Below are 51,178 nucleotides of genomic sequence, written 5' to 3' on the forward strand. Positions count from 1 at the left end.
AACATCAAGGACCCAACCAAGAAAATCGCTTGGCTGGCCGAACATGTGAAAACCCCAAAGAGCCTGCACGAATACGGCGTACTGAAGATCGGCAGCTCGATCCCGATTTACGGCGCGGTATCGCAGGGAATCCTGACAGCTATCGACGCCGTGTGGACGTTCGCGGGCTGGGAGCAGATGCTGCAAGCCGAAGCGCAGGCGTTGTCGTTCCAGAAGACGCGGACGCAGGACGTGCGGGTGAGTTTGGGTTATGGGTTGTATGTGGGGGCGCTGGCGTCCGGGGCAGCGGCGGTAGTGCAGGTATATGGGACGTGGCGCAATTTGTATGCGACCGGGATGGTGAAGCGGGCGACGGGGGAACGATATGCGACGCGCGCCAGAATGGCGTTGCGCGTGGCGGGTGCACTGACGGCTGTGCTGGCGGGTGTGATTGCGGTGATGGATCTTGTGGATGGTGCAGTAAACATAGGTCGAAAACACTGGTCACTAGGTTTGCTCGAGCTTTTCTCCGGTGTCACCGGAATTGGTGCAGGCCTAGTTGCTTATTGGGCCACCAGTGCCGTTCAAGGGTGGGGAACCATTGTTGCTTCGATAGTCGTCCGTGGGACAACTATCGCCTTGAGTTTGTCCGTGGTTGGTGTTGTTCTGACCGTGGCGTTGGTGGCCATCGGAGTGGTGTTAGATCACGTCAGGGGGGACAAATTCTCGCAGTGGCTGGAGCGCTGCTACTGGGGCAAGCTGACATCTGGTCGCTACACCGCCTTCGACTCTGAACAGTCGGATTCAATCTAGCAATGGCAGTAGCATAATGTTCACTACAAGAAAACAGCTACGTCCGCTGAATAACGCGGATCGCGAGTGGCCCCTAGCAATCAAGTCGCGAGTCGGAGAGTCTCACGCGGCGGGTCGGGTGATCCGGATGAACTCCACTTATCTGGAGATGGTCGACGGCTTCTACTCGAATCGAGGAATGATGAGTTCGGCAGGGATTTTCGGCATAGTGGCCATCTCACTGACGCTCGGATTCTTTCTTTATGTGGTTGTTTTTCGTTGTTACCTAGACCCCGACTGGAATCGTCAGGATGAGGTTGAAATGCTACTGGCGTTTGGGTCTATCACGCTCGTTGGCTCTCTTTTCATTCTTGGAATTTTTAAATTCTATCTTCACATTGGCGAATGGTTCCGCTATACGCATTACCCGATGCGTTTCAATCGCCAGAACCGGATGGTCTACGTATTTCGCGGCGATGACACGGTACTTGAGGCATCCTGGGACGACCTGTACTTCAACTTGGCCCCCCACACCCGGATCGCGGGCGTCCGTATCTGGGCCATCTGCGGTCTCGTGTTGAAGGACGAGCAGACCGTCGAGGAATTGTTTGGGTTCGGCTACGTGTCGGACAGCCGAGACCATTGCCTGCACCATTGGGAATTCGTTCGGCGCTACATGGAGGAAGGGCCGCAGGCGGTAATCGGCGCGCCGGGATTCAGCTTCTGCCTCCCGATTGCCGACAAACGTGAAACCCTATATCAGGGGTGGATCGCGCTGGTGGCCGAGGATGCGTCGAACCCGATCCTCAAATGGCTGATGTTTCCGATCCACGTGACGTCCTTCCTTGGCCGTCTCATCCACCGCGCCACAAGCAAAGTGCCACTCTGGCCAGCCGATGTCGAAGTAGCCTGCCGGATCGCGCCGGACGATCCGTACGTACGTGATTCGAGCACGAATCCGGTCGGGTATCGCTGATCGGGATTTCCAGTCAGCCAAACTTCCGCGCCGCATCGCGCGCGAGGCCTGAGCCGATGCCGCCGAACAGATCCCCTTCCACGCGCTTGGCGCCCGGCAGCAGTTCCGCCAGGCGCTGGCGCAGCAGCGGCACGCTGCTGGAGCCGCCGGTGAACAGGATCGTATCGACCTGATCCGCCGTCACGCCGGCTGTGTCCAGCATGTGGCGTACCGTGCTCTCGGTCTTCGTCACCAGCTTGGCGATGGCGCCATCGAAGTCATCGCGCGTAATCAGCAGCTGGGTGTCCGGGGCGATGCGGTGCAGGTCCACCCAGGTCTTTTCTTCCTCGGACAGCGCGATCTTGGCCGCCTCTACCTGGATGGCGAGCCAGTGGCCGGCGCGGTCCTTGATCAGCCGGATCAGGCGGTCCAGCTTCTCGGTCTCGGCGGCGTCACGGTAGTTATCCATCACCAGCGACCACGCCTTGCGCGTGTAGAGCAGGTTGATGGTGTGCCAGCTCGCCAAATCGAAATACTGGCTCGACGGCATTTCCTTGCCGTTGCGTAGCTGGCTGCCCAGCCCCAGCAGCGGCATGGCGCTGGCCAGGCTCAGGGCGCGGTCGAAGTCGGTCCCGCCGATATGGACACCGCCGTTGGCCAGGATGTCGGCCTTGCGGTCGAGCTTCTTGGCGCGGTCCGGTGACAGCCGCACCAGCGAAAAGTCGGACGTACCGCCGCCAATGTCGGCCACCATCACCAGTTCCTCACCCGAGATGCCGGCCTCGTAGTCGAACGCGGCGGCAATCGGCTCGTACTGGAACGCGATCTCCTGGAAGCCCGCCGCGCKGGCGATCTCGCCCAGCGTGTCCTCGGCCAGTTGATCGGCCTTGGGGTCTTCGTCGATAAAGAACACTGGCCGGCCCAGCACCGCCTTGGTGAACGTGGTGCCGGCCGCCAGTTCGGCGCGGCGTTTCAGTTCGCCGATGAAATGGGCCAGCAGCTGGCGGAAGGGCATGGCCTGGCCCATGACCTCGGTACTGTCGTCCATCATCGACGTGCCGAGCAGGCTCTTGAGCGAGCGCATCAGCCGGCCCTCGTAGCCGGCCAGATAGTCGCCCAGCGCGGCGCGCCCATAGCTGACCAGCGGGTCCTCGGCATGGAAGAAGATCACCGACGGGAGCGTGGTCTTGCCATCTTCCAGCGGCAACAGCACCGGCTGGTGGGGGCGCAGCCAGCCTACCGTGGAGTTGGACGTGCCGAAGTCGAGACCGCAAGCGTGGGACATTGTTCTGCCTACCTTTCAATTCTGGGCCGCTATTGTAGTGGAGCCGGACGGCTCAGGCAGACGCAATGGCCATGCCCACCCCCTCGTCATTGCCGACTTGACATGCCCCGTCGCGTCCTCCTATCCTTCGCGTGTTCCTTCTTTAAGATCGATGTTCTATCTTACAGAACTTCTCAAAGCACATCCGGACACACGAAAACCGCAGGAGACACCCGCATGTTCCGTTCCGCCCCGATCCGTTCCCGCCTTCGTTCCCGCCTCCGTTCCAGCCTTCCGTTGCCGGCCCGCGCGCTGGCGGTGACGCTGCTTGCGGCCCCGCTGCTGACCGGCGCTCCCGCCGCGCTGGCCGCCGATGCCTGGCCGAACCAGCCCGTGCGGCTGGTGGTGCCGTTCCCGCCGGCTGGCGGCACGGACGTGCTGTCGCGCCTCGTCTTCAACAAGGTCGGGGCGGCCACGCACTGGACCGTGGTGGTCGAGAATCGCGCCGGCGCCGGCGGCAATATCGGGCTGGATACGGTGGCCAAGGCCCGCGCGGACGGCTACACGGTCGGCATGGGCCAGACCGCCAACCTCGCCATCAATCCATCGCTCTATCCCAAGATGCCGTACGACGCCGTCCGCGACTTCACGCCCGTGGTGCTGGTATCCGCCCAGCCGGTGGTGGTGATCGTGCGGCAGGATGCGCCGTTCAAGACGCTGGCCGATCTGGTGGCGGCGGGCAAGGCCAAGCAGTTGTCGATGGCGTCCGCCGGCACCGGCACCGTGGGCCACCTKACCGGCGAGATGTTCCAGCGCCGCGCCGGCATCAAGGCGCTGCACGTGCCGTATAAGGGCGCCTCCCCGGCGCTGACCGACCTGATGGGCGGCCAGACCGACTTCTACTTCGCCACGCCGCCCATCGCCCTGCCGATGCTCAAGGCCGGCAAGCTGCGCGCGCTGGCCGTGACCTCCGCCAAGCGCCTGCCGCTGCTGCCCAACGTGCCCACCGTGGCCGAACAGGGCTACGCCGGCTTCCAGGCCGAGGACTGGAAGGCGCTCGTGGCCCCGGCCGGCACGCCCGCCGAGGTGGTGCAACGCCTGAACGCCGAGGTGAACAAGGCCCTGAAGGACCCGGACACCGTGGCCAGGCTGCGCGAGGAAGGCAGCGAGCCGCGCGGCGGCAGCCCCGCCGACCTGGCCAGCGTCATCAAGGCCGAGAACACGCGCTGGGGCACCATCGTGCGTGAGTCCGGCGCCAAGGCTGAGTAATCTTTTCAAGGCAGGACCCGTCATGCAACCGCACCCGCAACCGAACAAGCCGCTCCGCAACATCCGCGTGCTCGACCTCACCAACGTGCTGGCCGGCCCGTTCTGCTGCCATCAGCTGGCGCACATGGGCGCGGAGGTGATCAAGGTGGAGACGCCGGGCACCGGCGACCTCGCGCGCCAGCTTGGCGCCGATGCCGACCTGAACCAGCGCCTGATGGGCGTGTCCTTCCTCGCCCAGAACCCGGGCAAGCGCTCGATCACGCTCAACCTCAAGCACGCGCGCGGCAAGGAGGTGTTCCGCAAGCTCGTGGCCAGCGCCGATGTGCTGGTCGAGAACTTCCGGCCCGGCGTGATGAAGCGGCTCGGCCTTGGCCATGAAGACCTGAAGGCCGTGAATCCGCGCCTGATCTACTGCGCGATTTCGGGCTTCGGCCAGGACGGCCCGCTCTCGGACCTGCCTGCCTACGACCAGATCATCCAGGGCATGTCGGGCGTGATGAGCATCACCGGCGACCCGGAAACCGCGCCGTACCGCGTGGGCTATCCGGTCTCCGACACCATCGGCGGCATCACGGCGGCCTTCGCCATCGCGGCGTCGCTGGCGGACACCACGCGCACCGAGGGCTATTTCCTCGACGTGTCGATGCTGGAAGCCACGCTCGCCACGATGGGCTGGGTGGTCTCCAACCACCTGATCGCCGGCAAGGCGCCCTCGCCGATGGGCAACGAGAACATGACGGCCAGCCCGTCCGGCACCTTCCGCACCGGCGACGGCCTGCTCAACATCGCCGCGAACAAGCAGGAGCAGTTCGAGGCCGTGTGCCGCGTGGTGGGCCGCCCCGAACTGGCCACCGATGCACGCTTCGCGCAGCGCCAGGCCCGGCTGACCAACCGCCGCGCGCTGACCGAGGCGCTCGAGGCGGAACTGGCCCGCGAGCCCGCCACGGTCTGGTGGCAATGGCTGAACGAGGCCGGCGTGCCGGCCGGGCCGGTGCTGAACGTGCCCGACACGCTGGCCCATCCGCAGGTGCGCGACCGCGGCATGATCGGCGATTTCCCCGATGTGCCCGGCGTGGGCCGCGACATCCGGCTGGTGCGCACCGGCTTCAAGGTCAACGGGCAGGCACCCGCCGTGGACACCCCGCCGCCCGAACTGGGCCAGCACACCCGCGACATCCTCGTCGAACTCGGCTACGCCGACGCCGACATCGACACCCTGAAACAGGAGCGCGCGCTATGAGCGACAAGACGATCGACGCCGGCCAGCAGGCCTCGCAGGACTGGTGGCACACCGAAATCATCGACATGAAGCCGGGCGAGATCCGCTATCGCGGCTACCCCATCGAGCAACTGATTGGCAATGTCTCCTTCGCCCAGATGATCTGGCTAATGCTGCGCGGCGACCTGCCGGGGCCCGGCCAGGGCGAATTGCTCGACGCCGCGCTGATGGCGGCGGTGGACCATGGCCCGCAGGCGCCGAGCATCGCGATTGCGCGCATGGCGGCCACGTGCGGCGTGGGGCTGAACAACGCGATGGCATCGGCCGTGAACGTGCTGGGCGACGTGCACGGCGGCGCCGGCGAGCAGGCGGTGGAGCTGTATCAGGACGTGGCGCAGCGCGAGGATGCCGGCGCCACGCGCGAGGCAGCCGTGGCGGCGGCGCTGCAGGCCTACCGGGAGCTGCGCGGCAAGTTTGTGTCGGGTTTCGGGCACCGCTTCCACCCGCTCGACCCGCGTGCGCCGCGCCTGCTGGCGCTGGTGGATCAGGCGGCCGCCGCCGGTGTGGTCTCCGGCCGCTACGCGGGCATCGCCCGCGCGGTGGAGCAGGCGCTCGGCGCCGGCCGGGCGAAGCCGATTCCGATGAATATCGACGGCGCCACGGCGGTGATCTATGCCGAACTGGGCTTCCCGGCCCCGCTCGCGCGCGGCCTGTTCTGCCTGTCGCGCTCGGTCGGCATCCTCTCCCACGCCTGGGAACAAACCCAGCAAGGCGGCCGCAACAAGGGCCCGATCCCCCGCCAGTTCATCTGGACGTACGACGGCGTGCCGCAGCGGGATGTGCCGGGCGCGCAATAGCCCGAGACGCCGTCAGCGGATCTCCGGATACTGCGTCGCCCCTGCCGCTGCCAGCGGCAGGCTGTCGTAGGCGGCCACGTCGGGCACGACGAAGCGCTGCACCACCACCGCCTCAAGCAACCCGGCGTAGCGGGCGTCCTCGTGCAGGCTGCACAGCTTGTCCACGAGCCGCTCCCGGTCCGGCGCCGGCAGGGTCTGGGCGGCTACCAGTAGCGGGATCGGCGTCCACGGCGTGACGGCGATGGTGTCCACCCCGGCCAGCCACGCCGGCTCATGCTTTCGTACGAGTTCGAGAAAATAGCTGTCGAGGGCGGTCACGTCGATCTGTCGCCCCTGCAGCGCCTCCAGCACGCGCGGCGGCGTGTCGAGCGGGCCGACCGAGGCCGAATACAGCGCGCTGCCCGACTCTCCCGCGTACGGGGCCAGCAGCAGCCGCGCCGCCTGATAGCCCGACTGCGAATGCGGCACCATCCAGCCGAAGCGCTGCCCGAAGGTATCGGGCAGGCTGCGCCAGCCGCATTCGCGCCGCACCAGCAGTTCGCTCCGATAGCGCGGCAGCCCGCCGTACGCCTCCACCGCCGGCACCGGCGCCACCAGCGGCACCACGGGCGCGACGTGTTCCGCGAACGGCAGTCCGCACATGAAGCCGCATACCAGGTCGCGCCGCTGCCACAGCGCCTTCAGGGAGGCCGGCCAGGCGTGCGGAATCACACGCACCGGCCAGTCGAGATCGGCGAAGACCTGCACGAACAGCCGCTGCCACGCCTCAGCCACTGCCGGCGTGGCGTTGTACATGCGCGTCGAGGCAACGCCGTGCGCCATCTCAGGCAAACCGCAGCGTCTGGCCGAGCCCCAGCGCCCGCGCCTTGGTCAGCATGGCATGGCCGAGCGCGATGTCCGTGGTGGACAGCCCGCGGTGCCAGAACAGGATGGTCTCGTCGTCGCGCTCGCGGCCCGGCTTCAGCCCCGCCACGATCTGGCCCAGTTCGGCATGGAGGTTTTCCTCGTTCAGCCGCCCGCTGTCCACGTGCTGGCGCAGCGCGCCGAACGGCAGCCCCTTGCGGCACTGGCCCCAGTCGTCCACGACCATCTTGCTCATGATGTCGGTCAGCGACAGCTCCACGGCGCTCATCGTGCCGTACGGAATCACCAGCGCGCCGGGCTTGATCCATTCGGTCAGCAGCATCGGCGTGGGCGCCGGCAGGCGGGAGGCTTCCACGATGATGTCCGCCCCGCGCACGCAGGACTCCCAGTCGTCAGTCACGATCACCGGCTTGCCGAGGTCGCGCGTCAGCCGGGCGGCAAAGGCGTCGCGGCTCTCCGGGCGGCGCGAATGGACGCGGATTTCGTCGAAATCGAAGATCGAATCGAGCAGCCTCACGTTCCAGTACGAAGTCCCGCGTGCGCCCACGTGGCCGAGGATCTTGCTGCCCTTGCGCGCCAGATGCCGCGCGCCGAGCGCCGTCACGGCGCCGGTGCGCATGTCGGTGATGGCCGTGGCGTCGATCACGGCCAGCGGCACGCCGTTGTCCGGGTCGAACAGGTTCAGCAGCGCCATTTCCGACGGCAGGCCCTGCTTGTAGTTATCGACATAGTCCGAAACCACCTTCACCCCGGCCACATGCAGCGGCTTGATAAAGCCACGCAGCACGTTGAAATGGCCCTTGTCCGACGACTCCGGCACCAGGTGCACGCGCGGCTCGATCACGGTCTCGCGGCGGCCCTGCGCGGCCAGCGCGCCTTCCACCGCCGCCAGGATCTCGGCATCGGTCAGCGCCAGTTCGGCCACGTCCGGCCCGTTCAGGTAGGTCAGGTACAACTCTTTCACGGCGGTCTCCTTACTGCATCGGGGGAATGTTGGCGCGGTGCACGATGGCGCGCCATTTGAGCGTCTCGGCGGCGATGGTGCCGCCGAACGCCTGCGCGCTGTTGCCCACGGGCTCCAGGCCCAGCGCATCGAGTTTTTCTTTCACATCGGGCTGGCGCAGCACGGTGGCCACATCGGCCTGCCATTTCTGGACGATGGCGTCCGGCGTGCCCTTCGGCGCCACCAGCCCGTACCACGAGGTCACGTCGAAGCCCGGATAGCCCGATTCCGCCACCGTCGGCACGTTCGGCAACTGCGGCAGGCGGCGCGGGCTGGCCACGGCCAGCGGCACCAGCTTGCCGGTGCGGATGTGCTGCAACACCGTGGAAATCCCCCCGAACATCATCTGCACCTGCCCGGCCAGCACGTCGTTGAGCGCGGGCGCCATGCCGTTGTAGGGCACGTGCACCATCTTGATACCGGCCTCCAGGTTCAGCAGCTCGCCCGCCAGATGCGCGCCGCTGCCGTTGCCGGGCGAGGAGAAATTGAGTTCGCCCGGGTGGGCCTTGGCGTAGCTCACCAGATCCTTCAGCGAGCGGGCGTGGACGGCCGGATTCACCACCAGCACGTTCGGCGACGCCGCGAGCATGGTCACGGGCACGAAGTCGCGCGTCTCATAGCCGAGTTTCGGGAACAGGATGGGGTTCACGGTCAGGTTGCCGGCCGGGGCCAGGCCCAGCGTGTAGCCGTCCGGCGCGGCGCGGGCCACGGCCTCCATGCCGATATTCCCGGCGGCGCCGGGCTTGTTGTCCACCACGATGGACTTTCCCCACTTCTCGCCCAGTTTCTGGCCGATGAGGCGCGGCAGCGCGTCCGCCACACCGCCGGCGGCGAATGGCACGATGATCCGCACCGGCTTGGCGGGATAGGTCGAATGGGTGTCCGGCTGCGCGCTGGCTGGCGCCGCCCACGACAGCGCTACCGGCAGCAGCCATGCCGCTGCCAGCCTGGAAAGATGACGATTCACTGCGGGCTCCCCGTGCTTTTCAATCGCGATGCTGTCGCCATGACACCGTGACTTCGGCTTGTCTTCGGCAGCAGCTTGTATAGACTGATCTTATCGATCCTGTCTGATACTGTATAGACAACTTTTTGCAGATCGAAAAGCGGTTTCCGCATAAGCGGCGCAATCCCCGCGTCATCCCTGTGTCTCGCACGGCGTTGGTGCGATGCGGCACAATGCGCGGGCATCGTCAGGGGTGGCCGGCGCCGCATTTCACCGAAGCGGACCGCGCGCACCATTACAGAGAGCCAGGAGCCTGCATGTTATCGACCCCTTCGTCGGCCACGCCGACGCCCGCCTTCCAGCGCATCAAGGACTATGTGCAGGGGGAGATCGAGGCTGGCACCTGGGGCGAGGGGGACGCCATCCCGCCCGAACTGCGGCTTGCGGCCCAGTTCGGCGTTTCGCGCATGACGGTGAACCGCGCGCTCAACGAGCTGGAGGCGGAACAGGTGCTGGTGCGGCGCAAGGGCGCCGGCACGTTCGTGGCGCCGCAGCGCTACCAGGCCACCGTGGTGGAGATCCGCAGCATTGCCGAGGAGATCCGCGCGCGCGGCCACCGCCACCGCAGCGCGCTGTTCCGGCTGGAACGCCAGCACGCCACGCGCATGCTGGCCACCCAGTTCGGCGTGGCCGAGCGCAGCATKCTGTTCCATTCGGTGATCCTGCACTACGAGAACGACGCGCCGATCCAGGTGGAAGACCGCTGGGTCAATCCGGCGCTGGCGCCGGGCTATATGGAAATCGACTTTGGCGCGGTCACGCCCAACGAGCACTTGATGCGGGTGGCGCCGCTACAGCGCGCCGAGTACCAGATCGAGGCGCAACTGCCCACGGCCGAGGTGGCGGAGATGCTGGCCATCGGCGAGGCGGAGCCGGCGCTGGTGCTGCGCCGCCGCACGTTTTCGCGCGATGCGGTGGCCTCGCTGGTGGTGTTGTGGCACCCGGGCAAGCGGTATCGCTTCGGGGGCGCGCTGGGGTAGGCCCGCCTAGGCGGCGGTGACGCAGTCCATCGACGTCGGCGCCGGTGCGGGCGCTTCCGGGGTCTCGTCGATCACCATGCTCGACCCGAGCACGAACTGGTCGCGGCCCCGCTGCTTGGCCATGTAGAGCGCGCGGTCGGCTTCGGAAAACAGGTTGCGCCACAGCGACTCGCGGCTCGTGGCGCCGCCGTGCAGCTGCGCCACGCCGATGCTGACGCTGGCATGCCCGCCCCGCCCCGGCAGTTCGATCGCCCGCACCTTGCGCAKGATGCGGTTGGCCAGCGCCGTGGCCTGCTGTTCGTCCGTGTGGGGGCAGAGGATGCAGAATTCCTCGCCACCGTAGCGCGCGGCGATGTCCGAAGCGCGGCGCGAGTTGTCCAGCGCGGCGGCAATCTCGCGCAGCACGTTGTCGCCGGCGTGGTGGCCGTGGGTGTCGTTGACCTGCTTGAAGTGGTCCACGTCGATGACGAGGCAGGACAGCGCCTCGCGCTCGCGCTGCCAGCGCGCCACCAGGCCCATGGCGGTCATGTCCAGCGCGCCGCGGTTCAGCAGGCCGGTCAGTGCATCGACCCGCGCCCCGCTCTCGTTCCGGGCGATGATCTGTTCCATCGCCATCAGGCTGAAGCCGAACAGGCCCAGCAGCACCGCCACCAGCGGCGCCAGCGGCCAGACCKACGAGGCGGTCTGGGCAAAGAACGGCACCATCACGTGCCCGTGGAATGACGCCGCCTGCCCCAGCGCCGCCACCTGGGAGCCCAGCAGCACCAGATGGGAGGCCAGCACCAGCGGCCCGCCGATGCTGGTACGGCCGCGCGCGCTGCGCAGCAGGGTAATGAGGGTGGTGAACGAGGTCATGGCCAGCACGCCGTAGCCGATGGCGTGGATCAGCAGCGGGCCGTCCGCCAGCCCGCTCATCAGCACCATCAGGACCATCACCACGGCGCCGGTGGCCCGCAGCAGCATGGCGCGCTCGGGCAGGCCGTAGTAGACCCGTACGCCGCGATAGATCGCCAGCCGGCCGACGATATAGGCGCCGGCGCCGAGGGCGCCAAGCTGGAGCGACCCGGCGCCCACGCTGGCCGCCACGACCAGCCCGGCCCCGGAAGCGATGACATGGCCGCTCGCCCACAGCCGCCCGGCCTCGTTGGCGCGCAGCGCGAGCACCAGCCCCGCCGCCATTACCAGCGTGCTGGAGAACACCACCATCATGACGACCAGAATGGTCTGCTGGGCCAGGTGCACGGATTCAACATCCTCTAAAGCTACCGGGGGCGGCTGCCGTTATTGCGGTTTACCCTGATCCTGGCCGCAAGATGCCCGCTGATAACGGGAATTGCGACCGGAGAGGCGCATCATAGCCCGTGCATGGCGTGCGGCGGCACCCCCGTTAAGCCGGGTTAGCGCGCACGCAACGTTTTGAAATTACTACGGAAATCCGTGCGGATCAGTCTTCGTCAGATGGGACGTTCTGCCCTGCGGGCACCGCCGGGGCGCGGGCCGGCTGGACTTCCGGGAAGGTCCCGCCAAGCGCCGCCGTGAGCTGGCGCGCAGCGGCGAGCACCTGATCGCGGAAGGTTTCCGAGAAACGCGGCGTCGGGCAGGTCAGCGTCAGCGCCCCCTTCAGTTCCCCGGCCGGGCCGAACACCGGCGCGGAGACGCCAGCGATGTCCGGACTGCGGTCGCCCACCATGGCAATCACCCCTTCCTCGCGGATGCGCTGGTAGATCTCCCCCCGTGCGCCCGAGAACGCCCGCAGCACCCGGCCGCCGGCGCCACGGTTGCGCGGCAGGAGATCGCCGGCGCGGATGTGGTCGCGCACGGGCTGGGGGGAATCCACGCGGTACAGGCACAGGCGGTGCTCGCCCTGCTCCACGTGGAAGGCGGCCGATTCGCGTGTGTCGCGCACCAGCTCGCGCAGCGCGGGCACCACCACCTGCTCCAGCGAGAATGACGCCGCGTAGACCGCATTGAGCCGGGCGACTTCCGGGCCGAGCCCGTAGCGGCCATCGGGCAGCCGCTGCACCAGCCGGGCATGCTCGAGCGAGGCCAGCAGCCGCAGCAGCGTGCTCTTATATAGACCGCTCCGGTGCGCCAGTTCGGCCAGGCCGAGCGCGGTATCCCCTTCCCGGAAGACCGAGAGCACGAACAGCGCCCGGTCCACGGCCACGGCGCCGCCTGCGGCGCCATGCTTGTCGGCTTCGGAGAGTTGGGCGGCTTTACGTGGCATGAGGGAGCGGCGGACGGCCGGTTGGAATGGGCGTCCACCGTATAGAACGGCCCGGGGCTTGTCAATCCGCCCGGGCTAAGGGTTTCAGCCCCGTTCGGCGCAATAGGCGGCCGTGGTGTACGGGAACGCCACCGCCGTCTGGCCGCGCAGCGCCGGGTCGGTGGCGATGACGTCGTGCAACTGGGCGCGCACCGCGTCCTGCTGCGCCGGGGGCAGCGAGGCGATGAAGCTGACCGACATCACGCGGTCCACGATGACCTGCTCCGGCGCGCCGGTGTGGGTGTAGGGGAATTCCGTCAGGCGCAGCGGCCCGAAGCCTTCGGCGGGAAAGACCCGCTTCCAGTCACCCCGGTAGTAGCGCGGGGCATCCCCTTCGAACGGGGTCATGATGGCCGTGAGCCGGGCCACCCAGTCGACCGATTCATCGCGCACGTTCCACACCAGCCCGAGCTTGCCGCCGGGGCGCAGCACGCGGCGGATCTCGGCCATGGCGGCGGGGTTGGCGAACCAGTGGAAGGCCTGCGCGCAGACCACGGCGTGCACGCTGGCGTCGGGCAGCGGGATGGCTTCGGCGGTGCCGGCCAGCACGGTGGCGTCCGGCAGCTTGGCGGCAAGCTGGGCGCGCATCTCGGCGACCGGCTCCACGGCCACCACGCTGGCGCCGGTGGCGGCCAGCAKGCGGGTGAACTTGCCGGTGCCGGCGCCGAGGTCGACCACGGACTTGCCCGGGGCGAGCCCCAGCGTGTCGTGCAGCCAGTGCGCCAGTTCGGCGGGATATTCGGGACGCCCGCGGGCGTAGGTATCGGCCTGGGCGGCAAAACCCTGGGCGGCGGCATTGTGGATGGCGGTCATGGGGGCTCCGGACGAGACCACGTACCTTACTCCGCCCCTCGCCGCCAGGCAACGGGGTAACGGGCCAACCGGGTCAGTGCTGCATGCCCCAGCGCCGTACCGTCACGCGTTCCAGCGTGGTGAAGACCAGCCCCTCCACCGCCAGCCCGATCAGGATCACCGTGGCGAGCCCGGCGAACACGCGGTCTGTGTACAGCTCGTTGCGGTTCTGGAAGATGTACCAGCCCAGTCCACCCTTGCCCGACGACGCGCCGAACACCAGTTCCGCCGCAATCAGCGTGCGCCAGGCAAAGGCCCAGCCGATCTTGAGCCCGGACAGCACGGCCGGCAGCGCCGCCGGCAGCAGGATCAGCACCACATAGCGCAGGCCGCGCAGCCCGTAGTTGCGCCCGGCCATGCGCAGCGTCTCAGGCACGCCCCGAAAGCCTGCGTAGGTATTCAGCGCCAGCGRCCACAGCACCGAGTGGATCAGCACGAAGATCAGGCTCTTGCTGCCCAGGCCGAACCAGAGCAGCGCCAGCGGCAGCAGCGCGATGGCCGGCAGMGGATTGAACATGGCGGTCAGCGTGTCGAGCAGGTCGCGCCCGAGCCGGGTGGAGACTGCCAGCGTGGTCAGCACGAAGGCCAGCGCAATGCCCGCCGCGTAGCCCTGCACCAGCACCGACAGCGACACCGCCGCCTTGCCCGGCAGCTCGCCATTGGCGATGCCTTCGCCAAACGCCCGCGCCGTGGCCAGGAAGGTGGGCAGCAGCAGGTCGTTGTCCTGGATGCGGGCGAGGATTTCCCAGAGCACCGCCAGCGCCAGCAGGATCACCGCCTTGCGCACCCAGCCCTGCTGCCAGAGGCGGCGATGGAAGGGCAACGGCCGCGACAGCGGCACAGCGGTGAACGGCTCGAGCGCCAGTTCGTATTCAGGGCGGATGGGGGTGTCGAGGGTGGTCATATATATATAGGCGATATCGTGGCTGGGGACGCTGCCCCTCTCCCCCGGCCCCTCTCCCGCAAGCGGGCGAGGGGAGCAAAGCGGCGGTGTTCCTTCCCCTCTCCCGCTTGCGCGACGGGGAGCAAAGCGGCGGTGTTCCTTCCTCTCTCCCGCTTGCGCGACGGGGAGCAAACCGGCGGTGTTCCTTCCCCTCTCCCGCTTGCGCGACGGGGAGCAAAGCGGCGGTGTTCCTTCCCCTCTCCCGCTTGCGCGACGGGGGAGCAAAGCGGCGGTGTTCCTCCCCTCTCCCTCTGGGAGAGGGGCCGGGGGAGAGGGTGGGCGTCTCTACGAAGTCGAAACGCTACGCGTGCGCCCTGCCCCGCTCGCCAGCGGTCTCTGCCGGCTGATCGAACAGCATCTGGTGGATGCGCTGCGCGGCGGCCTGGAAATCGGCGCTGCCCTGGCTGGCCAGGCTGAACTGGTGGCTGTTGAGTTCCGCGCGCACGCGGCCCGGGTGCGGGGACAGCAGCAGGATGCGGTTGCCGACCACCAGCGCCTCCTCGATCGAATGGGTCACGAACAGCAGCGTGAAGGCGGCGTCGTGCCACAGTTCGAGCAGTTCCTCCTGCATGCGGCGCCGGGTCAGCGCGTCCAGCGCGGCGAACGGCTCGTCCATCAGCAGCACCTTGGGCCGCATCGCCAGCGCGCGGGCAATCGCCACGCGCTGTTTCATGCCGCCGGATAGCGTGTGCGGATAGGCATCGGCGAACTGTGCCAGCCCCACCTTGTTCAGGAAGTGCAGCGCCACCTCGGCGGCCTCGGCGGCGCCCATGCCGCGCGAGCGCCGCAACGGGAACATCACGTTCTGCTTCACCGTCTTCCACGGCGGCAGCTGGTCGAATTCCTGGAACACGACGATGCGGTCCGGCCCCGGCGCCGCCACGCGCCGCCCTTCCAGGCGGATCTCGCCCTCGGCTGGCGGCACGAAGCCGGCCACGGCCTTGAGCAGCGTGGACTTGCCGCAGCCGGACGGGCCCAGCAGCACGAAGCGATCTCCGCCATGCACGTCGAAGCTCACGCGGTGGGTGGCGCGCACCACGCGCGCGTCGGTGCGGTATTCGAGCGAGACGCCATCCACCTGCAACAGCGGCGCAGACGGTGACGAAGACGGCGACCGGCCCGGAATCACGCGCAGATGCGCGCCTGGGTGCAGCGGTTCAGACATGTCAGCTCCCCTGGGCCGTGGCCGGGTCCTGGAAGAAGTAGTCCTGCCAGGTCTTCGGCTGGTTCTTGATCGCCCCCACGCGGTGCATGAACTCGGCCAGCGCGAAGGTGTTCTGCGGCGTGACCTTGAACTGCACCTGCGGGTTACGCAGAATCTTGACCAGCAGCGCGCGGTCGATCTTGGCCTTGTTCACGCGGATATAGAGGTCGGCGGCGGCCTCCGGATTGGCGGTGGCGAACTGCGCGGCCTCGGCCAGCGCATCGACGAAGGCGCGGTAGGTCTTGGGGTTCTCGTTGCGGAACTTCTCGGTGGCGTAGAGCACGGTGGCGGAACTCGGCCCGCCCAGCACGTCGTACGAACTGAGCACGATGCGCGCGTTGGGGTTGCCGGCCAGCTCCTGCTCCTGGAACGGCGGGTTGCCGAAGTGGCCGGTAATCTCGGTGCCGCCGGCGATGATGGCCGCCGCTGCGTCCGGGTGGGGCACGGCCACGGTCCATTTGTCGAGCCGGTTGAATTCCTTGTCGCCCCATTGCTTGGCGGCGGCCAGTTGCAGCACGCGCGACTGCACCGACACCGTGACGGCCGGCAGCGCGATGCGGTCCTTGTCGGAGAAATCGGCAATCGACTTCACCTTGGGATTGTTGCTGACGAGGTAGTACGGGAAGTTGCCGAGCGAGGCCACGCCCTTCACGTTCTGCTTGCCGTGCGTGCGGTCCCACACCGTCAGCAGCGGGCCCACGCCGGCGCCGGCGATGTCGATGGCGCCCGAGAGCAGCGCGTCGTTGACGGCGGCGCCGCCCGAGAGCTGGGTCCATTCCACCTTGACGTCCACACCCTGCTGCTTGCCGTGCTTCTCGATCAGTTGCTGGTCCCGGGCCACGTTCAGCAGCAGGTAGACCACGCCGAACTGCTCGGCAATGCGCAGGCGGCCCTCGGCGTGCGCCACGCCGGTCAGGGCGAGGCTGGCGCACTGCCCAATCAGTACGGTCAGGACGGCGGCGGCGGCGCGGCGTTTCAGGGTCGTCGAAAGAATGGACAGGGACATGCAGGGGCTCCGGATGGATTTCGGTTCGGTGTCGCGTTCAGAACGGCGTATCGCCTTCGATGGTGGTGCGGTACATCACGCGGCGCAGATGGTCGGGCGTGCCGGCGGCCAGATGCAGCAGCGAGCGGTTGTCCCAGAACACGAGGTCGTTCGGCTGCCACTGGTGGCGGTAGACGTGCGCGGGCTTCACGCTATGGGCGAACAGCTCGTCCAGCAGCGCGCGGCTTTCGTCCTCCGGCAGGCCGGCGATGCGCGTGGTGAAGTGCTCGCTGACGAACAGCGCCTTGCGGCCCGTCTCCGGATGCGTGCGCACCACCGGCTGGAGCACCGGCTTCACCTGGGCGATCTGCTCGGGCGACAGGTTGGGCCGCCACGGGCTGCGCGCCTGCAGTTCGGCGTAGCGCGCCAGGTAGGTGTGCTCGGCCTGCAGGCCCTCCACCCGGCGTTGCAGGTCGGCGGGCAGCGCGTCCCAGGCGGTGTGCATATTGGCGAACAGCGTGTCGCCGCCCTCCTCGGGCAGCTCCCGCGCGTGCAGTAGCGAGYCGAGGCTGGGCTTCTCCTTATAGGAGAGGTCGGAGTGCCAGAAGTGGCCGGCATCGCCCAGCCCGATCGGCTTGCCGTCTTCCACCACGTTCGAGACGATCAGGATCTCGGGATGGCCGGGCAACTGGAACTGGTGCAGCACGTGGATCTGCAGCGGGCCAAAGCGGCGGCTGAAGTCGATTTGCTGCGCGGGCGTGATGCGCTGGTCGCGGAAGACCACCACGTGATGGTCCAGATGGGCGCGATGGAGGCGCTGGAAGTCCGTCGGGGACAGCGGCTGGTTCAGATCGAGCCCAATCACTTCCGCACCAAGCGCGGCGTCGAACGGGCGGATCTCGAAATCCTGGAGGGTGGCAGTCGTCATGGCAATGCGCTTCTCGGCTTCTTGGGGGACCGGGGAACGGGAGGGGAACCGGGTACAAGCTATGCACTGTAAAGAGCGGGCGATATCGGAACAACGAATGAAATCGCGCGCGGTTATGCGGTTGTCGCATATGGCGCCAATCCGCATAAGCAAAGGCGGGAAGCTTCGTTCGCCACGCGGGCGCTGGCGGCTAGGCTGGCGGGTTAGACACCCACCCGAACGAAGGAAATCCGCCATGTCGCACGAATCTGACGCCACCCGCGACCCCACCCGCCGCCGCCTGGTCCTGGCCGGCCTGGGGAGCGCCGCGCTCCCGCTGCTGTCGACCCTGTCGAGCCTGTCGCACGCGGCCGATGGCGCCGAGACGCTGCGCATCGGCTACCAGAAGTCCTCCACGCTGATGATCTGGCTGAAGTCGCGCGAGACGCTGGAGAAGGCCCTCGCCCCGCTGAAGGTGAACGTGCAGTGGCACGAGTTCACCTCGGGCCTGCCGTTGCTGGAATCGCTGAACGTCAACAACCTCGACCTCACCGCCGATGTGGCGGACGCGGTGCCGCCGTTCGCGCTCGCCGCCGGCGCGCAGCTGACCTACTACGCCATCGAGACGCCCTCGCCCACGGCGCAGGCCATCGTGGTGCGGCAGGACTCGCCGATCCGCACCGTCGCCCAGCTCAAGGGCCAGCGCGTGGCATTCGCCAAGGGCGCGGGGGCGCACTACCTGCTGGTGGAGGCGCTGGCCGAAGCGGGGCTGTCCGTGCGCGACATCGAACCGGCCTACCTGACGCCCGCCGACGCCCGCGCGGCCTTCGAGCGCGGCAGCGTGGCGGCCTGGGTGATCTGGGACCCGTTCCTCGCAGCAGTGCAGCGCCAGGCCAATGCCCGCATCCTGCGCGATGGGACGAAGCTGGCCAGCTACCGGCGCTTCTATCTCGCCGCCACGCCGTACGCGAAGCGTCGGCCCGACGTGCTGGCCGTGGTCTATGACGAACTGCGCCGCGCGGGCGACTGGATCAAGCGCAACCCGGGTCCGGCGGCGGCATGGCATGCGCCGCTGATCGGGCTCGACCCGGCCACCGTGGAGGCCGCCAACCTGCGCCGTACCTATCAGGTACAGGCCGTGGACGCCGCCTCGCTCGAGGAACAGCAGCGCATCGCCGACGCCTTCGCCGCGCAGTCCATCCTGCCGAGGAAAGTGACCGTGGCGGCCTCGCCGGTGTGGAAGCCGGTGTAAGGCGCCGAAGTCAGCCGTCCTCAGTCCCCCCGGTAAGCCGATCCGCCGCCCCGTGCGGCAGCGCACGCCCGCTCCCCGCATCCGTGCCCTACACTCGAAGGCAGCAGCGTCCACAAGATGCTGCGCCGCACAGGGCACCGCGAACCTGACAGGGTTCCAACACGGGGACATCCACATGGACACTGTTGCGCGCTTCGAGATCGGCTTTACCCGCTACCTTTCCGCCCAGGGCACCGCCAGCCCAGACCTTCCCCCCTTCGCCCGCGACCCGGCCGCGCTGCTGCCGCTGTATCGCGCCATGGTGCTGACCCGCCAGTTCGACCTCAAGGCCATCGCCATGCAGCGCACGGGCCAGATCGGCACGTTCGCGTCCGCGCTCGGGCAGGAAGCGATTGGCGTCGGCGTGGCCTCCGCCATGCTGCCAGACGACGTGCTGGTGCCGTCCTACCGCGACCACGCCGCGCAGTTTGTGCGGGGCGTCACCATGACCGAGAGCCTGCTGTACTGGGGCGGCGACGAGCGCGGCAGCGGCTTTGCGGCGGCGCCGCATGACTTCGGCAACTGCGTGCCGATCGGCACCCAGGTGGGCCACGGGGCCGGCGTGGCTTATGCGTTCCAGCTGCGCGGGCAGCCCCGCGTGGCGGTGACCATCGTCGGCGACGGCGGCACCTCCAAGGGCGATTTCTACGAGGGGATGAACATGGCCGGCGCGTGGCACGTGCCGCTGGTCATCGTCGTCAACAACAACCAGTGGGCGATCTCCATGCCGCGCAGCAAGCAGACCGCCGCGCAGACGCTCGCCCAGAAGGCCATCGCCGCCGGCATTCCCGGCGAGCAGGTCGATGGCAACGACGTGATCGCGGTGCGGCACCGCGTGGGCGAGGCGATCGACCGCGCCCGGGCCGGCGGCGGCCCCACGCTGATCGAGGCCGTGACCTACCGGCTGGGGGACCACACCACGGCCGACGATGCCTCGCGCTACCGCGACGAAGCAACGGTCAAGGCCGCCTGGGCGCAGGAACCCATCGTGCGGTTGCGCGACTACCTCGCCGCGCAGGGCGCCTGGGACCCGGGCCGGGAGGAGGCGCTGATCCGCGAATGCCAGCAGGCCGTGGCCGCTGCCGTGGACGCCTACCTGGCCCTGCCGCCGCCCGACACCGGCGCGATGTTCGACTGCCTCTACGCCACCCTGCCCGCCGCGCTGGAAGCCCAGCGCGAGATGGCGCGCCAATATCAGACGACCCCGCCAGGAGCCCATCATGGCTGAACTGCATCTGGTGGAAGCGGTGAACCTGGCGCTGGCCCACGCGCTGGCGCATGACCCGGACGTGGTGCTGCTGGGCGAGGACATCGGCGTCAACGGCGGCGTGTTCCGCGCCACGGTGGGCCTGCAGGCGCGCTTTGGCGAGGCGCGCGTGATCGACACCCCGCTGGCCGAAGGCGGCATCGTCGGCGCGGCCATCGGCATGGCGGCGATGGGACTCAAGCCGGTGGCCGAGATCCAGTTCGCGGGCTTCATCTACCCGGCCATCGACAACATCCTCAACCACGCCGGCCACATGCGCCACCGCACGCGCGGCCGGCTGGGCTGTCCGATGGTGGTGCGCGCGCCGAGCGGGGCTGGCATCCACGCGCCCGAGCATCATTCCGAAAGCCCCGAGGCGATGTTCGCCCACATGCCGGGCATCCGCGTGGTCATGCCATCCTCGCCCGCGCGGGCCTACGGGCTGCTGCTGGCGGCCATCCGCGATCCGGACCCGGTGATCTTCCTGGAGCCGACGCGGCTCTACCGGCTGTTCCGGCAGGAGGTACCCGACGATGGCGAGGCGCTGCCGCTCGACGCCTGCTTCACGCTGCGCGACGGTGCCGACCTCACGCTGGTGAGCTGGGGCGCGATGCTGCAGGAGACGCTGGCCGCCGCCGACCAGCTGGCCGACGAAGGCATCGGCGCCGCCGTGATCGACGTGGCGACGCTGAAGCCGCTCGACATGGACACCATCCTCGAATCCGTGGCCCGCAGCGGCCGCTGCGTGATCGTGCACGAGGCGCCGCGCACGGCGGGGCTCGGCGCGGAGATCGCGGCCAATCTGGCCGATGCCGGCCTCTATTCGCTCAGCGCGCCGGTGCAGCGCGTGACCGGCTACGACACCGTGGTGCCGCTGGCCCGGCTGGAGCACAGCTACCTGCCCTCCGTGGCGCGGATTGTCGATGCCGCGCGGCGCGCGCTGGCGGCCTAGGAGACGTTCATGCGGACCTTCAAGCTGCCCGATCTGGGCGAGGGATTGCAGGAAGCGGAGATCGTGGCGTGGCACGTCAAACCCGGGGACAGCGTGGCGGCGGACGAGCCGCTGCTGTCCGTGGAGACCGCCAAGGCCATCGTCGAGATTCCATCGCCATTCAGCGGCCAGGTGGCCAAGCTGTTCGCGCAGCCGGGCGATATCGTCCACCTCGGCGCGCCGCTGGTGGGCTTCGAGGGGGTCGGCAGCGCCCAGGACGATGCCGGCACCGTGGTGGGCGCGGTGAAGGTCGGCACGCAGGTGCTGGCGGAAGCCGCCGCGCCGCTCGGTCCGGGTGGCGCGCACGGCATCAAGGCCACGCCGGCGGTGCGGGCGCTGGCGCGCAAGCTGTCGGTGGACCTCGCCATGGTCACGCCCTCCGGCCATGACGGCCTGATTACGGCCACGGACGTGCAGCGCGTGGCCACCACGCTGGCCGATCTCGGCCCGGCCGAAGTGGTGCGGGGCGTGCGCCGGGCGATGGCCCAGAACATGGCCCGCGCACAGAGCGAGGTGGCGGCGGCCACGGTCATGGACGATGCCGACCTGCACGCCTGGCAGCACGATGCAGGCCCGGGCAACGACATCACGATCCGGCTGGTGCGCGCGCTGGTGGCCGGCGTGCATGCCGAGCCGGGGCTCAACGCGTGGTACGAGGGCCAGAGCGGGCGGCGCCATGTGCTGGAGCGGATCGACGTCGGCATTGCTGCCGACCTGCCCGAGGGTCTGTTCGTGCCGGTGCTGCGCAACGTCGGCAAGCGCGACGCCGCCGACCTGCGCACCGGGCTCGACCGCATGCGCGCGGACATCATCGCGCGCACCATCGCCCCGGAGGAGATGCGCGGCAACACCATCACGCTGTCCAACTTCGGCATGATCGCGGGCCGCTACGCGGCGCCGATCGTGGTGCCGCCCACGGTGGCCATCCTTGGCGCCGGGCGTATACGTGACGAAGTGGTGGCGGCCGGCGGCCAGCCCGCCGTGCATCGCGTGATGCCGCTCTCGCTGACCTTCGACCACCGCGTGGTCACGGGCGGGGAGGCGGCGCGCTTCCTGCGCGCGGTGATCGCGGACCTGGAACGGCCGGCGTAGCGCCGCCCCTTTCCCCCTCCGAAATGTGACGCCGAGACTACGCCGACCATACGCCCGTGGAGGGAGTTTTTTCACCGTGTAATTCCTATACTGGAGTTCCCCGGCGACGCCGGCAGCCCAATCATCCACCTGGCCCTGACTGAAACAAGGAGTGCGACATGGCAATTCGACTAGGCGAAGAAGCCCCTGACTTCACCGCTGATACCACGGAAGGCAAGATTCGCTTTCACGAATGGATGGGTGACAGCTGGGCGATCCTGTTTTCGCATCCGAAGGACTTCACCCCGGTCTGCACGACCGAGCTGGGCTACATGGCCAAGCTCAAGCCCGAGTTCGACAAGCGCAATACCAAGATCATCGGCCTGTCGATCGACCCGGTTGACGACCACCAGCGCTGGGCCAAGGACATCGAGGAGACCCAGGGCAGCGCGGTCAACTATCCGATGATCGGCGACGCGGACCTGCACGTGGCCAAGCTGTACGACATGATTCACCCCGAGGCTAGCGGCGGCAAACGCACCGCCGTGGACAACGCCACGATCCGCTCGGTGTTCATGATCGGCCCGGACAAGAAGGTCAAGGCCATGCTGGTCTATCCGATGAGCGCGGGCCGCAATTTCGACGAGGTGCTGCGCCTGCTGGACTCGCTCCAGCTCAACGCAAAGCACACCGTGGCCACGCCCGTCAACTGGAAACCGGGCGAGGACGTGATCATCCCGACATCGGTCTCGGACGACGATGCGAAGAAGAAATATCCACAGGGCTTCAAGACGCTGAAGCCGTACCTGCGTACGGTGGAGCAGCCGAAGTAAGCGACTGATGTAAACAGCGGAGAGCCGGGGCGGGCGGGCGAAGAATGCGAACGAGAGCTATCCACAGTTCCAGTGGATAATCGCCCACCCCGCGACCCGCAAACCCGCGCCAGCATTGGAAAGAGCTGGACTGCCCGATTTTTATGCAACTGGTTTCGGAGAGGGKAGGCGTTGCTCCCCTCGCCCGCTTGCGGGAGAGGGGTTGGGGGAGAGGGCAAGTGGTTCTCGATGCGACACTGCATGTTGAACCGCCGGCCCTCTCCCCTGCCCCTCTCCCAAAGGGAGAGGGGAAAAGACGCGTTTACGGATGGCGGGCCATCACGCCGCGGATGGTGTCCGCGAGATCCTTCGCCAGGAATTTCGACACATAGGCATCGGCGCCGACCTTGCGCACGTGCTCCTCGCTGGCCTCGCCGGAGAGCGACGAGTGGATGACCACCGGCAGGGACTTGAGCCGTGCGTCGCTCTTGATCTTGCGCGTGAGCGTGAAGCCGTCCATCTCGGGCATTTCCAGGTCGGTCAGCACCAGCGCGATCTCGTCGCGGATGGTCTTGCCCTGCGAGGCGGCGAGATCGGCGATGCTGCCCAGCATCTCCCATGCCTCCTGGCCCGTCTTGGTCATCACCACCTGCACGCCCATCGCCTTCAGGCCGTTCTCGATCAGGCCGCGCGCCAGCGCCGAGTCATCGGCGGCCAGCACCTTGGTGCCAGGGCGCAGGTTCAGCGCCGGGCCCACGGTGGCTGGGTCCACGTCCGGCTGGCGGGTGGGCAGCACATCGCGCAGGATCTGCTCCACGTCGAGCACCTGCACCAGACGCGGGTTCTCGCCGCCGACATCGAGCTTGGCGATGCTGGTCACCAGCCCGCCCTTGACGCTCGTCTCGGCCGAGATCACCTGGCTCCAGTCCAGGCGCACGATCTCTTCCACGGCTTCCACGGCAAAGCCCTGGGTGGAGCGCGCGTACTCCGTCACCAGCATGATGTTCAGGCCGGACTTCGGCTGGCACTCCAGCAGGCGCGGCAGGTCGATCACGGGAATCACCTGGCCCCGGATGTCGGCCATGCCGAGGATGGACGGCTCGGCGCCCACCACGGTGGTCACCGACGGCATCACCAGGATTTCGCGGACCTTGAATACGTTGATGCCGAACAGTTCGGATTGCCCGCTGTTCGCCGCGTCGCCAAGTCGGAACAACAGCAGTTCGAACTGATTGTTGTTGGTCAGGTTCGTGCGCTCGTCAATGTCTCTCATCGCGCTGGTCATCGTGCTTGCTCCGCTGCTGGCTGGGGGTGACTATGGGTAAATGGACAGGTGTTKCCAAAGGTCTATCGGCGCCGCCGCCGGGACCTTTAGCGATCCCGCCCGCTTTCCGGCAGGATGCCCCGGCCATGTGACCGGAACCTACCTTCCAGGGCCCATCGAAGGCCAAAATCGCCGTCCGGCCGTCCACCGAGGGAAATCCCTGAGCCTCCGGAAGCACCGCAAACCCGTGGTTATTCGGCGCCCCGCATGTTCCGCATCGCGCCCCGATGATGAAAGCGGCGCAGCGCTCCCCTACCGTTGAGCCTCGCCGGATCCTGCCCGCCAGAGGCAGCCGACCGGCCACCGGCCCCCGGGCCGGACACCGAGGAAAGAGACGCCCGCACCCCGAGCACCGATGCCACCGGGACCTCCGCCCTCGCACCCAGAACCACGTGAGACAAGCTGACGCCGTATCCGTACGCGGACCGGCGCGGCGCCCCTGCAAGGAGGCAGACCATCATGATCGAACAGCCGTATCCGTCCGTCACGGACGTGGATGACGTAGCGCACGCGCAGGGCACGCGCGCCGGCAGCGCGGGAAAAATCGACGAGTATTTCCAGATCAGCGCACGCGGCAGTACGCGGCGCCGCGAGGTGGTGGCCGGCACCACCACCTTCATGGCGATGGTCTATGCCGTGTTCGTGGTGCCGGGCATGCTCGGCAAGGCCGGCTTCGACACCAGCGCGGTGTTCGTGGCCGTGTGCCTGACCACGGCCTTCGGCTCGCTGCTGATGGGGCTCTGGGCCAAGCTGCCCATCGCCATCGGCTGCGCCATCTCCCTCACCGCCTTCATGGCCTTCGGCCTCGTGCTCGGACAGAAGCTCTCTCCCGAGGTGGCGCTCGGCGCCGTGTTCCTGATGGGCGTGGTCTTCACGGCGATCTCGGTCACCGGCGTGCGCGCCTGGATCCTGCGTAACCTGCCGGCCGGCGTGGCCCATGGCGCGGGGATCGGCATCGGACTTTTCTTACTGCTGATTGCCTCGAACGAGGTCGGCCTGGTGGTCAAGAATCCCGGCCCCGGCCTGCCCGTGCAACTGGGCCACATCACGGCGTTCCCGGTGGTGATGTCGGTACTCGGGCTGGCGGCGATCTTCGGCCTGGAGCGCCGTCGCGTGCCGGGCGGCATCCTGCTGGTCATCATCGTCATCTCGGCGCTGGGCCTGATGTTCGACCCGGCCGTGAAGTACACCGGCGTGTTCGCGCTGCCGAGCCTGTCGACGCCCGGCCATGCCTCGCTGATCGGTGCGATGGACATCCGCGGCGCGCTGTCCGCCGCCGTGCTGCCCAGCGTGCTGGCGCTGGTGATGACCGCCGTGTTCGACGCCACCGGCACGATCCGCGCGGTGGCCGGCCAGGCCAACCAGCTCGACGCCACCGGCCGCATCCATAACGGCGGCCGCGCGCTGACCGCCGACTCGGTCAGCTCGATCTTCTCGGCGATGTTCGGCGGCGCCCCGGCGGCGGCCTATATCGAGTCCACCGTGGGCGTGGCCGCCGGCGCGCGCACCGGCCTCGCAGCGGTGACCGTCGGCGTGCTGTTCCTGGCCGTGATGTTCTTCTCGCCGGTGGCCGGGCTGGTGCCGTCGTACGCCACGGCGCCTGCGCTGATGTACGTGGGCCTGCTGATGCTGTCCAGCGTCAGCCGCCTGCATATGGACGATCTGGTCGATGCCATGGCCGGTCTGGTTTGCGCGGTCTTTATCGTGCTGACCTGCAATATCGTCACCGGCATCATGCTCGGTTTCTGCACGCTGGTGATTGGCCGAATCGTCTCGGGCGAATGGCGCAAGCTCAATATCGGCACCGTGGCCATTGCCGTGGCGCTGGCCGCCTTCTATGCCGGAGGCTGGGCAATCTAAGAAATGTCCGATCCCATCGGTCAACGATGTGTGCGGTACCACCCTGGGTAACCAGTGGAATTCGCAGCCCCCGGAGTCTTTCCCTCCGGGGGTTTTTTTCTTGCCGAGTCGCCAAAAATATCAGTGCCGCCAATCCTGCGCGGCGCCTGTCATGCGCGGCGATTTTCGCTCCACGATTTCGGCATTGGTCGAGATTCGTCGGCATTCGTCGAAATGCATCGACATTGAAATTCGTTCAAATCCGAAAATACGGACTCGCGTAGTCCGATTCAGATCCCACATCTGGAACAAACGTTTTTCATTAGGAAAATCCGTTTATCTTTTGTAATATTTTATGGGACGACTAGTCACGACAATAGTCAGCAATGTCCTGTAACATGCCGCGAACAACAATCTGAACGGGGATCCAAAATGCCGACCTACAAGCAACTACTGGMTGAAAAAGAAGCACTGGAAGCCAAACTCAGCGAGGTGCGCGCCAATGAAGTCTCTGGCGTCGTGGCGCAGATTCGCCAATTGATGGCCGATTACGACCTGACGGTCGACGATATTGCGCCGAAGCGCCGTCGTGGTCGTCCCGCTGGCAGCGGTGCCAGCCCGGCACGCAAGACCGCAGCGCTGCCCCCGAAATACCAGGACCCGAAAACCGGCAAGACCTGGTCGGGCCGTGGCCGCGCCCCGGCATGGCTGGGCAAGCGCCCCGAGCGCTTCCTGATCGAACAAGCCTGAGTTCGATATTCCTCTCGATAAGCGCTGACGCTTATTGCCCTGCGCGCGCCGGCTCAACGCCCGGCGCGTCGCAAATCAACTCCTTTCGCAACGCCCGGAATCCCTGCTGGCTGGTTTCCTGCACCAGATTGGCCCCGCCATCGGGCCTTGGCTGCAGGCGCAGCACGCGCGCCGCGCATTGGCTCGCCGCTTCATCGCGCGTATAGCGGATTTCATATTGCGCGCCTGACTGCGGAATGAATGACACCCCCGCCGCGCAGCGTATCTCTTCGGCCGGCGGCGCCGCCATCGACGTCACCGCGACATACAACCGTTTGCCGACCGCCACCTTGCGCTCGCGCGTCTGCGCGGGCGGCTCGGGAGAACTGCCTGCCATGTCCAGCCCCCGGTCTCGCCCCATCGCGGCGAGCTGCTTGCCCATGCCGGCCAGCACCAGCGGCCGGGCCGGCGTCGGGCACTTCGCCGGGTCCACCACGCTGAAGGTGGTGTTCTCATCGGTATTGGTCAGCAGCCGCACGCTGGCATAGGGGGCGCCCGAGGGCACGCGGTACTGGGCCACGCAGCCGGACAGGCCGGCGCCAGCCACAACCACGAGAAACATCGGGAAAACCCTTGCCGCAACAAGCCGGATCTTGCGCATAGGAAGCACGAAGCTGACAGTTGACCGAGGATGGTGGCACAGCATAGCCGCAGGAGGCGCTTTTGGGGCGTGGTCTGGCCCACGTTGAGGATATCCACAGGTTCTGTGGATATCCTGTGGCGTCGCACCCCCGGGGCCGCGTCTGTGCGTTACCCCACCGGACTGCTCAAGATTTAAGCAGTTTGTCTCGTGACCATCACCCAGCCCGGGTGCCATCCACCCCGCCATCGACCCAGCCGGCCGCCCAGGGCGGGGCGTCGCCCCACTGTTCGGCGAGGAAATCGACGAAGGCCCGCACGCGCGGCGGCACCAGCCGGCGCTGCGGCATCACCGCGTAGATGCCGCTGTCGGCCAGCGGGTAGTCGGGCAGCACCGGCACCAACCGGCCAGCCCGCAGGTCGGCGCTGACATGCCAGACTGAATGCATGGCGATGCCGAAGCCGGCGAGCGCCGCATCGGCCAGCAACTCGCCCGTATTGGCCTCCACCCGGCCCTGCACGCGCACGGCCACCTCGCCGCCGGCGCCATCGCCCATCCGCCAGACATCGGAGCGGCCCTGGCTGCCGACCAGGATCAGGCATTGATGATGGGCGAGGTCCTGCGGCGTCTGCGGCCAGCCATGCTGCGCCAGGTAGTCGGGCGAGGCGCACAGCAGACGCTGGTTGTCCGCCAGCTTGCGCGCTACCAGCGTGGAGTCCGCCAGTGTGCCGATGCGGATGGCGAGGTCGAAGCCGCTGCTGACCAGATCGAGTACATGGTCGGTCAGGCTGATGCTGAGGCGCACGCCGGGATGGGCGCGCAGGAAATCCGGCAGCAGCGGCGACAGATACTGCCGGCCGAACGAGGCCGAGGTGGTAATCCGCAGCACCCCGGTCACGCCGGCGCCCGCCTGCCGCAGCGAGCCGGACAACGCCTCCAGGTCTTCCACCAGCGCCCGGCCCTGCTCCGCCAGCACCGCGCCTTCGGGGGTGGCATGCAGCCGCCGGGTCGTGCGATGCAGCAGGCGCACGCCCAGGTCGCGCTCCAGCCGTTGCAGCCGCTGGCTGGCCACGGCCACCGAGAGGTCGAGGCTGCGCGCCGCCGCGCTGATCGAGCCGAGGTCCAGCACGCGCAGAAACAAGCCGATGTCGCCAATCCGGTCCATGATCCGATCCGATTCTCAATGATTTCTTGAAACTGATTCTGGATCTTGCCCGTTTTTCGGAAGCTGCGAAAGGCCGACACTGGCGCCTTCCAGAATCCGTCCCCAACTTCCCGACATGGCCGCGCCCCTCCCTTCCACCCCCGCCACCGGCCCGTCCTCGCGGATGCCCGTGGCGCTGTATGCCCTGACCGCCGGCTCGTTCGGCATCGGATGTGCCGAATTCGTCATCATGGGGCTGCTACTCCAGGTCTCGGCGGACCTCGGCGTGACCATCGCCGCCGCCGGCATGCTGGTCTCCGGCTACGCGCTCGGCGTGTTCGCCGGGGCGCCGGTCCTCACGCTGCTCACCCGCCGCATGCCGCGCAAGGCCGTGCTGCTGGTGCTGATGGCGATCTACACCATCGGCAACGCCGCCTGCGCGCTGGCGCCCGACTACACCACGCTGATGATTGCGCGCGTGGTGACCTCGCTCACGCACGGCACGTTCTTCGGCGTGGGCGCCGTGGTGGCCACCGGCCTCGTGCCCGCCAACCGCCGCGCCTCGGCCATCTCGGTGATGTTCTCCGGCCTCACGCTGGCCACGCTGCTCGGCATGCCCGCCGGCGCCTGGCTCGGCCTGCACTTCGGCTGGCGCAGCACGTTCTGGGCGATGACCGTGATCGGCCTGGCCTCGCTGGCGGTGATCGCCCTGCTGGTGCAGCGCAGCCGCGACGACGCCGCGCCGGCCCGCCTTGCCGACGAACTGCGCACCATCGCCCGCCCCCAAGTGCTGCTCGGCCTGCTGATGACGGTGCTGCAATCGGTCGGTATCTTCGCGGTGATTACTTATGTGCAGCCGCTGTTGACCCGGGTCTCGGGCTACGGCGAGGCGGCGGTGTCGCCCATCCTGCTGCTGTTCGGCGGCGGCATGATCATCGGCAATATCCTCGGCGGACGCATGGCGGACCGGCGTCCCACGGGTGCGCTGCTGGGCTCGCTGACGGTGCTGACGCTGGTGCTGGCCGCGATGACGCTGGCGCTCCACCAGCCAGTGGCGGTGGTGGCGTTCGTCGGCGCGCTGGGCGTGGCCGCGTTCGCCACGGTCTCCCCGCTGCAGCTGCGCGTGCTGCGCCACGCCCACGGCGCGGGCCAGAACCTGGCGTCGAGCTTCAATATCGCCGCGTTCAACCTCGGCAACGGCATTGGCGCGTGGCTCGGTGGCGTGGTGGTCGACCACGGCCCGGGGCTGACCGCGCTGCCGTGGATCGCGGCGCTGGCGCCGCTGGGCGCGCTGGGCATCGCGCTGCTGGCCGTGCGGGCCGAACGGCGGAGCGATGGCGGTCAGGCCGCCGGGCTGGCCCCGGAGGCATCGTGACTGCCTGACCCGCGTTCTCGAATTTGTCCGATCGATAACCACCAACCGGACTAGTTCCATCGACAGGGGCCACCCGCCCCGCCCGCTCCCCGGCCGGCGAATAGGCACGGCAGGCAGCCGTGCCTACGCTGGGGGCCATCCCTTGTTGTCCATTAGGACCTCTCGATGGCCTCCCCCTCATCCTCGTCCTCTCTCCCCTCCTCCGCCGTCCTGCACGACGCGCCGGCGATCTCCCGCCGCGCCAACGGCGTGCTGGCCTCCAGCACGTTCGCGTTCACCATCTGCTTCGCTGTCTGGATGGTGTTCGCCGTGCTCGGCATTCCGCTCAAGCAGCAGCTTGGCCTGAACGACACCGAATTCGGCCTGCTGGCCGCCATGCCGGTGCTGAGCGGATCGCTGATCCGCGTGCCGCTGGGCATCTGGACCGACCGCTACGGCGGCCGCATCGTCTTCTTCCTGCTGATGCTGGCCACCGTGGTGCCGATCTGGCTGCTCGCCTATGCCACCACCCTCTGGCAGCTGCTGGCGCTTGGGCTGCTGCTCGGGCTGGCCGGCGGCTCGTTTTCGGTGGGCACGCCCTATGTGGCGCGCTGGTTCCCGCGCCATCGGCAGGGGCTGGCGATGGGCATCTTCGGCGCCGGTAACTCCGGGGCCGCGCTAACCAAATTCGTCGCCCCGGCGCTGATCGCCGCCGCCGGCACCTGGACCATCGTGCCGAAGGTCTACGCGGTGGCGATGCTGGCCACGGCGCTGCTGTTCTGGGTCTTCTCGGCCAGCAACCCGGCGCACCGCGTGGCCGCCGGCAGCGCCGGCTGGCGTGCCCAGATGGCCATGCTGCGCGACCCACGGGTCTGGCGCTACTCCCAGTACTACTCGGTGGTGTTCGGCGGCTACGTGGGGCTGGCGCTGTGGATGACGCGCTACTACATCGGCGAATATGGGTTCGACATCCGCATCGCCGCCTTCCTGGCCGCGTGCTTCTCCCTGCCCGGCGGCATGCTGCGCGCCATCGGCGGCTGGATCTCGGACCGCTACGGCGCCCATCGCACCACCTGGTGGGTGATGTGGGTGAGCTGGGTTGGCTTCTTCCTGCTCAGCTACCCGCAGACCGACCTCGTGATCCAGACCGCCAACGGTCCGCTGGCCTTCCACCTCGGCCTGTCCCCCACGCTGTTCACGGTGCTGCTGTTCGCGGTGGGCATCGCGTTCGCCATCGGCAAGGCGTCGGTATTCAAGTTCATCGCCAATGACTTCCCGCAGAACATCGGCGCCGTCTCCGGCGTGGTGGGGCTGGCCGGGGGGCTCGGCGGCTTCATCCTGCCGATCCTGTTCGGCGCGCTGGCCGACCTGACCGGCGTGCGCAGCAGCTGTTTCATGCTGATGTACGGCACCGTCTGCGTGAGTCTGGTGTGGATGCACTACAGCCATCGCGGCGCCGCCCCGGCGGTGGCCTGAATCTTTCCCACCTTCCCCCCTTCGACGAGATAACGCCATGAGCACCTCCGTACTGACCCGCTGGGAACCTGAAGACCCGGCGTTCTGGAAATACCAGGGCGCGCGCATCGCCTACCGCAACCTCTGCATCTCCATTCCCGCGCTGATGCTGGCCTTCGTGGTCTGGATGCTCTGGAGCGTGGTGGCCGTGAACCTGGACCGCGCCGGCTTCCACTTCACCGGCAACCAGCTGTTCTGGCTGACCGCCCTGCCGGCGCTGTCCGGCGCCACGCTGCGCATCTTCTACTCCTTCCTCGTGCCGATCTTCGGCGGGCGGCGCTTCACCGCCATCTCCACCGCGCTGCTGCTGATTCCGGCGCTCGGCATGGGCTTCGCGCTGCGCGACCCGTCCACCAGCTACCCGACGCTGCTGGGGCTGGCCCTGCTGTGCGGGCTGGGCGGCGCCAACTTCAGTTCGTCGATGGCGAACATCAGCTTCTTCTTCCCGAAGGCGCGCAAGGGGCTGGCCACGGGCCTGAACGCCGGCATCGGCAATCTCGGCGTCTCGATCGTGCAGTTCGTGACACCGGTGGTGGTGTCGGTGGCCGTGTTCGGCGCGCTGGGCGGAGCCGGGCAGGAATACGCGGCCAACGGCGCCACGCAACAGCTCTGGCTCCAGAACGCGGGCTTTATCTGGGTGCCGTTTATCGCCGTGTCGGCGCTGGCGGCGTGGTTCGGCATGCACGATATTGCCGATGCCCGCGCCTCGTTCGCGGAGCAGGCGGTGATCTTCCGGCGCCGCCACAACTGGCTGATGTGCTGGCTCTACGTGGGCACCTTCGGCTCGTTTATCGGGTTCTCGGCCGGGCTGGCGCTGCTGACCAAGTCGCAGTTCCCGAACGTGAACCCCACGGCCTACGCCTTCCTGGGCCCGCTGGTCGGCGCGCTGACGCGCCCGGTGGGCGGCTGGCTGTCAGACAAGCTCGGCGGCGCGCGGGTCACGCTGTGGAGCTTCCTCGGCATGATCGGCGGCGTGGTGGCCGTGCTGGCGGCGCTGCCGCACAACGGCACGGGCGGCAGCTTCAGCGGCTTCCTGGGCGCGTTCATCGTGCTGTTCGCGCTGACCGGCATCGGCAACGGCTCCACCTTCCGCATGATCCCGGTGATCTTCCTGACCGAGCGCCTGCGCGCTGCCGGCCCGGGCGCGCCCGCCCAGCGGGTGGCCGTGCAGGACGCCGCCCGGGAATCCGCCGCCGTGCTCGGCTTCTCCGGCGCCATCGGCGCGTACGGCGGCTTCTTCATCCCCAAGAGCTTCGGCACCGCGCTGGAGATGACCGGCGCGCCGGACGCTGCGCTCCATCTCTTCATCTTGTTCTATATCAGCTGCGCCGCGATTACCTGGTGGTGCTACGCGCGCCGCAACGCGGCCATGCCCTGCTGATTCCTGCTTCACCCGCGCGTCAACCCCGCCCGTCGGCATAGTTCTTCCGGACGATGCCGACGGGTCCCGCCTAGGCCGATCGCCGTCGTCTCCCCTGCTCCACCAGCGAATGGCCTGCGCGGCACGCGCTCCGTAAGCTGCAAGTGTCCCTGCTGGAGCCAAACCATGAGTCATTTCCTCGATCGACTGAAGTTCCTGTCGCGCGTCACGTCCACCTATGCCGACGGCCACGGCGCCGTGGTCAACGAAGACCGCAAGTGGGAAGACGGCTACCGCACCCGCTGGCAGCACGACAAGGTGGTGCGGTCCACCCACGGCGTCAACTGCACGGGCTCCTGCTCGTGGAAGGTCTACGTCAAGAACGGCCTGATTACCTGGGAAACCCAGCAGACCGACTACCCACGCACGCGCCCGGACCTGCCCAACCATGAGCCACGCGGCTGCCCGCGCGGCGCCTCGTACAGCTGGTACGTCTACTCCGCCCAGCGCGTGAAGTACCCGATGATCCGCGGCCGGCTGATGGCCATGTGGCGCGAGGCGCGCCAGACCATGGACCCGATCGCCGCCTGGGCCTGGATCAGCCAGGACCCCGAACGCGCCGCCCGCTACAAGAGCGTGCGCGGGCTGGGCGGCTTTGTCCGGGCCGACTGGGCCACGGCCACCGAGATCATCGCCGCCGCCAACGCGTTCACGGTCAAGCAGTACGGCCCGGACCGCGTGATCGGCTTCTCGCCCATCCCGGCCATGTCGATGGTGTCCTACGCGGCCGGCGCGCGCTACCTGAGCCTGCTCGGCGGCGCCTGCCTGTCCTTCTACGACTGGTACTGCGACCTCCCGCCGGCCAGCCCGCAGACCTGGGGCGAGCAGACCGACGTGCCCGAGTCCGCCGACTGGTACAACGCCACCTACCTGATGGTCTGGGGCTCCAACGTGCCGCAGACGCGMACGCCGGACGCCCACTTCTACACCGAGGTGCGCTATAAGGGCACCAAGACCGTGGCGGTCTCGTCCGACTACGGCGAGATGGTCAAGTTCGGCGACATCTGGCTCGCCCCCAAGCAGGGCACCGACGCCGCGCTGGCCATGGCCATGGGCCACGTCGTACTCAAGGAATTCCACGTGGGCGGCAAGTCCGCCTACTTCCGCGACTACCTGAAGCAGTACACCGACATGCCGATGCTGGTGCGGCTGCGCGAGCAGGACGGCACGCTGGTGCCCGATCACTTCCTGCGCGCCTCCCATCTCGACGGCAGTCTCGGCGAGCCCCGGCATGCGGAGTGGAAGACGCTGCTGATCGACGATGCCAGCGGGGAGGTGACTGCCCCGAACGGCTCGATCGGCTTCCGCTGGACGCCCGGCGACGACACGGCCGGCCGCTGGAATCTGGAGCTGCGCGACAGCCAGGACGGCAAGACGATCGATCCGCGCCTGTCGCTGCTCGGCCATGAAGACACCGTGGCGGAAGTCGGCTTCCCCTACTTCGGCGGCGAGCATGACGCGCTGCTGCGCCGCCGCGTGCCGGTGCGCCGCCTGACGCTGGCCGATGGCAGCACGGCGCTGGTCGCCACGGTCTACGACCTGCAGCTGGCCAACTATGGCGTGGACCAGGGCCTGGGCGGGCCGAACGTGGCGGCCTCTTTCGATGACGACGTGCCCTACACCCCCGCCTGGCAGGAGAAGCACACGACCGTGCCGGCCCGCCTGGTGACGCAGGTGGCGCGCGAGTTCGCCGAGAACGCCCACCGCACGCAGGGCAAGAGCATGGTCATCGTCGGCGCCGCGCTGAATCACTGGTACCACAACGACATGATCTATCGCGGCATCATCAACCTGTTGATGATGTGCGGCTGCATCGGCAAGAGCGGCGGCGGCTGGGCGCACTACGTGGGGCAGGAGAAGCTGCGGCCCCAGTTCGGCTGGGCGCCGCTGGCCTTCGGGCTGGACTGGTCGCGCCCGCCGCGCCAGATGAACGGCACCTCGTTCTTCTACAACCACACCAGCCAGTGGCGCCACGAGAAGCTCGCCGTGGACGAGATCCTCGCGCCCACGGCGGACAAGGCGCGCTACGCCGGGCTGTCGCTGCTGGACCTCAACGCCAAGTCGGAACGCATGGGCTGGCTGCCGTCCGCGCCGCAATTGGGCGCCAATCCGCTCGATGTGGTGGACGCCGCCGAGCGCGCCGGGCAGGACCCGGTAGCCTATACCGTCGACCAGCTCAAGTCCGGCGCCCTGCAATTCGCCTGCGACGACCCCGACAACCCGGCCAACTTCCCGCGCAACATGTTCGTGTGGCGCTCCAACATCCTGGGGAGTTCGGGCAAGGGCCACGAGTACTTCCTCAAGTACMTGCTCGGCACGCAGAACGCCGTGTTCAGCGACGAGCGCGACGCCATCCGCCCGAGCGAGGTCAACGTCCGCCCGGCCGCCGAGGGCAAGCTGGACCTGCTGACGGTGCTCGACTTCCGCATGAGCACGACCTGCCTCTACGGCGACATCGTCCTGCCCACGGCCACCTGGTACGAGAAGGACGACCTGAACACGTCGGACATGCACCCGTTCATCCACCCGCTCTCCGAGGCCGTGCAGCCGCTGTGGGAGAGCAAGACCGACTGGGAGATCTACAAGGCCATCGCCGAGAAGTTCAGCGAGATTGGCGGCCCGTACCTGGGCACGCGCAAGGATCTGGTCTGCACGCCGCTGCTGCACGACACGCCGGGCGAGCTGGGCCAGCCCTTCGAGCCGCGCGACTGGAAGCACGGCGAGTGCGATTTGATCCCCGGCAAGACCGCGCCGTCGATGACTGTGGTGGAGCGCAACTACGCGGATCTCTACAAGAAGTTCACCTCCGTGGGCCCGCTGCTGGACAAGCTCGGGAACGGCGGCAAGGGCATCGGCTGGGATACCAGGCACGAGGTGGCCGAACTGGGCCACCTGACCCAGACCGTGACCGCGCCCGGCGTCAGCTACGGTCGGCCCCGGCTGGAGACGGCCATCGACGCCGCCGAGATGATCCTGACCTTCGCGCCCGAGACCAACGGCCACGTGGCGGTGAAGGCGTGGGAGGCGCTGTCCAAGATCACGGGCCGCCCGCACGCCCACCTGGCACTGGGTCGGGAGCACGACAAGATCCGCTTCCGGGACGTACAGGCCCAGCCGCGCAAGATCATCTCCGCGCCGACGTGGTCCGGGCTGGAATCCGAGGAAGTCAGCTACAACGCAGGCTACACCAACGTCCACGAGCTGATTCCCTGGCGCACACTGACCGGCCGCCAGCAGTTCTACCAGGATCACCGCTGGATGCTCGACTTTGGCGAAGGCGCCTGCGTCTACAGGCCGGCCATCGACACCCGCACGGTGGCGCCGATGCTGGGCCGCAAGCCCAACGGCAACCCGGAGCTGGTGCTGAACTGGATCACCCCGCACCAGAAGTGGGGCATCCACTCCACCTACTCGGACAACCTGCGCATGCTCACGCTCTCGCGCGGGGGGCCGCACGTGTGGATCTCGGAGGCCGAGGCGCGCGCCAACGGCATCCGGGACAACGACTGGGTGGAGGTCTTCAACGTCAACGGCACGCTGACCGCCCGGGTGGTGGTGTCCCAGCGTGTGCCGCAAGGCATGTGCCTGATGTATCACGCGCAGGAAAAGATCGTGAACGTGCCAGGCGCCGAGATGAGCGGCATGCGCGGCGGCATCCACAACTCGGTCACGCGGGCGGTCACCAAGCCGACCCACATGATCGGCGGCTACGCGCAACTGGCCTACGGCTTCAACTACTACGGCACGGTCGGCAGCAATCGCGATGAATTCGTGATCCTGCGCAAGATGAACAAGGTGGACTGGATGGATACCCCACTGCCCCAGTCCGCACAAGAAGAAGGAGCCCCGCGATGAAGATCCGCGCCCAGGTGGCCATGGTGCTGAACCTCGACAAGTGCATCGGCTGCCATACMTGCTCAGTGACCTGCAAGAACGTCTGGACCAGCCGCGACGGCGTGGAGTACGCCTGGTTCAACAACGTCGAGACCAAGCCCGGCATCGGCTATCCCAAGGAATGGGAGAACCAGCGCAAGTGGAACGGCGGCTGGCAGCGCCAGCCCGACGGCTCGCTCACGCCACGCCAGGGCGGCCGCGCGCGCATTCTGTCGAACCTGTTCGCCAACCCGAACCTGCCGCAGATCGACGACTACTACGAGCCGTTCACCTACGACTACGAGCACCTCCAGAAGGCGCCGCTGATGCCGACGCCGCCTACCGCCCGGCCGGTGTCCGTGCTGACGGGCAAGAAGATGGAGAAGATCGAATGGGGGCCGAACTGGGAGGATGACCTCGGCGGCGAGTTCGCCTCGCGCAGCCGCGACCAGCTCTTCGAGAACGTGCAGAAGGAGATGTACTCGACCTTCGAGAACACCTTCATGATGTACCTGCCCCGTCTGTGCGAGCACTGCCTGAACCCGGCCTGCGTGGCGTCCTGCCCGACCGGCTCGGTCTACAAGCGCGAGGACGACGGCATCGTGCTGGTCGACCAGGACAAGTGCCGTGGCTGGCGGATGTGCATCTCTGGTTGTCCATACAAGAAGATCTATTTCAACTGGCAGAGCGGCAAGGCGGAGAAGTGCACCTTCTGCTTCCCACGCATCGAGGGCGGCCAGCCGACCGTCTGCTCCGAGACCTGCGTCGGTCGCATCCGCTACCTCGGCGTGATGCTGTACGACGCGGATCGGATCGCCAGCGCCGCCGGCGTGGAGGACGAGCGCGACCTGTACCAGTCCCAGCTCGACGTCTTCCTCGACCCGAACGACCCCACCGTGCAGGCCGAGGCGCTGCGCCAGGGCATTCCGCAGAGCTGGCTCGATGCCGCGCGCAAGTCGCCGGTCTACCGCATGGCCTGCGAATGGAAGATCGCCTTCCCGCTGCATCCCGAATACCGGACGCTGCCGATGGTCTGGTACGTGCCGCCGCTCTCGCCGATCCAGTCGGCGGCGGAAAGCGGCTTCATGGGCATGAACGGGATGATCCCKGACGTGCAGAGCCTGCGCATTCCGCTCAAGTACCTCGCCAACCTGCTGACCGCCGGCGACGTGGCGCCAGTGCTGACCGCCCTGCAGCGCATGCTGGCCATGCGGGCGTTCAAGCGCTCGGAAGTCGTGGATGGCGAGGCGGACCTCGCCGTGCTGCGGCAGGTGGGGCTGACCCCGGTGCAGGTGGAGGACATGTACCGCCTGCTGGCCATCGCCAATTACGAGGATCGTTTTGTGATTCCATCGTCACACAAGGAAATGGTCGAGGACAGCTTCAACGAGAAAGGCAGCTGCGGCTTCACGTTCGGCAACGGCTGCTCGGGCGGTACGTCCGAGGGCTCGCTGTTCGGCAAAAAGCCGCAGGGCAGCGTGGTCTTCGCGGACATGCCCAAGTCGCGCAAGAAGCCGACCGAAACCTGCTGACACCTGCTGATACCGGAGCCATCATGACCCTCTATCCCGTGCTCAGCGCCTTGCTGGGCTACCCCGAAGCGCCGCTGCAGGCKGCCATGCCCGAGATCGAACAGGCGCTCGACGCCTGGCCCGCCGCCCGCGCGGGGCTGGCCCCGCTGACCGGCCCGCTGCGCGACAGCCCGCTGATCGCGCTGCAGGAGCAGTACGTGGCCACCTTCGACCGCAATCCCGCGCATTCGCTGCACCTGTTCGAGCACGTCCACGGCGAGTCCCGCGACCGGGGGCAAGCCATGGTCGATCTGATCGACGAATACCGGCGCGCCGGCTTCGAGCCGGTGGCGAACGAGTTGCCCGACTACGTGCCGCTGTTCCTGGAGTTCCTCGGCGCGCTGGCCGATGACGGGCAGGCGCAGCGCGCCGAGCAGTTGCTGGGCGAGGCCATCCACGTGCTGGCGGCCATCGGCGACCGGCTGGCGCGCCACGACAGCCCGTACGCKACCGTGTTCACGGTGCTGCGCTCAATGACCAGCGTGCAGCCCGAGGCCCGGACCGACCCGCCCGTGCGCGACATGGACGAAGCGCTGGAACTGTTCGGCCCCGGCACGGATGGCGTGGAGCCGTTGCTGGCGGCGGCCATGCCGGCTGAACAAGTGGTGCGCTTCCACGACCGGCGCGCCCCCTCTCCCCAATGACCTCCCTGACGACGCAGGCGACCACCATGTCATTCGCCCACCAGTTCCTCTTCGGCATCTACCCGTATATCGCCGCCGCCCTGCTCCTGTTCGGCAGCCTGGCGCGCTTCGAGCGCGAGCAGTACGGCTGGAAGGCCGACAGCTCCCAACTGCTCTATCGCGGCAACCTGCGGCTGGGCAGCATCCTGTTCCACGTTGGCATCCTCGGGCTGTTCTTCGGCCATCTGGCGGGCCTGCTCACACCCGTGGCCGTGTGGGACGCGCTCGGTGTCTCCCACACGCTCAAGCAGGCCGTGGCGATGGGCGCCGGCGGAGTCATGGGCACGATCTGCCTGATCGGCCTGCTGATCCTGTTGCATCGGCGCTTCACCAACGCCCGGGTTGCCGCGGTCACGCGTACCGGCGACAAGGTGCTGCTGCTCTGGCTGCTGGCGACCTTGCTGGCCGGGCTCTCGACCATCTTCGTGTCCGCCGGCCATATGGACGGTCACATGATGGTGCAGCTGATGACCTGGGCCCAGCACATCGTCACGCTGCGCGCCGATGCGCCCGATTTCATCGCCGATGCCCCGCTGCTGTTCCGCGTGCATCTGTTCCTCGGTATCTCGCTGTTCGCGATCTTCCCGTTCACGCGGCTGGTGCATGTGTGGAGCGGCTTCGCCTCGGTCACCTACCTCGGACGGGCCTGGCAGCTCGTGCGGGGGCGCTGATCCGCGCTTGATGGGGGTCAACGGGGCGGCCGGGTATCCGGCTCATCATGGCGGGCACGCAATCCTGCCCGCTGCTCCGGATATCGCCATGATCGACGAGACTGCACTCTACCAACGCCTTCGGCAAGATTTCCCGCTGGAGCCACGGCCCTACCGGTGCCTGGCCCGGGCGCTCGGCCTGTCCGAGCATGGCCTGCTGTCGCTGCTGGCGCGCGACGTTGGCAGCGGCCGCATCAGCCATGTCGGCGCCCGCTTCGCGCCGAACGCCATCGGCGCCACCACGCTCGCGGCGCTGTCCGTGCCGGCGGCGCGGCTGGAGAGCGTGGCGCGGCGACTCAACGCCGACCCGGCTATCGGCCATCACTACTGCAGAACCGGCCACCGCTACAACCTCTGGTTCGTGGCCGGTGCGCGCGATGCCGACCACCTGGCGACCGTACTCGACGGCATTGGCGCGGATGTCCACCAGACGCCGCTCGCACTGCCACTKGAATGTGAATACCACGTCGATGCCGGGGTGCCACTGCGGCCCCTGATGACCGATGCCGACTGGCGGCTGGTGGCAGCGCTGGAAGACGGCCTGCCGCTGACGCCCGAGCCCTACCACGCCATGGCGCGTGGCACGGGCATCGGGCTACACGAACTCTGGCGCCGGCTGGCGCATTGGCGCGAGGCCGGCGTGATCCGCCGCTTCGGCGCCATTCTCCAGCCGGGCCAACTCGGCTTCGTGCATAACGCGATGTGCGTATGGAATGCGCCCGACGCACGTGTGGATGTGCTGGGCAAGCGGCTGGCCCGCCTGCCCGCGGTGGCACTCTGCTACCGGCGCGCGCGCCGAGGTGCGGCATGGCCCTTCAACCTGTTCGCGGTGGTGCGGGCGCGCAGCGCGGCAGACCTCCAGGCGACGCTCGATGGCTTCACGGCGATGCCCGCGCTCGCCAACCTCCCCGGTGCCGTGCTCCGCGCCCGTTGCTGCTTCAAGCCACGCGGCGTGCGCTACGGCGATCTGGCGCCCGAGGCCTGACGGGCCAGCCCGTCGCTCTCACGCGGCACGGACTTCGGGAAACAGCACCGCTAGCCGCGCCACCCAGGGCTCGACCCAGGCCGGACGCGGCGTGGCGTCGAGCCAGTACTTGACCTCCAACCCCAGCGCGGTGTCCCCGCAAATCGAGAGCCGGCGCTGGAAGAACAGCGTGTCGGTATCGGCATGGCCGGCGAGCAGTTGCAGGTAATCGGCGGCGCGGGCGCGCAGCGTCAGCGCCGGGGCGGGTTCAGGATCGAACGGCCCCATCCGGAACACGCCCCCTGCACAGCGGAAACGCAGGTCCAGCCCGAGGTCTTCCACCACGAGCAGGAAGGCATGACCGTCCAGCGCGGACGGTGGCTGCAACCAGCCGGCGCGGCGCGCGGACTCCAGCGCCATCACGAACGGCAGGGCCTGCGCAGGGGCGGGCAGGCGGCGATGGATGCGGGCAATCAGGGAAGAAGAATTCATCGATGGTCTTGGGGCAGTCATGCGGGCGCGCCGGCTATCCAGGCAATGCCGGGCTGGCCGGTCCAGTAGCCGTTGCTCGCCGAGGCGCCGGCGGGCACGATGCCGCTGGGCGCGGCGCCGGTGCGGCCATGACGCACGGCGTCTAGCAGCGCTATGACGTCCAGCGTGCCCACGGCGTGCGGGCTGACGCGGACCACATCCACGCCCATCGCCTGAATCTCCGGCAGGTGCGCGCACAGGTCCAGGCAGCTTGCGGACTGAGTCTGGATGCCGTTCAGGGCGAAGAACGGCTGCCCTTCGCCCGTGCGGGCGACCAGCCCGTCCGGGTAGTMGAGGCAACGGAACTCGCAGGCATCCTTGCGCAGGCGGTGATGCCGGGCCGTGAAGCAACGCGCGGAGATCGCCAGCGGCATGCGGCCCCAGATCATCGCTTCGATCTGCATGCCGGCTGGCCGCGCCGCCGCCAGCGCGGCCAGCGCCGCGTGGTCCATCTCGACCGGCGCCACGACCCCGCGCGCGCCCAGCGAGCCCAGCCACGTCGCCGTATCGGCGTGATAGACGTTCAGATGCGGCCCGGCGACGAACGGCCGCCCGCGCCGCGCGCGCACCGCGCCAAGATCGTTGGCCTCCACGAGGAACTCGTCCTGCTCGCAGACGCGGCGCATGGCCGCGATGTCGCTGTCCGATTCGACCAGCACCGGGGTGGACAGCACCACCTCCTTGCCGGCATCGCGCAGCATCCGCGCCACGTCCAGCCAGTCGGCATGGCGCAATTCGTGGCGGCGTGTGCAGACGGCTTCGCCAAGATAGACGCGCTCCACGGGGGCGTCTGCCACATCGGCATAGAAGCGCAGCACGTCCGCGCGGGGCCAGTAGTAGAGCAGCGGGCCGAGCGCGATGGTCAAGGAATAGGGGGAAGTGGATGTGGTCATGGTGGGTGGGGTGCGGACGGTTTCAGCGCCACGGACGGTCATAGGCGCCCTGGGTCACCTGGTCGCCCTCGGCATGGCGCCCCAATGTAGCCTGCCATTCCTGGCGCGGCACGAAGCGCCGGGGGTCGCGCCAGGCGTCGTCGATGGCGGCGCGCAGCACGCCCACCACATCGCCCACGTAGCGCGGGCTGCGCTGGCGGCCCTCGATCTTGATGGCGGCGATGCCGATGTCGATCAGCGCCGGCAGCAGCGACAGCGCGTTGAGGCTGGTGGGCTCCTCCAGCACGTAGCCGTGCTCGCCCTCCACGGTGAAACGGCCCTTGCACAACGTGGGGTAACCGGCCGGCTCGCCGGGCGCGTAGCTGTCGATCAGGATGCCGGACAGCCGCGCGTGCATGGTGCCGTCCGCCTCGTCCCAGCGCACGGCGTGGGCCGGCGAGCAGACGCCACGGTTGTTCGGCGAATCGCCGGTCGCGTACGAGGACAGCAGGCAGCGGCCCTCGGCCATCACGCACAGGCTGCCAAAGCCGAAGACCTCAAGTTCCACATCGGTCTGCCTGGCCAGCTTGGCGATCTGCGCCAGCGTCAGCACGCGCGGCAGCACCACGCGCCGGATGCCGAAGCGCTCGCGCATCAGCGCGATGGCATCGGCATGGGTGGCCGAGCCCTGCACGGACAGGTGCAGGCGCAGGTCGGGGTGTTTGTCCGCCGCGTAGGCCATCAGGCCGGGATCGGCCATGATCACCGCGTCGGCGCCCAGCGCGGCGGCGGCGTCCACGGCGCGGTGCCAGCGGTCTACCTGCCCCATCTGCGCAAACGTGTTGATGGCGAACAGCACTTCGGCGCCGCGCGCGCGGGCTTCGGCCACGCCGGTGCGGATGTCGTCCTCGGAGAAATTCAGGCCGCCGAAGTTGCGCGCGTTGGTGGCATCGCGCAACCCGAGGTAGATGGCGTCCGCGCCGTGCTGCAGCGCCATGCGCAGGGCCGCGAGCGAGCCGGCGGGTGCCACCAGTTGGGGCCGGCGGGGCTGGCGGCGCGATGGCTCGGTTGGGGGTGTTGGCGCATCGGGCACATCATGCACGTCGGGCGGGGAGGCATCCATGGCGAAAATGCGCGGTGCGGCGCATGGGGTAGCGATCGATCAAGGATGCTAGTCATGCCCATCGAGGGAACCTTTGACCCCGCGCAAACCCCGGCTGTGTTCTACCCGTMTCGTTCCGCCGAACTAGGTCCTCGGAACGGGCCGCCGATCCCCCGCAATTTGATCTGGCGCAAACTGCCACCCCGATGCGCGTGAGACGCTGGGCCGTTTTTTGCCCCTCCTGACTTCGGATTTCCTCATGACACATCGATGGCTCAACCTGGCCGGCCGCAAGCTGCTTCCTATCGTGCAGGGCGGCATGGGCGTGGGCATCTCCGCGCATCGGCTGGCCGGCACGGTGGCCCGCCACAAMGCCATGGGCACCATCGCCAGCATCGACCTGCGCCATCATCACCCCGACCTGATGGCCGCCACGGCCAAACGCGACAAGGCGGCCATCGAACACGCCAACCTCGTGGCGCTGGACCGCGAGGTGCGCGCGGCGAAGGACTTGGCGGGCGGGCAAGGGATGGTCGCCGTCAACGTGATGAAGGCCGTTGGCGCCCACGCGGCGCTGGTCCGGCAGGCGTGCGATAGCGGCGCGGATGCCATCGTCATGGGCGCCGGCCTGCCGCTMGACCTMCCCGAACTGACCGCCAATCACCCGAAGGTGGCCTTGATCCCGATCCTGTCCGACGCCCGTGGCGTCAGCCTCGTGCTGCGCAAGTGGATGAAGAAGGGACGGCTGCCCGATGCCATCGTGATCGAACATCCCGCGCATGCCGGCGGGCACCTCGGCGCCTCGCGCATGGAGGACATTGGCGATGAGCGGTTCTCGTTCGCGCGCGTGCTGGACGAATGCCGCACGCTGTTCGCCAGCCTGGGGCTGGCCTGGGAGTCCGTGCCGCTGATCCTGGCCGGCGGGTTGGGCCACCACGGCAAGCTGCATCACTGGCTGGCGCAGGGCGCGGCCGGCGTGCAGGTCGGCACCGCCTTTGCCGTGACCGAGGAATGCGATGCGCATCTGGCTTTCAAACAGGTGCTGGCTTCCGCGCCGCAGGAACAGATCGGCGAATTCACGAGCGTGGCGGGACTGCCGGCGCGCGCGGTGCTGACGCCGTGGCTCAAGCGCTATCTCTCCCGGGAGTCGGCGCTCCAGGCGCGCACCAAGGTGCGCGAGTGCCTGGAGGGCTTCGACTGCCTGCAATCGTGCGGCCTGCGCGACGGCGTGGCGCGCATCGGCCAGTTCTGCATCGACCGCAAGCTCTCGCAGGCGCTCAAGGGCGACGTGGAGCGCGGCCTGTTCTTCCGGGGTAAGGGCACGCTGCCGTTTGGCGACGCCATCCGCCCCGTGGCGGACCTGATCCACTACCTGATGTCGGGCGAAAAGCCGGCGGGGGTCGCGCCGGCCTGATTGGGCTGTTGCCGGAATGCGAATCCCGCGTAAGTTCCCGTCCCATCCGTCGGCGATTTGATCCAGCGCAGGAAACGGCGCAATCGCCGGTACCAGAATGGCAGCTGTCCCCACGCCCTGCCCTCGCCCCCACAACATGCCAGCCCCCTTTCCTGACACCGCGTTCGATGCGCACGCGGACCCCCATGCCACCTCGGCGGTCGGGCTGCCGGGGCTGCGCCACCGCCTCTCCACCCGCATCATCTCGCTGTCCCTGATCTCGCTGCTGGTTGTCCTGACGATGATCGGCGGCACATTGTGGCTCTCCTGGAACCTCGAAGGCGCCGGCGCGGCGATCAACGACGCTGGCAGCGTGCGGATGCGCGCCAACGCGGTGGCGATCGAACTGACCCGCGCCCGCGCCCATCAACCCCACGCTCTTGTGCCACGGATCGCCCAGCTGGACGAGACGCTGGCGCAACTGCGCCGGGGCGACGCCACACGACCGCTGTTCCTGCCCGCCGTGCCGGCCATCCACGACCAGCTCGACCGCGTGGCACGGGCATGGGACGACCGGATGAAGCCGCTGGCGGAGCAGGACTTGAACGCGCCCGACGGCACATCGCTCACCTATGTGGCCGCGCTGTCGGATTTCGTCGCGCAGGCAGACCATCTGGTGCGCATGATCGAGGCCGACAACGCGCGCAAGACGGACCTGCTGCGCATGTCCCAGGCCGCACTGGCCGCCATTGCCTGCATGGGCACCGTCGCGGTCATCTACCTGCTCTATCTCTGGATCATCCTGCCCGTGCTGACGCTGCAGGATGGCCTGCGCCGCATGGCGGCCCGCGAATTCTCGCTGCGCCTGCCGGTCACCAGCCGTGACGAATTCGGCACATTGAGCACCGGTTTCAATCGGATGGCGGCCGAACTCCAGGAACTCTACCGGGGGCTCGAAGCCCGCGTGGCCCAGAAGACCGCCGAACTGGCCAGGCGCAACCGCGACCTCGAGACGCTCTACGACATCGCCGCCTACCTGAACCAGCCGAACGAGGCCGAGGCGCTGTGCCGGGGCTTCCTGACCCGGATCATGCGGCGCCTGGACGCCGATGGCGGCAGCGTGCGCATGCTCGATGCAGTGCCGGAGAACCTCCACATGGTGGTTTCCGAAGGGCTGCCCGCCACGCTGGTCGAGCAGGAACAGCGCATGGCGGCCGATGCCTGCCACTGCGGCGCGGCCACGCGGCAGCGCGTGGTCGCCTGGCCGTCTGCAACCCACGCACTGCCCTCGCCGCCGATGGCCTGCGGCTTCGGCGGCTTCGCGGCGTTCCGCATCGACACGCCGCGCGGGGTGATCGGCATGTTTTCGCTCCACTTCCGCTCGCCACGGGTGCTCAATGCATCCGACCGGCAACTGCTGGAGACGCTGGCGCAGCACCTGGGCGTGGCGCTCGAACACCAGCGGCTGTCCGCCACCGCGCGCCAGCTGGCCGTGGTGCAGGAGCGCAACCTCGTGGCGCAGGGCTTGCACGACAGCATCGCCCAAGGCCTGAACTACCTGAACCTGCAAGCCCAACTGCTGGAAGATGCCGTCTCGCGCGGGGCGCTGGCCGATGTGGCGGCGATCGTGCCGATGCTCCGTTGCGGGGTGGACGAAAGCTACCAGGATGTGCGCGAGTTGCTGCTGAACTTCCGCACCCGGCTCACGCAGGGCGAGTTGCGGCAAGCGGCAGAAGACACCGTGGCGCGCTTCCGGCGGCAGTGCGCCACCGAGGTGCGGCTGGAGGTGGAGGGCTACGACAACGCCCGGCCGCTGCCGCCCGATGCCCAGTTGCAGGTGCTGTTCGTGCTACAGGAGGCGCTCTCCAACGTGCGCAAGCACGCGCAGGCCGGCCACGTGCTGGTGCGGCTGCAAGGCGGGCGCGACCTCGAACTGGTGGTGCAGGACGATGGCGAGGGCTTCGATGCCGCCGGGCTCGCCACGCGCTGCGAGATGCAGGTGGGTCTGCACATCATGCGCGAGCGCGCCGCGCGGCTCAACGCGCAGTTGTCGATCGATTCCGCGCCCGGGCGCGGCACCCGCGTGGCCCTGCGCGTGCCCGGCGCCCATGTGGCCGGCGAAGCCAACGAAGCCACAGCGCCCAACGAAATCAACGAAGCGAGTCTCCAGCCATGACCATCCGCATCCTGCTGATCGACGATCACACGCTGTTCCGTTCAGGCATTCGCGCGCTGTTACAGCGCCAGCCCGATTTTGCCGTCGTGGACGAGGCGGCCGATGGCGTGGAGGGGCTCAAGCGCGCCAAGCAGCATCGCCCCGACGTGGTCCTGCTGGACCTGAACATGCCCGGGCTGTCCGGGCTGGAGACGCTGGCCCTGCTGGCGCAGGACCTGCCGGACACGGCGGTGCTGATCCTCACCGTCTCCGAGGAAGCCGAGGAACTGGCCAGCGCGCTGCGCGGCGGCGCCCGGGGCTATTTGCTAAAGAATATCGAGGCGGATTTCCTGGCTTCGGCCATCCGCCGCGCCGCATCCGGCGAGCCGGTGATCTCGGATGGCATGACGGCCAAGCTCGTGGCGCAGTTCCGCGCGCCGGCGCAGCCTTCCGCACCGCCTTCTCCGAGTGCCGAGGACGGCGCGCGGCTAACCGTGCGGGAGCGCGAGATCGTACGCGGGCTGACCCGGGGCGAGAGCAACAAGCAGATCGCGCGCGACCTCGGTGTGGCCGAGAGCACGGTCAAGATCCACGTGCAGAACATCCTCAAGAAGCTGAATCTGGCCAGCCGCGTACAGGTGGCGGTGTTTGCGGTCGAGCATGGCCTGACCGCGTGATGGCTTCCCCGATGGCGGACGTTACCGCCGGGCGCCAAGCCTTGCCGACAGTTGGTCCGCCAGCGCCCGTACCTGCTGGCCGATGCGGTCGCCGGTGGCCGCATCGATCTCGTTGGTCAGGTAGCTGACCGCGATGGCGCCCGCTGCGCACGGGGCGGCCGCGTCGAACACCGGGGCGCCGAAGCACGTCATGCCCTCGCGCATCTGGCCGTTGTCGGTCGAATATCCCACCTCCCGCACCTGGGCCAGTTCGGCCTGCAAACCATCCACATCGGCCACGCTGGCCCGCGTGAGCGGCGGCGGCATGCCCGGCGCGAACAGGTCGCGCACCTCGGCCGGCAGCAGGGTGCTCAGCATCGCCTTGCCCGTGGCCGTGTAGGGCGCCGGCAGGCGCATGCCGATGCGGAACGTGACGCCGAGCGGGCGGTCGCCGTTCTGGCAGGCCAGGTAGACCACCTCCGCACCATCGAGCATCGACAAGGTGACCGTGGCGTCGTGGAAGGCATCGGTCTGCTCCCAGAGCGCGCGGAACTCGCTCGTCATCTGCGTCTGCGACAGGAAGGCGTTGGCCCAGGCCATCACGTGCGGGCCCACCGCCATCGCCCCGTTGGGCAGGCGCTTGAGCAGTTGCAGCTGCACGAGGGTGTCGCACATGCCGTGGAGGGAACTCTTGGGCGCGCCGGTCAGCCGGGTMAGGTCGGCCAGCGTCAGCGGTTCCGGGGCGGCGGCCACGGCATCCATGACATGTACCGCGCGCACCACCGCCGGCGACGTGGACTTMAGCGACGGCGCGGCATCATCGGCGGGAGCGTTGTAGGCGGACTTGGGCATTGGGCAATACGGAAGAGTTGGGCGGATTGTACCGGCTGCGCGGAACGCTTCCGGGCGGTTGGCAGTCTGCCGTGCATGGGCGTATCATACGCTCACGTTCGACATACCGAATATCGTTCCATCTATTGAACGATATGAATCAACCCGCTCAGGAAAGCCGCCATGCAACTCAAGGATCCCTCGCTTCTGAAACAGCTGGCCTATGTGGATGGCCAATGGATTGGCGCCGACTCCGGCGCCACGTTCGACGTCACGGACCCGGCCACCGGGGAGGTGATCGCCAAGGTGGCCGACCTGGGCGCGGCCGAGACCGAGCGCGCCGTCGCCGCCGCGGAGGTAGCGCAGCGCGCCTGGGCCGCCAAGACCGGCAAGGAACGCGCCAACCTGCTGCGCCGCTGGTTCGACCTGATGATCGCCAATACGGACGATCTGGCCTACCTGATGACGCGCGAGCAGGGCAAGCCACTAGCCGAGGCGCGCGGCGAGATCGCGTACGCGGCCAGCTTTATCGAATGGTTTGCCGAGGAAGCCAAGCGCGTGGACGGCGAAGTGCTGGCCACGCCGGCCGCAGACAAGCGCCTGGTCACGCTGCGCCAGCCCGTGGGCGTCTGCGCCGCCATCACGCCGTGGAATTTCCCGGCAGCGATGATCACCCGCAAGGCAGGCCCTGCCCTGGCGGCCGGGTGCGCCATCGTCATCAAACCGGCCGAGCTGACCCCGCTGTCCGCCTTCGCGCTGGCCGAACTGGCGCACCGGGCCGGCATTCCCGCCGGCGTGCTTCAGGTGGTGACCGGCGATGCCAAGACCATCGGCGCCGTGCTGACGGGCAGCCCCATCGTGCGCAAGCTGTCGTTCACGGGGTCGACCGAGGTCGGTCGCATCCTGATGGCGCAGTCGGCGCCCACCGTGAAGCGCCTCTCGCTGGAGTTGGGCGGCAACGCGCCGTTCATCGTCTTTGACGATGCCGACGTGGACGCCGCCGTGGAAGGCGCCCTCGCCGCCAAGTACCGCAACGGCGGGCAGACCTGTGTCTGCGCCAACCGCTTCTACGTGCAGGACGGCATCTACGACGCCTTCGCCACGAAGCTGGCCGAGCGCACCGGCCAACTGCGCGTGGGCAACGGGCTGGAAGACGGCGTGACGATCGGCCCGCTGATTGAGGACGCCGCGCTGGACAAGGTTGCATCGCTTGTGGACGACGCCCGCGCCAAGGGCGGCCGCGTGCTGACCGGCGGCGCCGCGCACAAGCTGGGCGGCACGTTCTACACCCCCACCGTCATCGCCGACGCCACCGCCGACATGCGCATGGCCCGCGAGGAGATCTTCGGGCCGGTGGCGCCGCTGTTCCGCTTCAAGTCCGACGCCGAGGCAGTAACTGCCGCCAACGCCACCGAATACGGGCTGGCCGCCTATTTGTATACGCGCGATATCGCGCGGGCCTGGCGCACCGCCGAAGCGCTCGAGTACGGCATGGTCGGCCTGAACACCGGCCTGATCTCGAACGAGGTGGCGCCGTTCGGCGGCATCAAGCAGTCGGGCGTGGGCCGCGAAGGGTCGCGCCACGGCATCGACGAATATCTCGAGATCAAGTACCTCTGCCTGCAGATGTGATGCAGGCGGGCGGGCCGGTGCATACTGTGCCGATCCGCCTTATGGCACCCATTGCTGAGCAAGGGCGACCCCGATCGCCCCGCCTGCCCCGAACTCCCGGAGACAACATGAACCCGTTCCGCTTCCAGACCGTGCCGACGGTCATCGTCGAATTCGGCGCCGCGCGCCGGCTGGGCGCCCTGCTGCGCGAGTCGTTCCCGCAGGCCAGGCGCCTGTGCGTGGTGACCGACGGCTTCCTGGCCAAGAGCGGCCTGCTCGCGCCGGCGCTGGAAGACCTCGCCAAGCATGACTGGGAGGTGACCGTGATCGACGATGTCATTGCCGATCCGCCCGAGCACATCGTGCTGGACGCCACCGAGCGCGCGCGCCAGGCCGATGCCGAGGTGGTGCTGGGGCTGGGCGGCGGGTCGTCGATGGATGTGGCCAAGCTGATCGCCGTCCTCCTGCCCGCCACGCAGGCGCTCAAGGACATGTACGGCGTGAAGAAGGTCACCGGCGCCCGGCTGCCGCTGGTGCAGATGCCGACCACGGCCGGCACCGGTTCCGAAGTGACGGCGGTGTCGATCGTCACGACCGGCGAAACCACCAAGATGGGCGTGGTGGCGCCGCAGCTGTTCGCCGACCTCGCGATCCTCGACGCCGAACTGACGCTCGGCCTGCCCCGCGCGGCCACGGCCGCCACCGGCATCGACGCCATGGTGCATGCCATCGAGGCCTACACCAGCGCCCACCTCAAGAATCCGGTCTCGGACATGCTGGCCATCCGCGCGCTGGATCTGCTCTCGCGCAACCTGATGCTGGCCTGCGACAACGGCAACGATCGCAATGCCCGGGAGGCGATGCTGCTCGGCGCGATGTTCGCCGGCCAGGCCTTCGCCAACTCGCCGGTGGCCGCCGTGCACGCGCTGGCCTACCCGATCGGCGGCATTTTCCATGTGCCGCACGGCCTCTCGAACGCCCTCGTGCTGCCGCACGTGATGAAGTTCAATGCCGACGCCGCCAGCAAGCGCTACGCGGAACTGACCGACGTGGTGCTGCCCGGCACGACCGGCAGCTGCGAAACCAAGACCGCCGCGCTGATCGCCCATATCGAAGGACTGGTGCTGGCCACCGGCATCCCGCGCACGCTGCGCGAAGTCGGCGTGAAGGAAGGCGACCTGAACCGTCTGGCCAGCGACGCCATGCTCCAGACCCGCCTGCTGGTCAATAATCCGCGCGAAGTGAGCGAGGCGGACGCGCTGGGGATCTATCGCGCGGCGTTTTGAACCCGCATCCAGCAGTTTCAGGGAATTACGATTGTAGAGGTTAATTCGTCGCTTTTAGTATGCCGCATGCGCAGTGCCAGACACTGCGGCGGCTACGGAGCGATGACTGATGGCAGAGGGTTTCGACGCGCTCGGCGCAACGTTGAGCGGGCAGCAGCAGTACTTCCTTAAGGTTCCCGGCGCGGCCAGCGCCGGGGCATTGTCGGTGGTGTCGTTCGA

The 51,178-nt window shown here is 68.1% G+C and carries 44 protein-coding genes; 26 read left to right on the top strand and 18 right to left on the bottom strand.

From position 1 onward, the window contains the following. Both AC1EJR_RS25045 and AC1EJR_RS25050 read left to right on the top strand, forming a co-directional pair. Nucleotides 1-792: hypothetical protein (locus AC1EJR_RS25045; RefSeq protein ID WP_477113838.1), on the top strand; the 792-nt coding region annotated here is incomplete at its 5' end. A gap of 127 nt (nt 793-919) precedes the next feature. Then, nucleotides 920-1,747 (top strand): DUF6708 domain-containing protein, encoded by an 828-nt coding sequence (locus AC1EJR_RS25050; protein ID WP_441645740.1) that lies wholly within the window; start codon nt 920-922, stop codon nt 1,745-1,747. A gap of 13 nt (nt 1,748-1,760) precedes the next feature. On the opposite strand, the gene AC1EJR_RS25055 is transcribed toward AC1EJR_RS25050, so the two are convergent. Next, entirely contained in the window at nt 1,761-3,011 is a 1,251-nt protein-coding gene (locus AC1EJR_RS25055) for an Hsp70 family protein (protein WP_477147729.1), read from the bottom strand. Between the two features lie 216 nt (nt 3,012-3,227). Here AC1EJR_RS25055 and AC1EJR_RS25060 point away from each other — a divergent pair, with 216 nt between their 5' ends. From AC1EJR_RS25060 to AC1EJR_RS25070, 3 genes are read left to right on the top strand one after another with little or no spacing between them, the layout of a single operon-like run. Beyond that, nucleotides 3,228-4,259 (top strand): Bug family tripartite tricarboxylate transporter substrate binding protein, encoded by a 1,032-nt coding sequence (locus AC1EJR_RS25060; protein ID WP_092297006.1) that lies wholly within the window; start codon nt 3,228-3,230, stop codon nt 4,257-4,259. Between the two features lie 22 nt (nt 4,260-4,281). Then, on the top strand, nt 4,282-5,499 hold the full coding sequence (locus tag AC1EJR_RS25065) for a CaiB/BaiF CoA transferase family protein (RefSeq protein ID WP_477113839.1): 1,218 nt from the start codon (nt 4,282-4,284) through the stop codon (nt 5,497-5,499). Further along, nucleotides 5,496-6,335: a citryl-CoA lyase gene (locus AC1EJR_RS25070; RefSeq protein ID WP_441592866.1), complete on the top strand. Its 840-nt coding sequence runs from the start codon at nt 5,496-5,498 to the stop codon at nt 6,333-6,335. The genes AC1EJR_RS25065 and AC1EJR_RS25070 overlap by 4 nt, the downstream gene beginning before the upstream one ends. Before the next feature lie 12 nt (nt 6,336-6,347). Here AC1EJR_RS25070 and AC1EJR_RS25075 read toward each other — a convergent pair whose 3' ends face one another. The 3 genes from AC1EJR_RS25075 to AC1EJR_RS25085 are packed head-to-tail and all read right to left on the bottom strand — an operon-like array spanning nt 6,348 to nt 9,169. Continuing rightward, nucleotides 6,348-7,157: a phosphate/phosphite/phosphonate ABC transporter substrate-binding protein gene (locus tag AC1EJR_RS25075; protein WP_441592865.1), complete on the bottom strand. Its 810-nt coding sequence runs from the start codon at nt 7,155-7,157 to the stop codon at nt 6,348-6,350. A gap of 1 nt (nt 7,158) precedes the next feature. Beyond that, entirely contained in the window at nt 7,159-8,163 is a 1,005-nt protein-coding gene (locus AC1EJR_RS25080) for an ornithine cyclodeaminase family protein (protein WP_441592864.1), read from the bottom strand. 10 nt (nt 8,164-8,173) lie between these two features. Beyond that, on the bottom strand, nt 8,174-9,169 hold the full coding sequence (locus AC1EJR_RS25085) for a Bug family tripartite tricarboxylate transporter substrate binding protein (RefSeq protein WP_477113840.1): 996 nt from the start codon (nt 9,167-9,169) through the stop codon (nt 8,174-8,176). 296 nt (nt 9,170-9,465) lie between these two features. Between AC1EJR_RS25085 and hutC the strand changes: the two genes are divergently transcribed. Continuing rightward, complete coding sequence (gene hutC, locus AC1EJR_RS25090; RefSeq protein ID WP_477147730.1) at nt 9,466-10,188, top strand: histidine utilization repressor; 723 nt, start codon at nt 9,466-9,468, stop codon at nt 10,186-10,188. A 6-nt stretch (nt 10,189-10,194) separates the two neighbouring features. Here hutC and AC1EJR_RS25095 read toward each other — a convergent pair whose 3' ends face one another. From AC1EJR_RS25095 to AC1EJR_RS25125, 7 genes are all read right to left on the bottom strand, one after another. After that, nucleotides 10,195-11,430, bottom strand: a complete 1,236-nt coding sequence (locus AC1EJR_RS25095; RefSeq protein WP_477147731.1) for a GGDEF domain-containing protein — start codon at nt 11,428-11,430, stop codon at nt 10,195-10,197. Between the two features lie 202 nt (nt 11,431-11,632). Then, complete coding sequence (locus tag AC1EJR_RS25100) at nt 11,633-12,415, bottom strand: IclR family transcriptional regulator (RefSeq protein WP_454757678.1); 783 nt, start codon at nt 12,413-12,415, stop codon at nt 11,633-11,635. Nucleotides 12,416-12,499: 84 nt separating this feature from the next. Next, a complete protein-coding gene (locus AC1EJR_RS25105) occupies nt 12,500-13,267 on the bottom strand; it encodes a class I SAM-dependent methyltransferase (RefSeq protein ID WP_477147732.1) in 768 nt (255 codons plus the stop codon). Between the two features lie 73 nt (nt 13,268-13,340). Then, nucleotides 13,341-14,210: an ABC transporter permease gene (locus tag AC1EJR_RS25110; protein ID WP_477147733.1), complete on the bottom strand. Its 870-nt coding sequence runs from the start codon at nt 14,208-14,210 to the stop codon at nt 13,341-13,343. 340 nt (nt 14,211-14,550) lie between these two features. Further along, complete coding sequence (locus tag AC1EJR_RS25115) at nt 14,551-15,414, bottom strand: ABC transporter ATP-binding protein (protein ID WP_092296973.1); 864 nt, start codon at nt 15,412-15,414, stop codon at nt 14,551-14,553. 1 nt (nt 15,415) lies between these two features. Beyond that, entirely contained in the window at nt 15,416-16,459 is a 1,044-nt protein-coding gene (locus tag AC1EJR_RS25120) for an ABC transporter substrate-binding protein (protein WP_255370888.1), read from the bottom strand. 37 nt (nt 16,460-16,496) lie between these two features. Then, nucleotides 16,497-17,366, bottom strand: coding sequence for a TauD/TfdA dioxygenase family protein (locus tag AC1EJR_RS25125; RefSeq protein ID WP_477147734.1), 870 nt, complete (start codon nt 17,364-17,366; stop codon nt 16,497-16,499). Between the two features lie 235 nt (nt 17,367-17,601). Between AC1EJR_RS25125 and AC1EJR_RS25130 the strand changes: the two genes are divergently transcribed. The 5 genes from AC1EJR_RS25130 (at nt 17,602) to AC1EJR_RS25150 (ending at nt 22,777) form a co-directional block, all read left to right on the top strand. Next, nucleotides 17,602-18,597 (top strand): aliphatic sulfonate ABC transporter substrate-binding protein, encoded by a 996-nt coding sequence (locus AC1EJR_RS25130; RefSeq protein ID WP_092296967.1) that lies wholly within the window; start codon nt 17,602-17,604, stop codon nt 18,595-18,597. A 175-nt stretch (nt 18,598-18,772) separates the two neighbouring features. After that, entirely contained in the window at nt 18,773-19,864 is a 1,092-nt protein-coding gene (gene pdhA / locus AC1EJR_RS25135) for a pyruvate dehydrogenase (acetyl-transferring) E1 component subunit alpha (protein WP_454757675.1), read from the top strand. Beyond that, nucleotides 19,857-20,834 carry an alpha-ketoacid dehydrogenase subunit beta gene (locus AC1EJR_RS25140; RefSeq protein WP_092296961.1) on the top strand — a complete coding sequence of 326 codons (978 nt, stop codon included), beginning with the start codon at nt 19,857-19,859 and terminating at the stop codon, nt 20,832-20,834. Before pdhA ends, AC1EJR_RS25140 begins: the two co-directional genes overlap by 8 nt. 9 nt (nt 20,835-20,843) lie before the next feature. Next, nucleotides 20,844-21,965: a dihydrolipoamide acetyltransferase family protein gene (locus AC1EJR_RS25145; RefSeq protein ID WP_441592861.1), complete on the top strand. Its 1,122-nt coding sequence runs from the start codon at nt 20,844-20,846 to the stop codon at nt 21,963-21,965. 158 nt (nt 21,966-22,123) lie between these two features. Next, the gene (locus tag AC1EJR_RS25150; protein ID WP_092296955.1) at nt 22,124-22,777 is read left to right on the top strand and encodes a peroxiredoxin; all 654 of its coding nucleotides are present in this window, start codon (nt 22,124-22,126) and stop codon (nt 22,775-22,777) included. Between the two features lie 301 nt (nt 22,778-23,078). Here the strand turns inward: AC1EJR_RS25150 and AC1EJR_RS25155 are convergent, their stop codons facing one another. Then, nucleotides 23,079-24,041, bottom strand: a complete 963-nt coding sequence (locus tag AC1EJR_RS25155) for a chemotaxis protein (RefSeq protein ID WP_092296952.1) — start codon at nt 24,039-24,041, stop codon at nt 23,079-23,081. Nucleotides 24,042-24,539: 498 nt separating this feature from the next. Here AC1EJR_RS25155 and AC1EJR_RS25160 point away from each other — a divergent pair, with 498 nt between their 5' ends. Both AC1EJR_RS25160 and AC1EJR_RS25165 read left to right on the top strand, forming a co-directional pair. Next, nucleotides 24,540-25,940, top strand: a complete 1,401-nt coding sequence (locus AC1EJR_RS25160; protein WP_441645591.1) for an NCS2 family permease — start codon at nt 24,540-24,542, stop codon at nt 25,938-25,940. 411 nt (nt 25,941-26,351) lie between these two features. After that, nucleotides 26,352-26,669 carry an H-NS histone family protein gene (locus AC1EJR_RS25165; protein ID WP_477147735.1) on the top strand — a complete coding sequence of 106 codons (318 nt, stop codon included), beginning with the start codon at nt 26,352-26,354 and terminating at the stop codon, nt 26,667-26,669. Nucleotides 26,670-26,700: 31 nt separating this feature from the next. Here AC1EJR_RS25165 and AC1EJR_RS25170 read toward each other — a convergent pair whose 3' ends face one another. After that, a complete protein-coding gene (locus tag AC1EJR_RS25170) occupies nt 26,701-27,309 on the bottom strand; it encodes a hypothetical protein (RefSeq protein WP_477113842.1) in 609 nt (202 codons plus the stop codon). Nucleotides 27,310-27,505: 196 nt separating this feature from the next. Then, nucleotides 27,506-28,453 (bottom strand): LysR family transcriptional regulator, encoded by a 948-nt coding sequence (locus AC1EJR_RS25175; RefSeq protein WP_092296941.1) that lies wholly within the window; start codon nt 28,451-28,453, stop codon nt 27,506-27,508. Between the two features lie 115 nt (nt 28,454-28,568). Here AC1EJR_RS25175 and AC1EJR_RS25180 point away from each other — a divergent pair, with 115 nt between their 5' ends. From AC1EJR_RS25180 to ahbB, 8 genes are all read left to right on the top strand, one after another. After that, nucleotides 28,569-29,807: an MFS transporter gene (locus AC1EJR_RS25180; RefSeq protein WP_441645589.1), complete on the top strand. Its 1,239-nt coding sequence runs from the start codon at nt 28,569-28,571 to the stop codon at nt 29,805-29,807. Between the two features lie 165 nt (nt 29,808-29,972). Next, nucleotides 29,973-31,262, top strand: a complete 1,290-nt coding sequence (locus AC1EJR_RS25185) for an MFS transporter (RefSeq protein WP_454757673.1) — start codon at nt 29,973-29,975, stop codon at nt 31,260-31,262. A 37-nt stretch (nt 31,263-31,299) separates the two neighbouring features. Continuing rightward, the gene (locus AC1EJR_RS25190) at nt 31,300-32,682 is read left to right on the top strand and encodes a NarK family nitrate/nitrite MFS transporter (RefSeq protein WP_092296931.1); all 1,383 of its coding nucleotides are present in this window, start codon (nt 31,300-31,302) and stop codon (nt 32,680-32,682) included. A gap of 165 nt (nt 32,683-32,847) precedes the next feature. Next, nucleotides 32,848-36,576 (top strand): nitrate reductase subunit alpha, encoded by a 3,729-nt coding sequence (locus tag AC1EJR_RS25195; protein WP_477147736.1) that lies wholly within the window; start codon nt 32,848-32,850, stop codon nt 36,574-36,576. Beyond that, on the top strand, nt 36,573-38,126 hold the full coding sequence (narH, locus tag AC1EJR_RS25200; RefSeq protein WP_477113845.1) for a nitrate reductase subunit beta: 1,554 nt from the start codon (nt 36,573-36,575) through the stop codon (nt 38,124-38,126). Before AC1EJR_RS25195 ends, narH begins: the two co-directional genes overlap by 4 nt. Before the next feature lie 23 nt (nt 38,127-38,149). Further along, on the top strand, nt 38,150-38,809 hold the full coding sequence (narJ, locus tag AC1EJR_RS25205) for a nitrate reductase molybdenum cofactor assembly chaperone (RefSeq protein ID WP_092296922.1): 660 nt from the start codon (nt 38,150-38,152) through the stop codon (nt 38,807-38,809). 26 nt (nt 38,810-38,835) lie between these two features. Beyond that, on the top strand, nt 38,836-39,519 hold the full coding sequence (gene narI / locus AC1EJR_RS25210) for a respiratory nitrate reductase subunit gamma (RefSeq protein ID WP_441592855.1): 684 nt from the start codon (nt 38,836-38,838) through the stop codon (nt 39,517-39,519). Nucleotides 39,520-39,607: 88 nt separating this feature from the next. Next, nucleotides 39,608-40,543: a siroheme decarboxylase subunit beta gene (gene ahbB / locus AC1EJR_RS25215; protein WP_092296919.1), complete on the top strand. Its 936-nt coding sequence runs from the start codon at nt 39,608-39,610 to the stop codon at nt 40,541-40,543. An 18-nt stretch (nt 40,544-40,561) separates the two neighbouring features. Here the strand turns inward: ahbB and ubiT are convergent, their stop codons facing one another. From ubiT to ubiU, 3 genes are read right to left on the bottom strand one after another with little or no spacing between them, the layout of a single operon-like run. Then, the gene (ubiT, locus tag AC1EJR_RS25220) at nt 40,562-41,014 is read right to left on the bottom strand and encodes a ubiquinone anaerobic biosynthesis accessory factor UbiT (RefSeq protein ID WP_092296916.1); all 453 of its coding nucleotides are present in this window, start codon (nt 41,012-41,014) and stop codon (nt 40,562-40,564) included. Nucleotides 41,015-41,031: 17 nt separating this feature from the next. Beyond that, on the bottom strand, nt 41,032-41,946 hold the full coding sequence (locus tag AC1EJR_RS25225) for a U32 family peptidase (protein WP_477147737.1): 915 nt from the start codon (nt 41,944-41,946) through the stop codon (nt 41,032-41,034). Between the two features lie 22 nt (nt 41,947-41,968). Then, nucleotides 41,969-43,048, bottom strand: coding sequence for a ubiquinone anaerobic biosynthesis protein UbiU (ubiU, locus tag AC1EJR_RS25230; RefSeq protein ID WP_454757670.1), 1,080 nt, complete (start codon nt 43,046-43,048; stop codon nt 41,969-41,971). A 238-nt stretch (nt 43,049-43,286) separates the two neighbouring features. Between ubiU and AC1EJR_RS25235 the strand changes: the two genes are divergently transcribed. The 3 genes from AC1EJR_RS25235 to AC1EJR_RS25245 all read left to right on the top strand — a co-directional run bounded on the left by AC1EJR_RS25235 (nt 43,287) and on the right by AC1EJR_RS25245 (nt 47,252). Next, nucleotides 43,287-44,441, top strand: coding sequence for an NAD(P)H-dependent flavin oxidoreductase (locus tag AC1EJR_RS25235; protein ID WP_477147738.1), 1,155 nt, complete (start codon nt 43,287-43,289; stop codon nt 44,439-44,441). Between the two features lie 136 nt (nt 44,442-44,577). Continuing rightward, nucleotides 44,578-46,596 carry a type IV pili methyl-accepting chemotaxis transducer N-terminal domain-containing protein gene (locus AC1EJR_RS25240; protein WP_441592853.1) on the top strand — a complete coding sequence of 673 codons (2,019 nt, stop codon included), beginning with the start codon at nt 44,578-44,580 and terminating at the stop codon, nt 46,594-46,596. Beyond that, the gene (locus AC1EJR_RS25245) at nt 46,593-47,252 is read left to right on the top strand and encodes a response regulator (RefSeq protein WP_441592852.1); all 660 of its coding nucleotides are present in this window, start codon (nt 46,593-46,595) and stop codon (nt 47,250-47,252) included. The genes AC1EJR_RS25240 and AC1EJR_RS25245 overlap by 4 nt, the downstream gene beginning before the upstream one ends. Nucleotides 47,253-47,273: 21 nt before the next feature. On the opposite strand, the gene AC1EJR_RS25250 is transcribed toward AC1EJR_RS25245, so the two are convergent. Next, nucleotides 47,274-48,083 (bottom strand): IclR family transcriptional regulator, encoded by an 810-nt coding sequence (locus AC1EJR_RS25250; protein ID WP_092296894.1) that lies wholly within the window; start codon nt 48,081-48,083, stop codon nt 47,274-47,276. Between the two features lie 162 nt (nt 48,084-48,245). Between AC1EJR_RS25250 and AC1EJR_RS25255 the strand changes: the two genes are divergently transcribed. Both AC1EJR_RS25255 and AC1EJR_RS25260 read left to right on the top strand, forming a co-directional pair. Further along, nucleotides 48,246-49,694, top strand: a complete 1,449-nt coding sequence (locus tag AC1EJR_RS25255; protein ID WP_441645582.1) for an NAD-dependent succinate-semialdehyde dehydrogenase — start codon at nt 48,246-48,248, stop codon at nt 49,692-49,694. A 107-nt stretch (nt 49,695-49,801) separates the two neighbouring features. Next, nucleotides 49,802-50,959, top strand: a complete 1,158-nt coding sequence (locus AC1EJR_RS25260; RefSeq protein WP_092296888.1) for an iron-containing alcohol dehydrogenase — start codon at nt 49,802-49,804, stop codon at nt 50,957-50,959. The last annotated feature ends 219 nt before the right edge of the window (nt 50,960-51,178 follow it).

Source organism: Cupriavidus sp. 05T42 (assembly GCF_056396345.1).

Coding starts and splice junctions, on each gene's coding strand:
- AC1EJR_RS25260 (WP_092296888.1), top strand. CDS start 49,802: ATGAACCCGTTCCGCTTCCAGACCGTGCCGACGGTCATCGTCGAATTC.
- AC1EJR_RS25155 (WP_092296952.1), bottom strand. CDS start 24,041: ATGACCAGCGCGATGAGAGACATTGACGAGCGCACGAACCTGACCAAC.
- AC1EJR_RS25185 (WP_454757673.1), top strand. CDS start 29,973: ATGGCCTCCCCCTCATCCTCGTCCTCTCTCCCCTCCTCCGCCGTCCTG.
- AC1EJR_RS25150 (WP_092296955.1), top strand. CDS start 22,124: ATGGCAATTCGACTAGGCGAAGAAGCCCCTGACTTCACCGCTGATACC.
- AC1EJR_RS25255 (WP_441645582.1), top strand. CDS start 48,246: ATGCAACTCAAGGATCCCTCGCTTCTGAAACAGCTGGCCTATGTGGAT.
- AC1EJR_RS25070 (WP_441592866.1), top strand. CDS start 5,496: ATGAGCGACAAGACGATCGACGCCGGCCAGCAGGCCTCGCAGGACTGG.
- AC1EJR_RS25160 (WP_441645591.1), top strand. CDS start 24,540: ATGATCGAACAGCCGTATCCGTCCGTCACGGACGTGGATGACGTAGCG.
- AC1EJR_RS25245 (WP_441592852.1), top strand. CDS start 46,593: ATGACCATCCGCATCCTGCTGATCGACGATCACACGCTGTTCCGTTCA.
- ubiU (WP_454757670.1), bottom strand. CDS start 43,048: ATGGATGCCTCCCCGCCCGACGTGCATGATGTGCCCGATGCGCCAACA.
- AC1EJR_RS25115 (WP_092296973.1), bottom strand. CDS start 15,414: ATGTCTGAACCGCTGCACCCAGGCGCGCATCTGCGCGTGATTCCGGGC.
- AC1EJR_RS25075 (WP_441592865.1), bottom strand. CDS start 7,157: ATGGCGCACGGCGTTGCCTCGACGCGCATGTACAACGCCACGCCGGCA.
- AC1EJR_RS25175 (WP_092296941.1), bottom strand. CDS start 28,453: ATGGACCGGATTGGCGACATCGGCTTGTTTCTGCGCGTGCTGGACCTC.
- AC1EJR_RS25145 (WP_441592861.1), top strand. CDS start 20,844: ATGCGGACCTTCAAGCTGCCCGATCTGGGCGAGGGATTGCAGGAAGCG.
- AC1EJR_RS25120 (WP_255370888.1), bottom strand. CDS start 16,459: ATGTCCCTGTCCATTCTTTCGACGACCCTGAAACGCCGCGCCGCCGCC.
- ubiT (WP_092296916.1), bottom strand. CDS start 41,014: ATGAATTCTTCTTCCCTGATTGCCCGCATCCATCGCCGCCTGCCCGCC.
- AC1EJR_RS25170 (WP_477113842.1), bottom strand. CDS start 27,309: ATGCGCAAGATCCGGCTTGTTGCGGCAAGGGTTTTCCCGATGTTTCTC.
- AC1EJR_RS25190 (WP_092296931.1), top strand. CDS start 31,300: ATGAGCACCTCCGTACTGACCCGCTGGGAACCTGAAGACCCGGCGTTC.
- AC1EJR_RS25100 (WP_454757678.1), bottom strand. CDS start 12,415: ATGCCACGTAAAGCCGCCCAACTCTCCGAAGCCGACAAGCATGGCGCC.
- AC1EJR_RS25050 (WP_441645740.1), top strand. CDS start 920: ATGAACTCCACTTATCTGGAGATGGTCGACGGCTTCTACTCGAATCGA.
- AC1EJR_RS25065 (WP_477113839.1), top strand. CDS start 4,282: ATGCAACCGCACCCGCAACCGAACAAGCCGCTCCGCAACATCCGCGTG.
- AC1EJR_RS25180 (WP_441645589.1), top strand. CDS start 28,569: ATGGCCGCGCCCCTCCCTTCCACCCCCGCCACCGGCCCGTCCTCGCGG.
- pdhA (WP_454757675.1), top strand. CDS start 18,773: ATGGACACTGTTGCGCGCTTCGAGATCGGCTTTACCCGCTACCTTTCC.
- AC1EJR_RS25140 (WP_092296961.1), top strand. CDS start 19,857: ATGGCTGAACTGCATCTGGTGGAAGCGGTGAACCTGGCGCTGGCCCAC.
- narI (WP_441592855.1), top strand. CDS start 38,836: ATGTCATTCGCCCACCAGTTCCTCTTCGGCATCTACCCGTATATCGCC.
- AC1EJR_RS25240 (WP_441592853.1), top strand. CDS start 44,578: ATGCCAGCCCCCTTTCCTGACACCGCGTTCGATGCGCACGCGGACCCC.
- AC1EJR_RS25130 (WP_092296967.1), top strand. CDS start 17,602: ATGTCGCACGAATCTGACGCCACCCGCGACCCCACCCGCCGCCGCCTG.